This window comes from Streptomyces sp. NPDC051909 (assembly GCF_040681095.1).
Lineage (GTDB): Bacteria > Actinomycetota > Actinomycetes > Streptomycetales > Streptomycetaceae > Streptomyces.
Genome location: NZ_JBFAYA010000002.1, coordinates 1 through 57,671, shown reverse-complemented (window position 1 = coordinate 57,671; position 57,671 = coordinate 1). Strand labels below are relative to the sequence as shown.

The window sequence follows — 57,671 nt, the reverse complement described above, 5'->3', positions numbered from 1 at the left end:
TTCCCGAGGGCCAGGCGGCACAAGGCTGTAGCGTCGCCGGAGCATACGACTACGGCCCGCCGCCGCGCCTGTCGGTCGCCATGTCCGCCAGCCAGGCACGGCGGGACTTCACCGCTCTGCACGAACTCGGTCACCACCTGCAGAAGAGCAGCTTTGACCTTATGGAGCCCTTCAGCCGGGAACCCGACGGCGGCGTCCTCCTCGAGGATGCCGCCTGCGACGCGTTCGCCGCCGAGATCCTGCTCCCCGCGCACCTCGTCGGTCATCACCTGGACGTCAAAGGACCCACCGCCTTGGCGATCACCCACTTGTGGCGGGCGAGCAACGCCTCCCGCATGGCCGTCTGCGTGCGAGCAGCCCAGCACCTCCCCGCTCCTGGTCACATTCTCCTCCTCGATCCCACCGGACACCTCGCCTTCGCCGCCTCGCACGGAGAGCGCCCCCTGCGACGTGGCAGCTTCCAAGGTGACATCCCCGTCATCGACCGTGCCCTGACCGGCTCCGGCCGCGCACAAGGGCGAACCCAGGTCCGCTACCGCGACGGCATCCTCGGACGCGAACTGCACACTGACACCGCCCCCATGGACGGCTACATCGTCGCCGTCCTCGTCACCGACTCCGCCCCCTGGCGCGCCTTCACTCCGCCCACCGCAGGCAGCGGCCCCCAGTCGCGCAACTACATCTGCGCGAACTGCGACGAGGAGTACCGCTCCTTCGAACCCGCCTGCCCAAGCTGCCGCGTTCCTCAGTGCCCCGACTGCGGCCGCTGCGCCTGCCCGCCCCGTGTCCCGGGCCGCGCCTGCCCCGGCTGCTTCATCGTGCACCCGCCCGCGATGTTCCCCCCGAACAGCGACCGCTGCTTCGACTGCTCCTGACGCCCCGCCGGCCCCGCGAACCGCACGCGTCTTCCTACCCGCGAGTTACGTCGTCCGTCCCAGGCGAAGCACCCCACCCAGGGTGCCCAAGGAACCCGGCGCCGGCTGCGGGAACCCGTCGGAACGTCGCCGGCAGGAACAGCAGGAACAGCAACGTGGCCATTCAGATCACCGCGGTACGCCTGACGGCCGGCGGCACTACGCACGAGCACATCACCCACCTGTGGTGGACCAACCAGACGTCCGGCGAGGCAAGCAACAGCACCCGGGCGCAGATCGTCGACTGGATCGAGAACCAGGCCGGCAAGGCCTACACCAGCGACGCAGCCGGCCACCGCACGGAAGTCGCCGTCGAGACGCCCGCCCGAGGCGAGAAGTACCTGCGGACCCACGCCGACGGCGTGTGGACCAACAACCTCCTCGCTCTTCCCCGGCGCTGACCCGCCATCGCGAAACCGCCGTCCGACGTGCCGCCCCCTGCGGCGGCACGCCCGACACCCCCGGTACTCACCAGTCCGAACACGCGCTCCCCACTTCAGGAGGACCCCATGTCCCAGGACAGCCACGGGCCCAAGCCCGTCACGATCATCGTCAACGCCCGCCCCCACACCTGGGAGGCGAAGGCCATCACCTACGAGCAGGTCGTCGACCTCGCCTACCCTGGCCAGCCGCCGAACGACCAGGACACCTACACCGTCCGCTACAGCCGCGGACACGACGGACACGGAGCGGGAAGCCTCACGGCTGGCCACAGCGTCCGCGTGAAGGAGGGGATGGTTTTCGATGTCTATCGCACTTCTCGCTCGTGACCCCGACCTGTCCCGCCTCCTCGACGACGGCTACGACGTCGTCGTGCGCGCTGGCCACATCGTCGTCCAGCGCATCCCGTACGTCACCGAGAACCGCACCGTCGAGTACGGCTTCCTCGCCTACCCCGTGACCGTCAGCGGAGACCGAGTCGTCTCCGACACCGACCACCGCATCTGGTTCGGCGGCTCCACCCCGTGCACCGAGCACGGCCGCCCCCTGACCCTCGCCAACCCGGAGACCCGGGTGATCGCCGAGGACATGCAGGCGAACTTCATGCTCTCCAGCAAGCCCACCCCCAACGGCTACCCCGACCAGTACACGAAGATCACCGCATACGCGCGGATCATCGCCGACCACGCCTACGCCCTCGACCCCTCAGCCACGCCCACCCCCGGCGCCGCGTGGCAGGAGATCGACGACGATAGCCCCTTCGCCTACCGCGACACCGCCACCTCCCGCGCCGGCATCACCGCCATCAACCGCCGATTCCGAGGACAGCGCATCGTCATCGTCGGCCTCGGCGGCAGCGGAAGCTACATCCTCGACCAGGTCGCCAAGACCGAGGTCGACTCGATCCTCCTCATCGACGGCGACACCTTCGACAACCACAACGCCTTCCGCGCACCCGGGGCCCCCACCCTCGACATCCTCCGCGCCCGTCCGCCCAAGGCCACCTATCTCGCCTCGGTCTACGCCAACATGCACCGCAGTGTGACCGGCTGCGTGCAGTACCTCGACGAGTGCAACCTCGACCTCCTCGAAGGGGCGACGTTCGTGTTCCTCGCCTCCGACGACGCGGCCAGCAAACCGGCCATCATCAACTGGATCGAAGCGCACGACGTGCCATTCATCGACGTCGGCATGGGCATCGAAGAGATCGACGGCCGCCTCAGCGGACTGCTCCGCATCACCACCAGCCTCCCCGGTCGCCGAGAAGCCGCCCGCCGACGTATCCCCAAGCCCGCGCCCGAACGCGACGCCTACGCAAGCAACATCCAGACCTCGGACCTCAACGCGCTCAACGCCATCCTGGCCGTCATCCGCTGGAAACGCGCCCTCGGCATCTACGCCGACGCCACCGACGAGGCCCACACCACGTACTCGCTGATCACCAACGAGATCGCCAACGAGGACCGGCCGTGACTCCGCAAGACACCCTGAGCCCGGTCTTCACCGAGACCTTTCCCCAGGCCATGGACGCAGGGGTGCTCTACATCTCGATCCCCTACCGCACCTGCGGCCACTTGTGCTGCTGCGGATGCGGACACGAAGTCGTCACACCGCTCTCCCCGGCCCAGTGGTCCCTCACCTACGACGGCGAGAATGTTTCCCTCACCCCATCGATCGGCAACTGGTCCCTCCCGTGCCAGTCTCACTACTGGATCCGCGACGGTCGCGTTCACTGGAGCCGCCGCTACTCGGCGGCAGAAATCGACCAAGACCGGGACCGAGACCTTCGTTTGCTGGTCGTCTATGACAGGGGAGAGCAGCGGCCGCGACGAACGGCTGGTCTCCGCCGTTATCTGAGGCTTTGGCGTCAGTAAACCGGCACTGCGCTCCGTTTGATCGGATGACGACCGAGGTTGGGTCTGGCGGTAGTCCGACTCCAGCTCGCGCTGGAGTTGCTGGTGCGTTGGGCGAGGTACTTCCCGCCACCAGGTCGTACCCTGTGGTCGACTTCTGCCCGTGTGTTCCGGTTGGTGGTTGCACGGTAGCGTCGCCGTGCGAGACCGATCTCGGAAGGGGCGAACACCGGATGGTGCGCGGGAACAGCATTGACGGGTATGAGCAACTGGGACTGATCCTGGATTTCGCGGGGGTGCTGACCGCCAGCCCCATCGAGGTTCACCGGGCCTGGTGCGTGTCCGAAGGACTGGAGCCGGGCGCGTGGCGTGCCACCCTCAACGATCATCCCGAAGGCCGGCGGCTGTACGCGGCGCTGGAGATCGGGGAGATCGGGCAGGCCGAGTGGAATGAAGGAACAGCAGCTCTGCTGGGCGAGCACGTGGACCCCGTGAACCTGATGGGGCGGGCCTGGGCCGAGGTGCCTCCGGCGCGTCGGATGATCGCGCTCGCCCGGGCCGCGCAGGCTGCCGGGCATCGGCTCGCGCTGCTGTCGAACAGCTTCGGGCTCGACCCGTTCAACCCGTACGAGCACGTGGGGATCTGGGACCTCTTCGACGTGCACGTCGTGTCCGAGCTCGAGGGGATGGCGAAGCCGGCCCCAGCTATCTACCGGCTGGCCCTGGAGCGGATCGGGTTGCCTGCCGAGCAGTGCGTGTTCGTGGACGACCATGAGGTGAACCTGCCGCCCGCTGCCGAGCTGGGCATCACGACTGTTCACGCCACCGACGAAGACAGGGCGGTCGCCGAGCTGGAGGCTCTTCTCGGCGTCACGGCTGTGCTCACCGTCTGAGCGTCAACTGCCGCCTGGCCCGAAGGCTGTCCACCGCCCCGTTTCTGTGAGTACTGTCCGTGTGGGGCCCATCACGCGGAGGTTCTGGAGCATGCAGTGGTCGGAGTACACCACCTCTGAGCGCTTGAAGGCGTTGCGCAGTGCCATGACGCAGGAGCAGTTAGCGGAGGCCGCCGGGGTGTCCGTCGGCGTCGTCCGCAAGCTCGAACGCGGCGGGACGGCTTCCCTGCCGTCGCTGCTGTCGATCGCCGACGCGCTCGGTACGGACATCGCCGTGCTCCTCGGGCAGCAGGCGCCCCGCCGGTCCATGGACCGCGACGAGCGGGCCGCGCTGCGTCTGGTCTCCGCGGCGACCCACGACGCTGCCATCGGCATCCCCGCCGAGGTCGAGCCGGGAAGCGTCGAAGAACTTCGAGCGGTCGTTCGTCGCGCGGACGCTGCCTACTGGGAAGGGCGGTACACCGAGCTCGGTACACTCCTCGGGCGGCTCCTTCCAGAAGCCCGCGCCCGGTTCGACGCCGCTGGCCTCGATGAGCGGGAGGCCGCCGCCGGCGTCCTGATCGACACCTTCCAGACCGCGGGCATGGCCGCCAACGTGCTCGGCTCGCGGGACCTGGCGTACGCGGCGCTGACGTACGGGCGGCAGATCGCCGTTCAGAGCGGGGACGAACTGCGCGACGCCCATCTCGCCGCCACGACCGCGTGGGTCAATCTCCGTGATGGGCGCACCAAGCAGGGCTTCCTCCTCGCGGCGGCCCAGGCGGACCGGATCGAGCCCAAGATGAGCGAGCACGATCCGGACCGGCTCAGCGTCTACGGTCAGCTCGTCACGAACGCCGCCGTCGCCGCTTCCCGGGGCGGGGCGAGCGCGGACCACGCCCGCGAGTACCTCTCCCAGGCGCACGCCGTCGCAGCCCGCATCGGAGACGAACACGCCCGCGGCTCGCACGCACAGCCGTACGGGCCGATGTACGCCGCCACACAAGCGATGAGCATCGCGGTGGCGCTCGGCGATACGGGCGGCGCTCTGCGCCTCATGGACACCGTCCGCCTGGACGCCAGCGTGCCGCTGGCCACCCGCGCCCGCTTCGGCCTGGACGTCGCTCTCACCCAGGTGGAATGCCGACGGTGGGAGGCCGCCGCCGACACCCTCCAAACGGTGTGCGAGACGGCTCCCGGCTGGGTGCGCCACCAGATGCTGCCCGGCGTCATCATCAGCAGGCTCGCCGGCGTGTCCGTCAGCCGACTGCGCGGGCTGGCCAACTCCGCCGGTGTCCCGCTCGGGGTGCGCTGAGGAACGGGCCGCAGTACCACGGTCCGTAGTAGCTCCGCGGGTGCCGCCGGCATGACTGCTACGGGCCGTGCCAGCCCCACGGCGGAGTCCGCGACCGCTGCCACGGGACGTGGCAGTCGAGCCCGGTACGAGGTTCCTCCGCTGCGACGGGCCGTGCCTGGGCCCATGCATCGCAGGCCACCAGCCTGGAGGCATGCCGAACAACCCGCCCGGCGGCCTCGGGCACGTACCCGTTGCCGTCTACTCCTGCGCCACCACCTCCACCGCCCTGGGCGAGAGCGAGGAGCATGGCCGCTACTACGCCGACGCCCGGCACTGGCACGTCGCCGGGGCCTGGTCCGACGCCGACCCGGCGCTGCCGCTCGCTGAGCGGCCGGGGTGGCAGGCGGTCACGGCCGCCCTGTCCGCCGGGATGATCCGAGGCGTCGTCGTCAGCGGCCCGGCGCATGTCGCCTCTGACGCGGCTCAGTTCGCGGCCCTCGGCGTGCTCCTCCGCGATCGGGGAGGGTTCGTCGCGGACGCGTCGAACGGCACCCCGGGCCGCCGTACGCCCGGTCAGGCCCGACGCCGCCGCGACCTCGCGGACGCGGCCTCCGGCTGGTTCGGACAGACCGACACGCACGACGAGGGCACCTCGTGAGCGCCCGGCGCGCGTGGGTCGGTGACCTCGTCCGGGACGGAGACGGGCGGCGGGCGATCGTCACCGACGTCCGTGCCGACGGCACCGTGTGGGTGCTGCGGCCGCCGACCGGGGGTGGGCCCTGCTGGGAGACCGACGACCCCGACAGCCTCAAGGTCCTCGCCCCCTCCGGCGGCGGGGACAACCGGTGAGCTTCCGCGCTCGCTCACCATCCCGTCCCTCACTCCCTTCCGTGCACCACGCCTGAAAGGCGACGTCCCGTGTACGCGTTCGGTCTCTGCATCGACCAGCAGTACCTCGTCCCCGGCCTCGCCGCGATCGCGGGTCTGGCCGACAGCCTCACCCCCGTCGCCCGCCGCCATGCGGCGGTACGGGTGCTCACCCTCGACCTCGCCCCGACGCAGGCCCTGCTCCTCTCCGACTTCGCCAAGCGGACCGGCTTCGCCTCCTTTGACCTTCGGCGCTGCGTCCCGCTGCGCGCCTCGCGCATGGCGGACGCCTCGTACATCACCGTCACCACCTACCTGCGGTTCGAGTTCACGCCCGACTTCGTCCGCCGGCCCTACCTGATCTACGTGGACGCGGACGTGCTCGTACGCGGAGACATCACCGATCCGCTCGGATCCCTCCGGGAGGACGAGATCGGCGCCGTACGTGACGAGTTCAACCCGGCCGTAGGGGAGTGCCCGGCGCTGCCCGGGGCTGCCGAACGCTGGCCCCACCTGCGCGGCCGTCCCTACTTCAATGCCGGAGTCCTCTGGACCCGCACCGGCCACATGCCCGTCGTCCGCAGGGGCGTCGAGCACGCGCTCGTCCACGGCCGCTGCCACATCCTCCACAACGACCAGGACGCCCTGAACCTGTGGCTCCTGCACTCCGGCCGCGTGCGGCCGGCCGCCGCCGGGCTCAACAGGTTCGAGACCGGCCGGTTCTTGGAGCGGGGCAACTGGGTGCGGCGGGTCGTCACCTGGTCGCTCAGGCCGGACCCGGCCGCGGCTCTCGTGCACTTCGTCGGCCCGGAGAAGCCCTGGCAGGCTGACTGTCCCGTCACCGAGGACGTGGCCGAGTACCGGCGGCACCTGGCGGTCGCCCTTCGGCACGTCCGCCGCCTGGGTGCATTCGGGGCGGAACCGGCGGGTGCGTGGTGAGCACGACGAACGTACCCGCGGCCGTTGCGCGGGCCGCCCTCGGTCTCGTGGGAGTTCCGGTCCGTGCCGCACACCGCCTGTCGGCACGGTCGAGGGCGGTCGTGTACCGGGCCTTCCTGGCCGACGGCCGGAGCGTGGTGGTCAAGCTGTACGCGGTCACCGCCCGCCGCAATGCCGCGACCGAGGCGGCGGCGGTCCGGGCCGTCACCAAGTACGTCCCCGTGCCCGTCGTCCTGGCGCACGGACACGTGCCCGGCCACGAGGTGACCGCTCTCATCACTGCGGACCTCGGCCCGCTCACCCTGGGAAGCGCCGTGCGGTCCGGCCGGGTGGGCGACGAGCGAGCCCTGAGGGACCTCGGCGGTCTGCTCGGCCGCCTTCACCGGTCCCCGGTCCAGCCGTGGGCCCCGCGCCGGCCGCTCCATGAGCAGGTCACCTCGATCGGCCGTCGCTGCCCGCCCAGCGCTCTGGACCGCATCGCGCCCGCCCTGGCCGCCATCGCCGACGCCCCCGCGGCTGCCCCGGTGTGGTGTCACGGCGACCTGCACGGCGACAACGTCGTGCTCGCCGGGCCCCGAGCCGTCCGTCACCTCGTCGACTTCACCGACGCCGCAGCTGGCCCCCGCGAATCCGACGTGGCCCAGGCCCTGGTCATGTCCGGTGCCATCGCCTCCGCCCGGGCCCGCACGGTCACCGACGCCTATCCACTCGCCTTGGACCACCACCAGCTAGCGGCCTGGGCCGTCTTCCACATTATGCGCTGCTGGGCCCACTCCGAACCCGGCGACGACCGCGCCCGGTGGGCCGGCCGCCTGGACGAGCTGAGCCGCCGGACCCCGCACCTCTTCCGCGTACCCCGTCCCGAAAGGACGTACCGATGACCACCCCTGCCTTGTCGGTGGTGATCCCCGCTTTCAACGAGGTCGCCTACCTGCCCCGCTACCTGCCCTCCGTCCTCGCCTCCCTCGCCCGCTGGGAGGAGGTCACCGGCCGCACCGGGGAGGTGATCGTCGTCGACAACGCCAGCACCGACGCCACCGCCGACATGGCCGCCTCCTTCGGCGCCCGCGTCGTCACCGAGTCCGTCCGCAACATCGGCCAGGTACGCAACACCGGCGCGAGCGCCGCCCGCAGCGGCCGTCTCTTCTTCACCGACGCCGACGCGGCCCTCCCCCTGGAAGCGGTCACCGCCGCGGCTGCCGCCATGGACGCCGGGTCCGTCGGCGGCGCCATTCCGCCGCTCTACACGCCCGAGCGGCTCGGCGCCCGGCTGCTGTGCGCCTACTGGGACCACTACCGCACCCGGCGCGGTGGAGCCCAGGGCGTCAACCAGTTCTGCACCGCCGACGCCTTCCACCACGTCGGCGGGTACCGGGACGACCTGTTCATGAGCGAGGACGTGGAGTTCTTCGCCCGGCTCACCGCCCACGGCCAGGCCACCGGACGGCCCGTGGCGATCCTCGATGAGCTGCGCGTACGCCCGTCGACCCGCCGCTACGACCAGTGGTCGAGCCTGCGGATGCTCTGGTGGCAGAACCCCGTCACCGCCGGCCTGCGGCTCCGGTCACCCCGCATGTGGCGCCACTGGTACGAGACCACCGTGCGATGACGAAGGAGACCCCTGTGCGGCCCCAGCCCAAGACCCTGCCCGCCGTCGGCCTGCCGGTTCCGGACGGCAGCGGCATCTACACCTTCCCCAACGACCTCCACCGCGCCCACCGGACGCACACCCAGCAGCTCGCCACCCGCTACCGGGCCACGGACCACCGCGTCCTGGAGGTGACGGCGCCCCACACCCGCGTCCCCTACTACGTCGAGGCCCGCACCCCTGCCGGCCGCCCGGTCCTCGTCATCGAACCCCACCACGACGACTTCGCCCTCTCCGCCTCGGGCGCCTTCCTCGCCCGCCCCCGACCGCTGACCGTGGTCACCGTCTTCACCCGGTCCAGGAGCGTGCACCCCACCCTCGAGGCCACGTACGCCGACGTCGACACGGTGTCCGAGCTGCGCGACCGCGAGGGTGCGGCCGCGCTCGCACCGTTCGCTGCCCGCCGACTCCTTCTGGGATACAAGGACGCCGAGCCGCCGTACAGGCCCTACGACCCCGAACGGCTCGACCGGGTCACCGAGGAGCTGCGCCGGATCGCCGCCGTCCATCCCGACGCCGAGCTCCTCGCCCCCGCCGCCGTCACCCGCCACCCCGACCACCTCCTCGTCCACGAGGCCGCCGTCCGCCTCGGCTGCACCTGGTTCTGGGAGGACCTCGCGTTCTGGTCGACGTACGCGCTCGCCGGATGCGACCAGCACCTGTTCCGCACGCGTACGGGGGCGGCCATGCGGCCCGAGCTGGTCGACATCACCGACGTCGTCCTGGACAAGGTCACCGTCCTGAGGATGCACGGCTCGCAGATGCACCCGGCCCGGAAGATGTACCGGCCGATCCGGCACGCCTTCACCACGGCGGCCGACCTCGTCGACGGGCCCGGCCTTTACGCCGAACGCTTCTACCGGACGGAGGAGTCGACGTGCTGATCATTGCTTTGGAGGGACCCTCCTACGCCGGCAAGTCCACGGCGATACGCCACCTCCGCAGCACCGCCCTCTTCCCGCGGGCGTTCGTCTCCGACTGCTACGTCAAGCACATTGCCCACCGCGACGACATCCCTCCGGCCCGTACCGACTCCGCGGCCGCCCAACTCGCCGCCTTCGAGAGATTCATGGAGATCGAGGCGACCCGCGTCGCCGAGGCCGCCGCGAGCCGGAGACAGCTCGTCATCCTCGACCGCTCCGTGGACACTCTCCTCGCTCACGCGTACGTCCTGGACACTCTGTTCGGGTTCGGCGTCCACCACCAGCTCTGCGACCGCCTCAAGACGCTCCCGTTCCTGCGCCCCGACCACACCCTCTACCTCGACGTACCGGCCGAGACGCTGCACCTCCGCCGGAAGACCGTCGGCCACACCGCCGCCGAGTCCGAGTACTTCCTCCACGAGCCCGGCTTGCTCGACCACGCCCGCGACTACTTCGTCCATACGCCCCGGCGGCCCGTGACGCGAGAACTCACGGTCCTGGCCGCGGACGCGGGCCGGGACGAAGTCGCCCAGGCCGTGGAAGCCCTCGTCGGCTTCTGGGCGAGGTGACCGCCGATGCCCACCGCTCTCTTCGCCTGGCGGCGCACCCCGCCCCCGTTCCTCATCGGGGGCGCCGAGGTCACCCAACAGCTCGTCGCCGAAGAACTCGCCGCAGTCGGCTGGCATGTCACCTACCTCGGCTCGCACGAGGCTCCGTGGGACGGAGCCCCCCGACTCCCTGACATGCGCGCGCACCTCGCCAGGCATCGCGTCCCGTACGACGAGACGGCCGGCACCCTGCGCTACCGGTGGAACGGGGTCGAGTGCTCTGCGTTGACGCAGAACAACGTGGAACACGTGCTCGGCAGCCTCCTTGGAGATCTCCGCCCCGACGTCGTGTTCACCGCCCAGGAAGGCTCGGCTCGGCTGGCGGCACTGGCCCGGCCAGCCACGCTCGTCGCCGGCCTCCTGCACTCCGTCTCCGCGACCGGCCTGGGCGTGCTCGCCGGGCGCCCCCACTACGGGCTGGCCGTGTCGGAATTCGTCCGTGGCCGGGCACCCCACACGCCTGGCACCCGCATCGACGTCGTGTACCCGCCGTTCGCCCACCCTGGACCGGCTACGGGCACGGCTCGTACCCCGGCCGTGCTCATGGTCAACCCCATCCCTGCCAAGGGCTCCGAGCTGCTGCACCAGCTCATCCGTCTCATGCCGGAGCAGCGCTTCACTCTCGTCGAGGGCTGGTGGGACACCTCAGCCGGTTTCGCGGCCTATCCGAACGTCACGTACGTTCCCCGCGTGTACGACATGGAGCCGCTGTACCGCAGTCACCGACTGCTGCTGGTCCCGTCCACCGTGGAAGACGCCTTCCCCCGCGTGATCGTCGAGGCCGCACTCCACGGTGTCCCGAGCATCGGCACCGACCGGGGCGGCATCCCCGAAGCCATCGGCGACGCCGGGATCGTCCTGCCAGCCACCGCCGGCCCCGAGACGTGGGCGCGGGCAATCCGGGGCATCGACCACGAAGCACTGGGGGAGCGGGCTCGGACCAGAGCTGCACGGTTCACCCGCCCGTGCCTGCCAGAGCTCCGGGATCTGGGGATCTAGGGAGCGCCGCCGAACGCCTGCTCCACCTCGTCGAGCCGCTCCGTCCACCAGCGAAGGAGCGCCTCGTCGGCGATGAACAGGTCGTCGCAGGAGCGGTCGTCCCGGTCGTAGTGGAATTCGAGCTGCCAGAAGTCCATCATCCGCTTCCACCACAGCCGACGCGCGGCGTCGAGCAGCGCGACCGGCTCCAGCGGGACCACCGATCGGTAGCCGCTCACAAAGGCCGATACCCGCTCCAGGTCGAAGACGCCCTCCACACCGAACTGCACCTGCGCCGTGCGCACGACCTCCTCCGCGTACGGGCGGACGCCCAGCCGGTCCCAGTCCAGGACGGCCGTCAGCTCGCCTTCGGCCCAGAGGAGGTTCCGGTACTGGAAGTCGCCGTGCGTCCAGCCGTACGGCCCTGCGGGAACGTTCCCCGCAGGGCGCAGGGCCGCGTACTCGGCGAGCAACACCCGACGCTTGGCGAGGGCGTCGAGAGCCGCCGCGTCGAAGGAGTCGCCCGTACCGTGGGCGCGCGCAGCAGCGGCGAGTCGGTCGGCCTTCTCCGCCGCCAGTTCCGGCGTGACGACGTCCGCGGCGAGGCTGTCGGGAACGGCAGCGAGGGCCCCGATTTCGGCGGCGTGGCGGAGCGCAAGGTGGAGCTTGCCGAGGATTGCGCCGAGTCGCCGCACCTGAGGGAGGGGGAGGTCCACGCCACGTACGTGCGCTCCTCGTGCCCAGGGAAACAGGCAGTACCCGCTCCCACCCACCTCGACCACGACCCCACCTGAGGAGGCCACCACAGGGACGATCACGGGAATGCCGCCCTCAGCCAGTGCCGGCAACACGGCAAGATTGCGGCGCAACCTGTCGAGCGGCACATCCGTGACCCGCTTGAGAGCGAAGGGCCCTGCCGGAGTGTCCAGCCGCCAGTTCACGTCCATCAGGCCATCGGCCAGATGATGCCAGGCGACGACGTCGCCGAGGACGAACTCCTTGATTAGCTCCGCAAGATCATCGGATGGGATGCGGTGCCTGCTCGCCACATGCGCGTTGGTCACCTTGGCGACGATACGTGAGCCGGGCACCCGGGTGCACAAAGATCACCGCGCGGTGTCAGAGACCCAGGGCAGTGTGTACCCGCACCGTCTCGCCGCGCCGATGGCAGTCGATTTCCTCGGTGTGCCTACGGCGTCGGAGTGTGACCTCTAGGGTCAGAGACGTGACCGCAGGGGAGCGCGTTGTCGTTGTCGGTGCTGGGGTGGCGGGTCTCACCACCGCCGTCGTTCTCGCCGAGGCCGGAGCCTTGCTGCACGTGATCGCCGAGCAGGTGCCGGGCGTCACGTCACTGGCGGCCGGGGCGATGTGGGGGCCGTACCTGGTCGAGCCGAAGGACAAGGTCGACCAGTGGGGGCGCCGGTCCCTGGAGATCTTCCGCCAGCTGGCGGAAGACCCGTCCACGGGCGTCCGGCTCACCAGTGGCATCGAGGCGTCCCGCACGGCCGAGGCGCCGCCGGACTGGGCCACCTCCCTGCCCGGCTTTCGGCCGTGTGAGCTGGCCGAACTGCCGTCCGGGTTCTCGGTCGGCTACCGGTTCACGGTGCCGCTGATCGACATGCCCACCTACCTCGCCTACCTCCTGCGCCGGCTCGACGTTGCTGGAGGAACGGTCGAGCAGCGGCGCCTGGCCTCGCTCGCGGACGCCGGCCCTGCTGTCGTGATCGTCAACTGCACGGGCCTGGGTGCCAAGGATCTGCTCCCGGACACTGGCGTTCGTCCCATCCGCGGCCAGCACGTCGTCGCCACCAACCCGGGGCTCACCGAGTTCTTCTCCGAGGACACCGGCCTCTCGCCCAACCTGCTGTGCTTCTACCCTCACGGCGATACTGTCGTCCTGGGCGGCATCGCCATCGATGGCGAAGGCGACCTCGGCCCCGACGACAAGGCGGCGGTCGGCATCCTCGCCCGCTGTGCCGAGGTCGAACCTCGTCTTGCCCAGGCCCGCATCCTGGAACACCGGATCGGCGCCCGACCGACCCGGGCCCGGGTCCGGGTGGAAGCAGAGCGGACGGAGGACGGCACCGTGGTCGTGCACAACTACGGGCATGGAGGCGCCGGTGTCACCCTCTCGTGGGGCTGCGCCGAGGAAGCCGCAAGGCTCCTGACCGCGGACAGGGGAGACGGGCAGTGAACGACCATCCGAGGAAGCCCTTCCTCTACGTCGTCGTCTGCGCCGCCGGCATCGCGGGCGACGCACACAAGCTGATCACCGCCGCGCAAGAGCAGGGTTGGGGCGTCGGCGTCATCGCCACACCCCAGGGCCTCGGCTTCCTCGACACCGAGGCGATCGAGGCCCAGACCGGCCACCCGATCCGCTCGGCCTGGCGCAGTCCCGGCGACCCGCGCCCGCTCCCGCCTGCCGACGCCATCGCCGTCGCGCCGGCCACGTTCAACACGATCAACAAGTGGGCCGCCGGCATCGCCGACACCCTCGCGCTGGGAATCCTGTGCGAGGCGTACGGGATCGGCATCCCGACGGTCGTCTTGCCGTACGTGAACGCAGCCATGGCCACACACCCGGCCTACGGCCGGAGCCTGGACCAGCTGCGGGAGATGGGCGTGCTGGTCGGGTCGTACGAGCCGCACCGGCCCAAGGCGGGCGGGGGAGCGGACCGCTTCCGGTCGGAGGAGGCGTTGGAGCTGCTGGAGGGCAAGATCGACTGAGCGTGATCCGGTCTACCTTCTCAGCATCGGGGCGAGTGGGCGCCGAAGCGGAGCACGAGCGATTTTCACCCAGTGAACATGCGGATGCGCTGCTCGCGGTGGGGTCTGCGTCAACGGCTCCTTGGAAGGGAGTCTGACTGTGCCGCCCTGGGCGTGAGTGTGGCGGGACCAGACCGAACTCCGCCTACTGTCTTGTCGTGCGGCAGCCTGTCGACGGCCAGATCCGGAAGGCGCCTGAGGCGCCAGATGAGGACTTCGGTGAGGCTGGTGGCGGTACCGAGTTCGCGGTGGCTCGACGGTGTAGCCCTGGGCACGGGCGGTGCGCTCCAGGTCGGTCCGGCGGACGGTGCCGGTCTCGTAGCGCATCTGGCGGGCGAGCTCCAGGAGGTACGCGTCAGGGGCGCTGGCCTTGCGCCCGCCAGGTTTTGGCGTCGCTTTCCTCGGCGGTGTGGCGGTGACGGGAGGCGGCGCCGTGGCGGGGGAAGCCGGTGCGGCGGGCGGCTTCGGCTCTGACGTGGCGGTCGGCTGCGCCAGGCGCTGCTTGGCGGGTATGGCGGTGGCGGCGGACTTGGCAGCGGGCGGTGGCGGTCCGCCACTGGGTGCCTTGGCGGTTGGCGGTTCGGCCGCCATCGCCTTGTTGGCGGCGAGGTGGCGGTTGATGACGAGGTAGAGGTGGACGGCGCCGGCGAGGGCGAGTGGGGCGATGGCGGACAGGGCACCGACAGTGGCGTTGTTGAGGTGGAGATGGGCCTGTTCGTTCAGGCGGATGGCGTGCAGGGCGTTGGCCCAGATGCTGGCGCCGGCCGCCAGGGTGACGAGCGTCCACACGTACAGGCGGGAGCGGAGAGGGGCGGTGCGCAGGATGAGCAGGGCAGCGACGCCCAGCGCGATGAAGCCGTCGATGACGAGAGGGAAGAGGTAGGTCAGCGGTCCACTGATGTGGGCGGCGACGGCCATTTGCCGCAGGGCGTCGTAGGAGAGGACGAAGCCGACGGCGGCGATCAGGGTGACCCCCATGAGGAGGGGACGGCCTCGCCGTTCGAAGGCGGGGCGTATCGGGGCAGGGGAGGGCAAGAGCAGGAATCTCCGGTGTGGTGCAAGGGGGCCGGATGGATGGGCGCTGTCGGGGTCAGGCGACGGGCTTCTGACGGCGGCGGTCCTCGCCTTCGAGGGTGACGCGCTCGGTCATCTGGGCCAGGCGAGAGGCGACGCGGTCGCCGAGGGCCGCCCGCAGGGTGTCGGTGGTGAGGTTGCTGGTGATCAGGGTGGGGCGCAGGTGCTCGTACCGGTGGTTGATCAGCCGGTAGGTGAGCTCCTCGGTCCATTCGCTGGTCTTTGCCGCGCCGAGGTCGTCCAGGAGCAGCAGCGGGCAGCGCATCAGGCTCTGCAGCTCGCGCTCGCTGTCGAAGCCGGGGCGCGGGCGCAGCCGGGCGTACAGGTCAGCGGCGGTGACGGCTTCCCAGCGCAGGCGGACCCCGGCGGCCAGCAGGGCGCGGATCGCGCCGTACGCCTGGTGGGTTTTGCCGGTACCGGTCGGGCCGACGATCCGCAGCGAGGGCCCCTCCGCGATGCCCGGTGCGCCGCCGGGGCCGGGGCGTCCGGCGCGGGCGATCGCGTCCACCCAGGCGGTGACCTGGGGGTGGTCGGCGAGGGCGTGCCGGAAACGGGCGGGGATACGGGCCTCGGCCAGTCCCAGCGCGGTGACCGGCTCGGGCGCCGGTTCCTGGGCGGCGTCGGGGGCGATGCCGCGCCGGGCCAGGATGTCGCCGAGTCGGCTGGAGATCCGGGCGGGCTGGTGCGGGTTGCGGGTGAGGGTGGCGGTCAGAGGTCGCCTCCGTAGGCGGCAGCGGTGTCGGCGGGGTTGGTCCACGGCCGGTGGGCAGCGGCGCCGGTGGGGGTGGCGTTCATGGCCTCGTGCACCAGGCTGGGCAGGAGGCTCGCGTGCAGGCCCTTGGCGCGGTGGCGGTCGAGACCGGCGCGGATGTGGTCCGGAGCGATGCCCTCGGCGAGGAGCTTCTTCACCTCGCGGCCGAGATGGTCGAGGACGTTCTGCGGCGGGCGGTGGGCGCATCCGGCGGCGTACTCGCCGATCAGGTCCTTCGTCGAGACCGACTCGGGCGCGGGGGCGCTTGCGCCCCCCAACGGGGTAGATCCTAGATCCCTGTTCCTAGGTCCTAGATCCGGATGGTGAGGGCTCACGGAGGGCTCGGTGAGCCCTCCACGAGGCTGCGGTGAGTGCTCACGGAATCGGCTCTGACCTGCGGATCCGTCGTTCACGGCGGGCTCCGTGAGCTCTCCCTGACGATTCGCGGAGGACTCCGTGAGAGCTCCCTGTGTCTGCGGTGAGGGATCGCGCGGAATCCCGAGATCGTGGTGCGGGCACGGGGGAGTGCGGACGCCGCTGGGCCGGTTGATCTTCTGGTGCTTGGCGAAGGTGACGATGTGCAGGTACCGCTTGCCGTCCCCGCCCTCGTACCGGCAGATCAGCCCGGCGCCGTCGAGCTGGATCAGGTCGTCCTCGACCGCCTCCGGGCCGTGCTCGCGGCGCAGCGACCACAGCTGGCCGGCGATGACGGCGGCCTGGTCGCGGAACCGGCCCTGGTCGTCGGTCTGGGTGAGCAGCCCGAAGAAGGTCCGCTCGGCGGACAGCGACACCGCCGCGAGGGACTCGGAGGAGAACGCCTCGGGCTTGATGGTGCGGATACGGGCGATGGCGATCGACCACCTTTCAGGGGAGAGGGCTGGGGAATCTGGCGTCGCCGGGGTGCATGGCCAACACAGCCACACCTGGTGTGCAGAAGTCCAGCCTTTGCACTGGAATTCCGCACAACCCGTCGGCATGCCGCGTGGGCGAGTCCCGCAACTGTAGGGCCGAATTCCCGGTTGCCGAAATCACCGCCGGAAAACGCAGCGTGATCCGCATCGCTCACGGCAGACAGGAATGCCCTTCCGGACCGGTCGGCGCGCAAGCTACAACACCACCCATGCCGCCACGACCCCTCGCCATCGGACCCGCCGGACACGCCGCCGCCCACGCCATCGAACGCACTCGCACCGCCCGCGGCTACTCGCAGCGCCAGCTCGCAGCCCGTGTCACCGCGCTCGGTCGTCCCATGACCTTCACCGCGCTCTCCCGCATCGAACGCACCGTCCGCCGCTGCGACATCGACGACCTCGTCGCCATCGCCACAGCCCTCGGAATCGCCCCGCAGACCCTCCTCGCCAGCCCCCTCATACCCCCAGGGGCGGCCGGGGTGGGCGAAATATAGCCGACGATCCCCGGTTAGCGAAACCGGGGATTCTCCGGATGATTGACGGTCCCGGAGCGCCCGTCGTGCCGGTCTCTGTCAGAAGTCTGCCCACCTCCCCAGAGGACGCCTTGCTCGATTCGCCTACGCGCCGATTTCAGATTCCCCGCCGCGCACACGTAGTCCCGCTCGTTTCCTCTTCTGCTCCGCTCGGAGATCCCGGCCGTACGTAGAAGCCCTATTCGACGATCTCGCAGCATCGGCTGGTCTTGTTGCCTCCCGTCCCGGCTAGATCTCTCAATTCTCGTCGCTCTTTCTCACGCAAAGGAACCGCCTATGGCCTCGCGCCTGCTGTCCATACCTGCCGTCGCCGCAGCCCTGGACGTCGACCGCCGAACGGTCTACCGCTTCATCGCCGCCGGCGAGCTGCCCGTCGTCGACCTGCGCACAGGACCGGCTCGCTCTCGCGTCCGCGTCCCCGCCGCGAGCCTGGACGACTTCATCAACAGCCGGGCGGTCGCTGCGCCGGCGCGGCACCGCTGAGCAGGATCCAGTCCGCCCCGACGCGAAACAGGAAGGAACGGAACCACGTATCTCCGGAAGCTGAAGTCCGGCAAATGGCAGGCGACCGTCCGCAACCGGGCTGGAGACCGGTTCAGCGAGTCGTTTCCCCTCAAGGCACAGGCCCGTGCCTGGGGTGCCGAGATGGAGACCCAGTTCGCCTGCGGAAGCATGAGGGACCCCCGAGCCGGCGAAATGGCGTTTCACGAGTGGCACGCCCGCTGGTGGCAGGCCCGCGTCGTCGAGCCCCACACGCTGCGCGGCGACGCCTCCAGCATCAAGAACCACGTGCTGCCCCACTGGGCCGACTGGGAGATGCGGGCCGTCACCCGTATGGACGTCCAGAGCTGGATCCGCGGCCTGGTCGAGAAGGGGGTCGGTGCCTCGGCGATCAAGAGGGCGTACAACCTGCTGTCGTCCATCATGCGGGCGGCCGTCGACGACGATGTCATCGCGGTCAGCCCCTGCCGGAACATCGACCTGCCGCAGATCGCGATCAAGCCCCCGCAATGGTTCACCCTCGACCAGGCGCAGAGCATCGTCGACGAGCTCCCGGCCCCATGGCGCACCATGTGCCTGCTCGGCTTCTACACGGGCCTGCGCTGGGGCGAACTCGCCGGCCTGCATCGCCATCGGATCGACCAGCGCCGTTCCCGCCTGTTCGTGGTGGAGGTCAATACCAAGAGCGGCATCAAGGAGTACCCCAAGAGTTCGAGGAGCCACCGAGAGGCCCCGCTTCCGCCACACGTCCTGGACGCGCTCGAACGGCACATCTACTCGCTCGATCGTGACGCCCTGGTCTTCACCACCGTCACCAAGGGCCGCGCCGGCCGTCGCCTCGACGACGGCAACTGGCGGCGCCAGACCTGGTGGCCGGCAATCGAGAACGCCCACTACTTCGACACAGACGGGGAGCAGCTCCCCGTCCCGCGCTATCCGCCGCACTCTATGCGCCACACCTGCGCCTCGTGGCTCGTCCAGAAGGGAGTCTCGCTCTACGAGGTCCAGCACCTCCTTGGCCACGAGAGCTTCCAGACGACCCAGCGCTATGCGCACCTGCAGCCGGACGCTCACAAGGCTGTGCTCGGGGCCTGGGAGCAACTGGACGTTCCACTGACCATCGCCGCGTGAGCTGGGCGTGGCTGCATCGCCCCGGGGAGGCGTTTGTCAGCTTGTTCCGTGCCTCTGTTCCATGTGCCGTGCCCTATTGGCGACTCAGCGGCACTCTCGACGGGTGGCAGTCCGGGGCAGCAGCGCCTGGACGCACCGCGTCGTGATCATTCCTGGTGGCTGTACCTGACTGGCCGGTTCGCGACCTCCTGCCCGTCCTCGACCGTGCCCTGCCCGTGCTCTGATGGCCGACATGAGGCCTTCACCGTCGGCATCTACCTGGGACTGGACGGCATCGCACGTCGATTGCTCCAGGTACACGCCCAGACCGCTGGAACCAGTGGCAATGGCAGGAACGTCCTTGCTATACCTGCGGAATGGCAGGGCAGGGGGGAAGGCGGGGCGGCGTGACACGGCCGTGGAAGATTGCGCTGATCGTGATTGGGGTCGCCTGCATCGCGGCGACGCCGATGGTGTGGTTGCTGAACGGTCCAGGGAGGGGGGAGCTGGTCGGGGCTTCGTTGCAGGCCGGCACCGGGATTGCAGCGCTCGTGTGGGCGTGGTTGCAGCCCGGCCGTGGAGATTCGGCCACGGATACAGGCCAGGCAGAGGCGTCTAGTGGTGGGTCCGCGCACACTGGGATCCGTAGACCCGGTGGGGCGGGCACGGGAATGGTGCGGGTGGATCGGACTGGTGACGCCAAGGCTGACGGTGCCGGCAGCAGTGCCGGCACCGGGGTCGACTACAGCTAGTCTCCGGGAGCGAATTGATGGAGGATGAGAGCGGGTTTGGCGACACACGGCCAGGCGCCGAGGTGCGGGACAGCGGCGACGCCCGCGCGACGGACGGCGGCACCGCGATCACCGGAGTCTGCGCAGTGACAGTGCCCGGCGTGCCCAGCCCCGTCTCAGTCAAGGCGACGGGGGCGGCATACGCCTCGCACGGTGGGGTCGCCATCACTGGGTACGTGGCGGGTGACGTTCGTGTGACGCTGCCCTCCCTGCAGTCTCGCTCGATGCAGGAATCCGTCCTGCCCGGCGAACGGCGCCCACGCCTGTTCGGGCGCGAGGCGGAGATCTCCGCCGGCCTCGACGTGCTGCGGCGCTCGGGCGGCGGCAGCCGAGCGGCGGTTGTGGTGACCGGGGCTCCTGGCATCGGGAAGAGTGACGTCGCCCTGCGCATGTCCCGGCTGGCCGCAGAGGGGTACCCGGACGGCCAGTTTCACATTAATCTCGCGCTGTCGACCGGCCCCACGGACCTCGTGTCATCGATTCTCCACGCGCTCTTTCCGTCAGAGCATCCCCTGCCAGATCGCCGTGACCAGCAGCTGGCGCTGCTACGGACAACGCTCGCCAGTAAGTGCGTCCTGCTGCTCGTTGACGATGTCGTTTCGGAGGAAGCGTTCCTTGAGATTCTCTCCATCGACGGCCCGTTCGCACTGGTAGGAACCAGCCGGGCCAAGCTCAGTGGGCTAACTGGCCTGGTCCGCCTCATCGACCTCGGTGCACTGCCAGGCACGCCCAGCGAGGAGCTCGTACGGTCGGTCGCCGGTCCTGGCCGGCTGACCGGCGAGCAGACGACCGCGTTGTCCGCGGCGTGCGCCGGTCACCCGCTCGCCCTGCACATCGCCGCGGCGCATCTAGCCCGGCGGCCCCGTGTGAACGCCGACCGCTACCTGTCCGAGATCACCAACCCGGACCGTAGCGTCAAAGCCCTCGTCGCCGGCCAGACCGCGCTGCAGCCTGTGTTCCAGCAGAGCTTCGACGCACTCGAACACGACCAGGCGCAGGTCTTCTCCGCGCTCGGCGTCCTGCCGCACATGTCGTTTACCGTCGATGTCGTTGCAGCGGTCACCGCACAGCGCTCGCTGGACGAGATCAACGACGACGACCTCACGGACACAGCCGCGCTCCTCGACTCGCTGGTCGAGCTCAGCCTCATCGAGCAGATCGACGACGACCGATTCGTGATGCACGAAATTCAGCACCGCTTCGCCCGGCTGACATCCGTGCCGTGGTCGGGGACCCAACGGGGGGATGTTGTTCGTCATGCCTGTCTCGTCACGGCCGTCCGCGTGCGGTCGTCTACCGATGCGATCGGTTTTCTGGACGAGGAGGCGACCGTCCTTGCCGAGAGCAGTCCCGCAGCGCTGCGGTCGCTGGACGCGGACCGTCCCGGCGCTGTCGCTTTAGTTGAGACGGCCCGGCAGTACGAGGCCTGGGACCACCTACTGCTTCTCGCCTTCACGCTCACCGAGCACTTGCGGGTTGCTAGTCACTGGAAGGAGCTGGACCGCGTCTACCAGTGCGTACAGGAGGCCGGGGAGCTGGCCGGACACCCCAATTGGACGGCCACCGCGCTGCACAACCGGGCCGTCGTTGCCGCACACCTCGGCGAGAGCCAGGATGCGGCTGATCTATTCCACCGTTGTGCTGAAACGGCGCGCGCGGCCAACGAAGCCGAGCTTCTTTTCATGGCACAGCTTGGTCTGGGGACACTACTGATCAACTTGGGCCGGCCTCGTGACGCCATCAAGTACCTGCGAAACGGACTGCACTACTGGAGGACCGCCGGGCATCATCAGGCACTAGCGCTCGCCCTAGGCAACCTGGGTCAGGCGTACCTGGCGGTCGGACAGATCCGCCGGGCCGAGAACTACCTGCGCAACAGTCGCGACCTGAGCCGGAGCAGTGGCTTCAGTGAGATGCTCGCTACGCGGTCGATCGCCAGACTGCTCAGCAGCACGGGCCGCGAGGCGGAGGCGGCGGAGGAGTCCGTCCGGGACATCGAGCGGGCACGAGCCATCGGCAGCCGGGAATGGGAGGCGCAGGCGCTGATGGACCTTGCGGCGGTCCCGGCCAGCGCCCGGCCGGAGTCTGCTCCGGCGGGGCCGATTGAGGCAGCCCTGTCCATCCATCAGGAGACGGGTGACGTGCAGGGCCAGGTCCGGGCGTTGTTCCGGCTCGGTGAGGATGCTGCGCATCGCGCTGACCTCGACCAGGCCGCGACCTACCTCGCGCAGTGCGCCGAGCTCGCCATCGGAATCGGCGACCATCAGCATGCGGCGCGCTCCCTGACCTATCTCGCCTCGTATAGCGGCGGTATCGGGCACCACGACACGGCGGAGTCGCAGTTCAAGGTCGCGTCGGACATGGCCCAGGAGTCCGGCAGCCCGGTTCTTCAAGCAGATGTCCTGCGGAAGCGAGCCCAGTTGCTGTGGCACCGGGGGCGGATCGGAGACGCCGTCCGCCTGCTAACTGAAGCGGAGCAGTCCCTCGCCACCACTGACGAGAGTCGGGCGCTCGCCCAGGTGCGGGCGGCGCTGGGCGAAGCCCTGGTCGTCGCAGGGCAGTGGCAGGACGGCGCCCGCATGCTGCGGTCCGTAGTCTCCGACTTCAGCGATGCCGCCTCCCCCCGCACCCGAGCCCGGGCGACGCGCGCGCTGGCTGTCCTCCACTCGCGACGCGGCCTACACACCGAAGCCCTGTCCGCGATCACCACGGCACTCAACGACTGCGAGCGGCACGACGACTTCGATGGCGTCCTGCACTGCAGAATGGCATTGGCCAACATCCACGCACGGGCTGGGCGATGGGACGAAGCAGCTGACCAGTACGAACAGACTGCGCGAGCCGCTGCCGAGCATAAAGATCTCCACGTCCTCCTCTCCGCCCGCGCGCAGGCCGCGACCTGCATGCTGGAGACCGGCAACCGTGATGAAGCCGTTGCCCTGATGACTAAGAACATTCCGCTCGCCGAAAAGCTGGGCATGGACAGCGTGCTGACAGCCCTGCACACCAACCTCGGCGCCTGCCACGCCGAGGCCGGCGACCACCCCGCCGCGGCAGCGTCCTTTCGCACGGCCCTGCAGATCAGCGAACGTCTCGGCGACGGCCCGCTGCGCGCCACCTGTCTGTTCAACCTGGCCCGCGCTGAGAAGGCCCTCCATGTACCGGAGGCTGCGCGTTCCCGCGCTCGTCAGGCCTTCGCGCTCCATCAGGAGCTCGGCAACTGGCCGGAGGCCGGGGAGACTTTGGTCTTCCTGGGTGCACTCCACCACGAGACGGACCCGGACGGCACTGTACCGAGCCCTGTGGAGCTCGTGGGTGCCAGCCCGGTCGACCTGCGCGTCCTCGAATCACTCCGTGCTCGCGCCCTCCGGGACGATCGCGACAATGCCGTGGTGCCGCCCCACACCCTGCCCCGGCTGCGCAGCGTGCGGATCTCCGACGCCGTGCAGCAGGCACTCGCCGCATTCGACCTGGAGTCGCTCACGCTCCGGTTCGCCAACTCCCGACAGTACTGCACTATGTGCAATCTGATCATCGACGAGTCCGGCGAGGCCGAACTCCTCTACCTCCGCCACCCGGACGTCGACCACCTGATGCTCCGGCTCGCGCACCCTCACTGCCACCTCTCGGAGGTGATCGAACTTACCGGCCCGGCCCCCTATCGCTCACCGGATCGCCTCGACGCCGAGTGCATTCTCTTCGGCGGCGACCGCGCCGGAATCGTCCTCGACTGCCACGGCGGCTGGGGAGCGATCAACGGCAGCCGCCGCATCGAGGACGTCACCCTCCGGCTCTTCCTGGAGTCGGGCTTCGCCAACTTGCGCACCTTGTACACCGATAACGGCGGCAAGCCCCTCGACCTCCGCGACCTGCCGCCCGTCCCTGGCCAGGACCTTCAGGCCCGCCTGGTCGACAACAAACTTTCCCTCAGCAGCCCTCACGGACACCTCGTGGCGGGGTTGCCACTCAACTTCTTTCCTCACTGGTACGAGCGAGCCCATGACGGCTCGCTGATCGTTATTGCCGGTCGGAACCTTCCGGGCATGGTGGCTGACGACCCCACGTACCTCAATCGGGCCATCCTCCTTGGGCAGGCTGTTGGCGCAACCGTGCCGCTATCGGTGGTGCGGCCACGGAGGAATGCGCCGTGTCCATGCATGATGCGGCGGGGGCGGAAGTTCAAGCACTGCTGCAGCGGGCGGGAGAGGAAGGCGGTGTCGGCGAGCGACTGAGGAGGGTGATGTGCCCCCCCGGCCGTTATGGGCCCTGCTGTCCTTGCCGTTGGCGACCGCTGCGAGTTGATCCGGAGTGCGATGTCGATTGTCGGCTTCTGCGGTGTGTGCAACGTATCCACGATGCCTCTGGCCGTTCCTGGGCCGGCCTATTCGTTGGCGATTCCGGTGACGGCTTTGGAGCCTGGGCCGGAGGCTTCCGCGTCTCCAGTATGCGCGACCTTCGATGCGCCGGGACGGTTACCGCCTGCGTTCCGGATTCCGGTGATCGCGCTGCCGCCGTCGCGGGCCGTCGCGTTGCCGGTGTCGATGGCTGTGTCACCGACTGAGGTAGTGAGGTGATCGAGGAGTGCGCGCAACTCCGCTGCTGCGCGATCTGTTCGGCCCCGTCGAGGCGGTCCAGAAGGGCTTCGAACCGTCCGGCCCACAGCCCTTCCTGTCGCGCCCGCTCTGCGGCGGCATCGCCTGATGATGCGGGCGTCGGTGCTTGCGCGGTGTGATCCAGCCGCACAAGCTCTGCCTTCACCCGCTCGGCGTCACCGCGGCCGACCAACTCTGCGGTGCGACGCTGCGTCACGGGCCAGAACGCGGTACCCACGGCCCGGACCAGTGCCTGTCCGCCTTCTGTCGCCAGCGCCGTCAGCTCTTCAAACAGCATGTTCGCCCCCAAGCACGGTCAGAGGTCGCATGGCAACCTCTCACGACTTACCCGTGTACCCGCTCAAAGCTATATGGGACGGCGAGACGGAGTGCAGCCCGACGCCGGTGAGTGGGAAAGCTCGCTTGCACTTATCGCTCAAGTCACTGTCCTGCGCGACTTTGCTGTGGCGACGTCGGCCTTCTGGTCCGGGGCGGTAGGCCAGGCGCCCGTGACGCTCAGTTGACGCTCCAGGCCCGGGGCGACACCCGGACAGCGACTGGGAACCCCATCTGACCTGGGCTTTCTTTGATGACTTGGAGTTGTACACGTTATCGATGACCCACCACGTGGAGTGCGTCGCGATCCTTGAGCCTGCTGAAAAGGGCCGCTGACCTGCGGCTTTCCGGGTGCGAGGCCGGCCGTAGGGATGAGGCCGGTCAGCAGTCGACGAAGGCGCAGGCGGTGGTGGCGACGCCTCGGTAGGTGGTCTTGGGCTGAATCCGTCCTGCCGGCGGGGTGGGGAGCCCGTCGCCGTCTGGGGTGTCGACGTGCGTGAACGAGGGGAGGGTGGCTGGAGCGGGCTGTCGCGCCGCGGCTGCTCGGGCCTCCCCGCGCAAGAGCGGTGGCTGCGGTGGAAGGCGCCAAGGCGACGTCGCCGGCAGGGATCCGGCGGCGCGCCTCCGATCGGGTGGTGCGCGTTGACAGCGTTGTCTGGCCGATGGGAAATTCTGCGCCGGCTGACGGCGTGGGCGCCCGATCCCGAGGAGAAGTGCCATGGGTGAGAAGGATCTGCAGGCCAGGTTCCAGCAGCTGCCTGAGGCCGTCCGGGAGAAGGTCGACTCGGCGCTGGCGGGACGCGAAGATCGCGCTGAAGGTGCGTATCGCCGAGCTTCTGGCCGACAAGGACGAGATGGCCGAGCATGCCGTCACCACCGCCGGCCGGATCGGCGCCAAGAGCGGCGAGGCGTCCGAGCTGACGACCATCCTGCCGCTGAAGCCGGACGGCGCGAAGCAGCTGCGGAAGTTCTTCAAGCTGGTCGGCGGGAACCTGGCGGGCGCAGGGCAGGTCGGCACGCTGCACAACATGCGGTTCGTGTTCCTGGAGAACGACAGGAAGCTGCTGTTCGCGACTGCCTTCGACGGCGAGTGGGACCCCTACGTCGACGACTTCGCCACCAAGATCCCCGACTTCATGGACTACCTGTTCAGCAACGTCGAGGGATGGCCCGGTATCGCCTCCCCGGACGTGAAGGAGTTCATCGTCAAGTACCAGCTCCCGGCGGAGGCGTGGTACGTCGCGCACCCCGAGCTCACCGTCGCGGAGGCCCGTCGGCTCAAGCGGCAGGAGGCCGTCGTGCAGCGGTTCCTGTCCGACCTCAACTGACGGCAGGCGCGCCATGCCTTCCCCGCTGTTCCGGCGTCTGCGCCGCCCGCCCACGCTGGATCTCGACGACATCCAGGCGACCCTGCTGCGGGCCCGGCGCGAGCCCTACTTCGGTACCCACGCCATCCTGGAGATCACCGAGGCCGCAGCGGTCAGGGAGCTGCTGCGTCGGCTGGCCCCGCGGGTGACCTCGGCGGCCCGCTGGGACGAACCGCAGCCGTCCTGGCTGGCCCTCGCCCTCAGCTACCAGGGGCTGGTGGCGCTCGGCGTGCCGCAGGAGTCACTGGCCTCCTTCCCTGCCAACTTCCGTGCCGGGATGGCCGCCCGCGCCGAGCGGCTGCGGGACACCGGCGTGAACGCCCCGGATCGCTGGGAGTTCCCGTTCGGCACCCCGCGCGTGCACATCGCCGTCACGGTCTACGCCGCGAGCGAGGACGACTGGCGGGCAGAGGCCGCCGCCTACGAGAAGGAGTTGGGTGAGGTCCCGGGGGTACGGCTGCTGTCGCACCAGGACTTCGCGGCCGACGGGTTCAACGTCTTCGGATACCGGGACGGCTTCAGCCAGCCGGTGATCGAGGGCAGCGGCGCCGAATCGCTGCCCGGCGACGGCCGCCCGATCAGAGCAGGCGAGTTCCTGCTCGGCTACCCGAGCGAGACGGGTGTACCGCTGCCGGTGCCGGCCCCGGACGTCCTGGGCCGCAACGGCACGTACGTCGTCTTCCGTAAGTACCACTCCCACGTCGCCGCCTTCAACAAGTGGCTGTACGACAACGCCGGCACCGAGGCCGAACGCGAACTGCTGGCCGCCAAGCTCGTCGGGCGTTGGCGCGGTGGCGCACCGCTGGCCCTGGCCCCGGAGCGCGACGACCCGGCCATCGGTGAGGATCCGAACCGGATCAACGACTTCGACTACTCCGCCGATCCGCGCGGTCTGCGGACCCCCCTCGGCTCCACATCCGCCGGATGAACCCGCGCGACACGAAACTGACGGTTCTCACCGACGTCAACATCCGCCGGATCGTCCGGCGGGGCACCTCCTACGGCACCCCGCTTCCCCCGGACCGGCTGAAGGACGACGGCAAGCCGCGCGGCCTGGACTTCATCGCTCTCGGTGCCCGCGCGATCGACAACGTCGAGTTCCTGCAGAGCGAATGGGCCGGCTCCGGCAACTTCATGGGCCTGGGCAAGGAGAAGGACCCGATGATCTCGCTCCAGGACAAGGGCGCCTACTTCACGGTGCCCGGCACCCCGCCCCGCCGGGTGCAGAACATCCAGTCCTTCAACACCCTGCTCGGCGGCGAGTACTTCTTCATGCCCGGCCTCTCCGCCATCCGCTGGCTCAGCGGCATCTGACCCCAACCCCTGGCACGCCCTGGAGGCCCACCGTCCCCTGGGTTCCATCATGCGGTCGCGCCGCGCCGCCTATCCCGCCTCCAGCGACTTCCGCCACCGTCTCAACGGCATCGAGCCCGAGGAGCCGTCCGACATCAAGGAGCTTCCCGCCTGATCGGGCAGGCCGGTTCGTGGATGCGGCCGCGGATCGTGCGGCGGCTCGCGTGCCAGAATGGTGGTGCCCGTTTTCCGTCCGGTCTCATCGAGGTTCCTTCCGTGCCCCAGCCCGTCGGCCGCGTGCCGCAGCGACGCAACGCACGGTCCAACCGGGCGCGCATCCTGGCCACCGCCCGCCAGGAGCTCGGGCGAAACCCCGACACCACCCTGGAGGAGCTGGCGCGCGCCTCCGGTGTCGTCAGGCGAACGCTCTTCGGGCACTTCCCCGGACGTGCGGCGCTCCTGGAGGCACTGGCCGAGGAGGCCGCCGAGGCTCTTCAGGGCGCCGTGGCAGGCGCGGCGGAGGCGACGGAGCCGGCCGAGCGGGCGCTCGCGCGCTTCTCGCTGGCGATGTGGCCGGTGGGAGACCGGTACCGGATGCTCCTGGCGCTCGCCCAGCGGGATCTCGGCGTCGAAAGGGTCGCCGAGATCCTCAGACCCGCCCGTGTCAGGGCGACGGCCGTCGTGGAGCAGGGCCAGCGGGACGGCGTCTTCCACTCCCATCTGCCGCCCGCGGTGCTCAGCGCCGCTCTGGAGGCGATGGCGCTCGCCCTGCTGGAAGAGGTCAACACCGGGGCTCTGGAGGACGACGGCACCCGGGTGGCCGTCACCACGCTCATCGCGGCCGGCGTGCCGGAGAAGCGGGCGCGCGTTGTCGTAGAAGAGGTGGCGGCCTCGGTCGCCCCGGAGGCCGGCGGCGACGGCTGAGCCGCGGCCCGGCCGCCGGCGCGGAAGTTCGAGCGGACCCGGTGCCAAGCGGATCGCTGTCCGGCCTCCGGTCGGCGGCCATGGGCCGCGGTCATGTCGTGGGGTTCAGGCCGCGCCCACGGTCTCGGTCTGCCTCGCCGTACCGTCCGTCTGCTCCGGACGGTGCTTCGCGACGCGCTCGCGGCCGGGCAGGACCGCGATGACGATCAGCGTGCCGGCGGCCATGATGACGCCGCCGATGAGGCTGGTGTGGGCGATGGAGTGGGCGAAGGACTCGTGCACCGCGCCGAGCAGGGCCTGGGCCTGTCGGGCGCCGCCCTGGGGGTTCAGGGCGATCTGTTCGGCGACCGCGATGCCGCCGCCCACCGAGTCCTTGGCGGTGTCCATCGCGGCGGCCGGGAGGTGGCCGCCGACGAGCTCGGTCAGCTTGTCCTTGTAGGACGTGGCCAGTAGCGAGCCGAGAACGGCGATGCCCAGGGCGCAGCCGAGCTCCAGCGCGGTGTCGTTGGCGCCGCCGCCGACGCCGAGCTCCGATTCGGGGAAGGCGCCCATGATGGTGTCGGTGGCCGGGGACAGGCTCAGCCCGATGGCGAAGCCGAGCAGGAGCAGGGGCGTCAGGAAGTCGGTGTACGTCGAGCCCGACTCGATCTGCGTGAGCAGGAGGACGCCTGCCGTTCCGATGACCATGCCGGTGCCGACCATCGGCTTCACGCCCAGCTTCGGGGCCAGCTTGCCGGTCACCGCGGCACCGACGAAGACGGCTCCGGCGAGGGGCAGCAGTCGGATACCGGTCTCCAGCGCGTCGTAGCCGAGGACGAACTGCAGGAACTGGGTGGAGTAGTAGATCGAGCCGAAGGTGCCGAAGAAGAAGAACAGCACCGCGAGCATCGAGCCGCTGAAGGGGCGCTCCTTGAACTTCCGCACATTCAGCATGGGGTTGGGGTGGCGCAGCTCCCAGACGATGAAGGCCGCCAGACTCAGGCCGGCGACCACGGCCGCGGTGATCGGGCCGGTGCCCCAGCCGAAGTGCGGGCCTTCGATGGTGGCGTAGACGAGGCTGCCGACCGAGACGATCGACAGCAGACCCCCGACGTAGTCGATGCGGCCCATGCCCTTCGCCTTGGACGGCGGCACCAGTACCAGCGCCCCGACGACGCCGAGGACGGCGATGGGCACGTTCATGAGGAAGGTGGAGCCCCAGGCGTGGTCCTGGAGCAGCCAGCCGGCGGCCAGCGGCCCGGCGGCGATGGCGAGGCCGGAGGTGGCGCTCCAGGCCGTGATGGCCTTGGCGCGCTCTGCCCTGGGGAAGATCGCGACCAGCAGGGAGAGGGTGGCCGGCATGACCACGGCGGCGCCGACACCCATGATCGCGCGGGCGGTGATCACCAGGCCGGTCTCGTCGACCAGGCCGCCCATCACCGAACCGGCCGCGAAGATCAGCAGGCCCAGGATCAGCGCGCCGCGGCGGCTGTACTTGTCGCCGATGGCTCCCAGTACCAGCATCAGCGCCGCGTACGGGACGGTGTAGCCGTCGATGACCCACTGCAGGTCGCTGCTGGAGAGTCCCAGGTCCTGCGTCAGGTCCGGCGCGGCCACGACCAGCGATGTGTTGGCCATCACGACGATCAGCAGGCTGAGACAGAGCACGAGCAAGGCCCACCAGCGGCGTGGGTAGGGCTCGGTCATCTTCTCGGCGGGTGTGTTGGCAAAGAGCGGCATCGGGAGCTCCTCGGCGGGGGTGAAGCGGATGCTTCGGTGCGGGGGGATCGGTGCGGGCGGGGCCGTCGGGCCTGCGAGGCGCGACCGGCAGTTAATTGCCCATCCATGTGCAGGTTAGTTAGTTGCTCGTGGATGTGCAACTATTGCGGCGCCTGCCCACCGTCGGCTGGACTTCCGACCCGACCCGACCCGATCCGACCCGACCCGACCCGACCGACCTGGCCGCGGGCGTGGTGCGCCGCGCGGTGTCTGGTCATGCCAACGGCCGCCCCGGCCCGCTGAGCCGGGGTGCTGGAGGGGTATTCGCTGGGCTTCCGGGAGTGCGTGAACGCCGGGACCTGGCCCGACGCCGGCACCCGTGCCGCGATCGCGAAGGGCGGCCTCCGGCACGTCGACCTGACCGCCCATGACGCACCCGCGAACGGCTCGACTCGGCCCCTGCCGGTGACGAGGCTGACCGTACGCCTTGACGGGCTGAAGACCTCCGGAAGTGCCGACAAGGCTCACGCCGACCATGCCGGGGCGACCGCGTTCCTCTCGTACGGTGACGTGTCGGGCGCGCTCGGTGTGCGGGTGTCACCAGGTGGCGAGCCGGGACGCAATCGACGCCGCCTTCACCGGCCGCTCGGTCGCCTTCCGGCGGAAGTTCGTCCCCCGCCGGCTGGGGGGATCGTCTCAGGCGGGGCCGGGGAGGGGGCGCCGGGCGACCTCGTGGGCGTCGTCCGGCGGTACGCCCAGCATGCGCAGGACCATCTCGGCCAGGTTCACCGCGGCCTCGTCACCGTCCAGGTCGGGGCGCGCGAACCTCAGCTCCACCAGGGACAGCAGGGTGCCGCCCACTGCGGACAGGGCCACGGTCGGGTCGACCACGATGAAGCGGCCGGAGGCCGTGCCGACCTCGATGTCACGCAGCGCCCGCCGGGCCAGGCCGTTGTCCGAGTGGATGTGACCGAGGCCCCGACGGCGCAGGACCTGCATCAGCTCCGGGTGCGACTCGGCCATGCGGGCGCTGAGTCGGAAGCCCGCCGCGACGAGCTCCGCAGGGTCGTCGATCTCCGCCAGGCGCTGGTCGAAGTTCCGGCCGTACTCCTCCAGGGCGTCCACCACCGCCGCCTCGAACAGCTCGGCCTTCGAGTCGAAGTGGTTGTAGAACGAGCCGAAGCCCACGTCGGCGCGCTCGGCGATCGCCTGGATGCTGACGCCGGTGTCCCCGCTGTCGGCGAGTATCTGCCGGGCGGCGCGAACGAGCGCGCTACGGGTCTCGGCGCGACGTCGCTCGAACCGGTTGCTGGGCGGGGCTGACGTAGGCATGCGCCAAGTCTAACCGCGCGGACGATGACGACTGCAGTTCTGATGAAACCATCATTTCCCGCCGGGAACGCCTTGACGACGGAACTGTCAAAGTTGATGATTTCCTCATTACGGCAATGTTGCTCGGAGGGCACCATGTCTGAAACCCGCGTCCACGGGGCCGATGCCAAGACGGCCCACCAGGACCTGCACAGCGAACAGGGAGCCCTGAGGGGCGAGCATCCCGGCCGCTCCCGGAATCCCCTGATCAAGGTCGCGGACCTGGCCTGGCTGGAGTTCGAGAAGCCTGACCTGGAGCGGGCCGAGGTCTTCGCCCGGGACTTCGGCTTCCAGATCGCCGCGCGCACCGACAGCGAGCTGTGGCTGCGCGGCACGCTCGCCGGCTCGCCGTGCATGGTGATCCGGCGCGGGCGTGCGTCCCGCTTCATCGGCCCGGCGTTCCGCGCGGCGGAGCGGCCCGATCTGGACCGGCTGGCGCGGGCCACCGGGTCCGACGTGCGCGACGCGGACGTGCCCGGCGGCGGAAAGGCGGTCGACCTGCTCGATCCGTCCGGCTTCCCGGTGCGGGTGGTGCACTGCGGCGAGCAGCTGCCGGCGCTGCCCGAGCAGCTGCCACTGCTGCTCAACTTCGGCACGGACCATCGTCGTACGAACGCCACGCAGCGCCCGCCGCGCGAGCCGTCCCGGATCCAGCGGCTGGGCCATGTCGTCCTGGAGACCCGTGTGTTCGGCCGGGCCCTGGACTGGTACCTGGACACGCTGGGGATGATCGTGTCCGACTTCCTCTTCCTGGACGGGCAGCGCGACCGCGGCCCGGCCATGGCGTTCATCCGCTGCGACCTCGGCAGCGTGCCGGCCGACCATCACACGCTGGCCATGCACCTGGGGCCGGGGACCGGCTATGTCCACTCCGCCTATCAGGTCACCGACCTGGACTCGATCGCCGTCGGCGGTGAATACCTCAAGGAGCGCGGATACCAGCGCAGCTGGGGCGTCGGCCGGCACATCCAGGGCAGCCAGCTCTTCGACTACTGGCGTGACCCCGACCGCTTCATGCTGGAGCACTTCGCCGACGGCGACCTGTTCTCCAGCGACGTCGAGCCCGGCTGGGCACCCATGTCGACCACCGGCCTCGCCCAGTGGGGTCCACCGGCCACCCGTGACTTCCTCGGCGCGAGTCCCTCCCCGCAACGGGTCCGCGACGTCATCCGGGCCCTGCGCGGCGACAACGAGATGGACCCGGCGCGCCTGCTGGGCCTGCTCAGAGCCGCCAAGTCCTGAACCCCCAATCCCCTCACGAAGGTACTGACATGAGCACCAACGTCCTGCGCACCGCCGACGGATGGTGGGTCGTCCGCGGCCACCTGGCCATCCCCGTCGACACCAAGGCCACCACCACCGCCGAGCTGATCGCCGACCGTGACGCCGTACGAGAGGCGGCACGCTCGACCGAGGCGGGCACGCCCGTTGCCGACCTGGCCGTCCTCTCGCCCGTCACCACCCCCTGCCGGGTGGTAGCCCAGATGGTCAACTACCGGAGCCACGCCAGTGATTCGGGCTTCACGGGCGACATTCCGCCCGCCTTCTTCCGCAAGGCGTCCGGCTCGGTCAGCGGACCCGGCGACACCGTCGTACGGCCCTCGCACGTGAAGTTCCTCGACTACGAGGTCGAACTCGGGCTGGTCATGGGCGCCACCCTGCCCATCGGCACCACGGTCGACGAGCGGGACCTGCCGTCGTACCTCGCCGGGCTCGTCGTCACCAACGACGTCAGCGCGCGCGACGTCCAGCTGACCAAGACACAGTTCTACGAGAGCAAGTCCTACCCGACCTTCACACCGACCGGCCCGTACCTCGCCCTGCTGGAGCCGGAGGACTTCGCCCATCTCCTCGACCTCAGGCTGAAGCTGTCCGTCAACGGCGAGCTGCGCCAGGACCGCACCCTCGCCGACATGATCGTCCGCCCGGCGCAGGCCCTCACCCTGCTGGCTCGTTTCCAGACCCTCGACCCCGGCGACCTGCTGCTGACCGGCACGCCCGGCGGCACGGCCCTCAAGGCCCCGCCGAAGCCGGTCGAGAAGATCGGCGCGCTGCTGCCGCCCGCCATGAAGTGGAAGGCGTTCTTCAAGTCCCAGGCGAAGAACCCGCACTACCTGCACGCGGGAGACGTGATCACAGCGACGATCGCGACCCCGGACGGCCGGATCGACCTCGGCGAGCAGCGAACCTCCGTCACGGACGCGAAGTAGGGACCCGAGGTGAGCCGCACCGAACAGCAGGCACCCGTGGTGATCATCGGCGCGGGACCGGTGGGCGTGACCGCCGCCCTCCTCCTCGCCCGGCGCGGAGTGCGCACCGTCGTCCTGGAACGCCACCGGGACGTCTACCCGCTCCCGCGCGCCGTCGCCACCGACGACGAGGTCCGCAGGATCCTCCAGGCCGCGGGCGTGGGGGAGGAGTTCGCCGCGATCGCCCGCCCGGCGAACGGGCTGCGGCTCCTTGACGCGCGGCACCGGGTGATGGCCGAGTTCCGCCGCGCCGAGGACGGCCGTCACGGTTACCCGCAGACCAGCATGTTCGACCAGCCCGAGCTGGAGCGACTGCTGCGCGACGCCCTCGTCCGCCGCCCGGAGTGCGAACTGCGGGGCGGTGTCGAGGTCACCGGCGTCGCCCCGGACCCGGCCGGCCCCGTGCGCGTGACCTACCGCGACGACGACGGCGAGCACGAACTGTGGGCCGAGGCGGTCCTCGGCTGCGACGGGGCGAACAGCCTCACCCGCGACGCCATCGGCGCCGTATGGGAGGACCGGAACTTCGAGGAACGCTGGACCGTCGTCGACGTCCGCACGAACGCCGACGTCCGCTGCTGGGAAGGCGTCGACCAGGTCTGCGACCCCCACCGCCCGGCGACCTTCATGCGCGTCGGCGAGGACCGCTACCGCTGGGAGTTCCGGCTCGAGGGCGGCGACGAGCCGGTCCGCGAGCTGGTCGCGCCATGGCTGCCGCCCTCCTACGACGGTGACTTCGAGGTCGTCCGCGAGACCCGGTACACCTTCCGGGCGCGCATCGCCGACCGGTGGCGCAGCGGACGGGTCTTCCTCCTCGGCGACGCCGCCCACCTCACCCCTCCGTTCATCGGACAGGGGCTGTGCGCGGGACTGCGGGACGCCTACAACCTCACCTGGAAGCTCGCCCGCGTCCTGGGCCAGGGCGGCGACGAGCGGCTCCTGGACACGTACGAGAGCGAACGCAAGCCGCACGCCCGCCATGTCATACGGCTCGCGGTCGCGATGGGATGGGCCATGACCGGCGGGCAGGACAGCGCCGCCGCACTGCGCCGCAGACTCCTGGCCGCGGCCTGCCGCATACCCGGCCTCACGCAGCTGGCCGGCCGCGACCTCAGCCCGCCCCTGACCGCCGGACCCCTCGTCCGGCGCCGCAACCGCAGGGGCCTCGCGGGCACCCACTGCCCACAACCGTGGACCACCACCGCCGGACGGCGCACCCGCCTCGACGAGCTGCTCGGCGACTCCTTCACCATCCTGACCGCCACCGAACCCTGGCCCGCTCTGAACGCCCTCGCCCACGCGCTCGGCGCCCGGACGATCCCTGTCACCGGCCTCGGCGACGACGGCACTCTCGCGGCCTGGCTGCGCGGTGGCCGGGCGGATGCCGTACTGCTGCGCCCCGACCGCGTCGTCGCGGACGTCGTCCCGGCAGGAGGCAGCGACTTCACCGCCACCGCCACCTGGGGGGCCCTCCTGCACACCACACGCAGCACCCTCCCCCTCCAACAGACCGCCGAGAAAAGCCTGCTGAGGAGCGCCACACGATGACCAGGCCGGACCCCTTCACGGCCCCCGACCCCAAGGCCGTCGCGAACAGCCGCATCATGGACTTCGCCCGCCACACCGGAAGGGACGGCACCGACTACACCGCCCTGCACCGCTGGTCGGTCACCGACCTGGAAGGCTTCTGGCGCGCGGTGTGGGAGTACTTCGACATCGACTCCGACACCCCGTACGAGCAGGTCCTGGCCGAGGAGCGGATGCCCGGCGCCCGCTGGTTCACCGGATCCACCCTCAACTACGCCCACCACGCCCTGCGTAACCTCGCCGCCGACGACGTGGCGATCATCGCCCTCGACGAGACCGGCTCCTGCTACGAGGTGACCGGGGGCCGCCTGCGCGCCGAGGTCGCCTCGGTGGCCGCGACCCTGCGCGAGCTGGGCGTCGACAAGGGGGACCGGGTGGTGGGCTACCTGCCCAACACCCCGCACGCGATCGTCGCGTTCCTCGCCGCCGCGAGCCTGGGCGCCGTGTGGTCGGTCTGCGGGCAGGACTACGCGCCCCAGGCGGCCGCCGACCGCTTCGCCCAGCTCGAACCCACCGTCCTGATCGCCGCCGACGGCTACCTCTTCAACGGCACCACCCACGACCGCCGCGAGGCCGCCGGTGAACTGGCCGCGCACCTTCCGACGTTGAAGGCGACGCTGCTGGTGGACCACGTGGGCCTGCCGTGGCCTTCGCGAGCGTTCCCGTCGCTGGTGGTGCCGTGGGAGGACGCGTCCACCCGCGCCGAGGAACTCACGTGCACGCCGGTGCCGTTCGACCACCCTCTGTGGGTCGTGTTCTCCTCCGGCACCACCGGTCTGCCCAAGGGCATCGTCCACGGTCACGGCGGCGTCCTGCTGGAGCACCTGAAGACCCTCGGCCTGCACTCCGACCTCGGGCCCGGCGACCGCCTGCTCTGGTACACCACGACCCACTGGATGATGTGGAACCTGGTCGCTTCCACCCTGCTGACCGGCGCCACGACCTGCACGTACGACGGCAGCCCCGCACCCTTCGCCCAGCTCGACGTGCTGTGGGAGCTCGCCGCGCGCCACCGGGTGACCGTCTTCGGCACCAGCCCCCAGTACCTGCTGGGCATGGCCAAGTACGGCATCGACCCGTCCCGGCACGACCTGTCGTCGATCCGCGTGGTCGGCTGCACCGGCTCCGCCCTGCCGGCCTCCGCCTACCCCTGGGTCCGCGACCACGTCGGCGACCACGTCCTGCTCGCGTCCATCAGCGGCGGCACGGACGTGGTGTCCGGCTTCGCGGGCAGCGCGCCCAACACGCCGGTCTGGGCGGGGGAGTTGTCCGCGCCGCACCTGGGCGTGGCACTGGCCGCGTACGACGGCGAGGGCTTCCCGGTGGTGGACCAGGTGGGCGAGCTGGTCGTCACCCGTCCGATGCCGTCGATGCCGCTGTACTTCTGGAACGACCCCGACGGCACCCGCTACCGCGACGCCTACTTCTCCTCCTACCCCGGCGTATGGCGGCACGGCGACTGGATCACGGTCACCGGTCACGGCTCGGTGATCGTCCACGGCCGCTCCGACAGCACGCTGAACCGCAACGGCGTACGCCTGGGCAGCGCCGACATCCACGACGTCGTCGAACGCCTCCCCGAGATCACGGAAGCGCTCGTCATCGGCGCGGAGGAACCCGACGGCGGCTACTGGATGCCCCTGTTCGTGGTCCTCGCCGCCGGGGTGAGCCTGGACGGCGCCCTCCGAGAGAGGATCAAGGAGGTGATCCGTACCGGCGCCTCGCCCCGCCACGTCCCCGACGAGATCATCGAAGTGCCGGGCATCCCGCACACCCGCACCGGCAAGAAACTCGAAGTCCCCGTCAAACGCCTCCTCCAGGGTGCCCCCGTCGAGCAGGTGGTCAACCCCGCAACCGTAGACGCACCCGACCTCATCGACCACTTCGCCCGCCTGAGCACCGAACGCCGGAGGCGGCCGGCGTGACCACCGCACAGACCACCCTCGCCGTCGCGCTGTCCCTGGTCCTCCTCCCGCTGGGACTGGGGAAGATCGCCGCAGTGCCGTTCATGCGCCGGGCGGCAGCGCACCTCGACATGTCACCGGGCCTCTACCGCGTCGTCGGCGCCCTGGAGGTGGCCGGAGTCGTCGGACTGCTGCTCGGACCGGCCTCCGCCCTGCTCGGGGTGGCCGCCGGCATCGGGCTGGCGCTGCTGATGACCGCGGCCGCGGTGGTCCACCTGCGCCACGGCGACCCGCCCGTGCGGGCCCTACCGGCCGCCGTGCTCGCCCTGACGGCGGTGGCGTACGCCGGGGCGACGGTCGCGGCCGGCTGACGTCCGCAGGAAGCCTTGCGCGGAGGATGCCGCGGCGCCGTCGGCCAGGAGTTGCCAGAGTGCGGGGTTGTCGGTGAGGAGCTTCGGGTTCAGGGAGATCCGCGTGCCGTGGACGTCCTCCAGGACCACGTGACGTGAGGGTCCCGCCGAGCACCGCACGTGGACCAGGCGGTCGGTCCGGTGCGACGGCGCACCGGTCCGCGCGAGGCCAGCCAGCCTTCCCCCGCGGTGACGCGGTCCGGCAGCAGCACGACGAACAGCAGGACGGCGAGCCCGCCCCACAGGGCGCCCCGGACCGGCGTGAGCGAGTTGGCGATGGCGTCGACCACCAGGAGGAGCCCCAGCAGAGTGGCGGCACAGACGATCGCGGTCCGCAGGGCGCGGGGCCAGTCCTCGTCGCGAGCCGGCGGCACGGGTGACCGCGTGTGAGCCGGGAGGTGGCGTCCCATGAAGCCGAGCTCGCGCTGTGCCGAACGTGACGGAGAAGCTCAAGCGCCTGGTGATCGGCCGGGCCAAACGCAGTGAGGAGCTGGGGGAGACGCTGCTGCCCAAGCGGCTCGCCCTGCCGATCTTCGCCTCCGACCCGCTGTCCTCGGTGGCCTACGCCACCCAGGAGACCGGCCGCACGCGCGCCCGGCGCGGTCCGTCGTGGCGAGCCGATCACGCCCCACGAGCAAGCAGCGGCACGGTCTGCTCCGCCGGACGCGACTCGGGAGTGACCGGTGGCAGGCCGGGGCCGGTGGCGGGGCCCGTCATGTAGTGGACGTCTTCGCGGGCCAGCCGGAATCCGGCCGTCCAGGCGAGGAGACGGCTGGGGCGGTTGTCGCGGGAGCAGCTCCAGGCGGCCTGGTGGCCGCGCGCCGCGATGTCCTCGGTGAGGCGGGTGACGCAGGTCAGGGCGAGGTGCTGCCGGCGGACCTCGGGTGCGGTGGCGCAGGCGATGTCCTCGTACCGGTTGCCCAGGAACCGTGTGCACGCCACGGCGATGACGCGGCCCTTGTGGAACGCGGCCCAGCTGAGTCCGGAGGCGGCGAGGTGGGCGGGGCTCTCCCAGCTTCCGTGGATCCAGGCCATGGCGGAGTCGAGTGCGGCCAGCGCGTCGGCGTCCTCGGGGACGAGACGGCGCACGGCCACCCCGCGCGGAACGCGGGGCGCGGTGGCCGGGGCGCGGCGGACGTAGAGCATCCGCTCCCACGGCACGAGCCGGTCGAAGGCCGCGCCGAGGACGGGCAGGAAGCGGTCGGGCGTCACGACGTAGTGGCCGGCGAGCGGGGCCAGGTCGGTCGGGACGAGGGCGGTGGGGTCGCCGGCGAGGAGGGCGTGGCCCCCGCAGGTGACGGCGATCACGCGGGGGCGGTCCGGGCGGTCGGTCCACCAGCGGCCGTGGCCGGTGGTCAGGACGTGCTCCGCGAGGGCGGCCGGGCCGGGCGCGTTGCTCAAGAGGGCCCGGGCCGGTGCGGGCGGTTGGTGGGCGGGGTGTGGGATCACGGGGACCTCCGGGTACGAGTGTGGGGCGGCTCCCGGCGGGCGGGGGCCGCCCCACGGGGTCAGCGCCGGCCGGCCTTGCGGCCGTGGTTCGCCTTCTTCTTGCGGCGGGCCTTCTTCTTGCGGGCGCGCTTCGACATGGCGGTCTCGGGTCCCTTCAGGCGGTGTGGCCGACGAGGAGGTCGGCGAGCTTGGTGAGGCGCTTGACCGTGCGCTCCTCGGTGGCGGCGGGCGCCGGGGCGACGCGCTGGTCGCGGTCGTAATAGGCACCGTTGACGATCTCGACGGCCGGGTCGCAGAGCCGTACGACGTGGGCCGCGCCCTCGGCGGGCGACTCGCCCTCGTGCGCGTACAGGGGCAGAAGGCTGGTGGCGCACACGCCGGGGTGGACGGAGACGGCGGTCACGCGCGGGTCGGCGGCGAAGACCGTCAGGGCGAGCTGCGACTGGGCGTACGCGGCGAGGCGCGAGTAACGGCGAGTGCGGTTGGGGTCGTTCCACTGGATGGAGCCGGTGCGGTGCAGGGCGGAGGACACGTTGATCACGCGACCGACCCGGCCGCCCGGGGCGCTCGTCAGGGCCTGCTCAAGGAGGTGGGTGAGCAGGTAGTGGGCGAGGAAGTTGACATGGAAGGCGATCTCGTTCCCGTCCGCCGTCACCGTGTGCCGCTCCGGGGCCGCCATGCCCGCGTTGTTGACCAGGACGTCCAGGTGGGGGTGGGCGTCGGTGACCCGGTCGGCGAGCAGCTCGACCTCCTCAAGGCGTGTGAAGTCGGCGCCGTACGCGCACAGTCGCTCCGCGGGCACGTCGGAGAGCGTGACCAGCCGGTCGAGGGCGGCGTGCGCCTCCTCGGCCGTGCGGCCGTGCACGAGGACCGTGGCGCCACGCTCGGCGAGCAGCCGCGCGGTCTGGTGGCCGATGCCGGACGTCGCTCCGGTGACGAGAACGGTGCGTCCGGACAGGGAAGAAGACATGGTTCGTCCTGGGATAGGTGAGATGGTGCGTGAAAGGGCGCCGGACCGGTACGGTCACGACGCCCCATGGGTGAGCCGGAGTTCGCGTCAGCGGCGGGCGGACGCCTCCGGAAGGCAGCGGGCGGCACGACGGGGCGCCCGATGGGGCGGCCGGTCGAGAAGGAGCCACGCGCTGTTCACGCTGTCCATCGAAGCCCTGCGGAATCCGCCGGGCAAGACCCGCGAGCCGTCTCTGACGACCCTCTGACGGCCCCCTGACGACCTCCTCACCCCAGCCCGGGGACGGTCGAGACGAGCAGGTCGATGAGCTTGATGCCGACGAACGGCAGGACGAGGCCGCCGAGTCCGTACAGGGTGAGGTTGCGCCGCAGCAGGTCGTGGGCGGAGGCCGGCCGGTAGCGGACGCCCCGCAGCGCCAGCGGGATCAGCGCGATGATGATCAGGGCGTTGAAGATGATGGCCGAGGTGATCGCCGAGGTGGGGCTGTGCAGTCCCATGATGTTCAGCGCTTCGAGCCCCGGGTACGCGCCGGTGAACATGGCGGGGATGATCGCGAAGTACTTGGCCACGTCGTTCGTGATCGAGAAGGTCGTCAAGGCGCCTCGTGTGATCAGGAGTTGCTTGCCGATCTCGACGATCTCGATGAGCTTGGTCGGGTTCGAGTCGAGGTCGACCATGTTGCCGGCCTCCTTGGCGGCCGACGTGCCGGTGTTCATCGCCACGCCCACGTCCGCCTGGGCCAGCGCGGGCGCGTCGTTGGTTCCGTCGCCGGTCATCGCGACCAGATTGCCGCCCTCCTGCTCCTTCTTGATGAGGGCGAGCTTGTCCTCCGGGGTCGCCTCGGCGAGGTAGTCGTCGACGCCCGCCTCCTGCGCGATGGCCTTCGCGGTCAGCGGGTTGTCACCCGTGATCATCACCGTACGGATGCCCATGCGGCGCAGCTCGGCGAACCGCTCCCTGATGCCGTCCTTCACGACGTCCTTGAGGTGGACGATGCCGAGGACGCGCGGACCGTCCCAGTCGTGCACGGCCACCAGGAGCGGGGTGCCGCCGCCCGCGGCGATCGCGTCGCTCCAGGTTCGCGCCTCGGCCGGCACCGTACCGCCGTACATCTCCACCCAGGCGATGACCTGCGCGGCGGCCCCCTTGCGGATGTGGCAGGCGGCGCCGTTGTCCCAGCGCAGGTCGATGCCGCTCATCCGGGTCTGCGCGCTGAACTTGACGAAGCGGGCGTTCGCGAGCTCGCCGGCGGCGGGCGCACGCAGCCCGTACCGCTCCTTCGCGAGGACCACCACCGAGCGCCCCTCCGGGGTCTCGTCGGCGAGCGAGGAGAGCTGGGCGGCGTCCGCGAGCCTGGCCTCTTCGACCCCTGGCAGCGGTACGAAGTCGGCGGCCTCCCGGTTCCCCAGGGTGATGGTCCCGGTCTTGTCGAGCAGCAGCGTGTTGATGTCACCGGCGGCCTCGACCGCACGCCCGGAGATGGCCAGGACGTTGCGCTGCACGAGCCGGTCCATGCCGGCGATGCCGATCGCCGAGAGCAACGCGCCGATGGTCGTCGGGATCAGGGTCACCAGGAGTGCGACGAGGACCGTGGTCGACTGCGCCGCGTTCGCGTACGACGCCATGGGCTGGAGAGCGACCACGACCAGGACGAAGACCACCGTGAGCGCGGCGAGCAGGATGTTCAGCGCGATCTCGTTCGGGGTCTTCTGCCGGGAGGCGCCCTCGACCAGGGCGATCATCCGGTCCATGAACGAGTGGCCGGGGCGGGAGGTGACCCGGACGACGATCCGGTCCGACAGCACCGTCGTACCGCCCGTCACGCCCGACCGGTCGCCGCCCGCCTCGCGGATCACCGGGGCGGACTCCCCGGTCACGGCGGATTCGTCGACGGCGGCGACCCCGTCGACGACGTCGCCGTCGGCCGGGATCAGCTCGCCCGCCTCGACCAGGACGAAGTCGAACATCCGCAGATCGGTCGCGGCGACGGCCTCCGTCTCGGCCGTGTGGAGATTCGTGCCATAGCGCCAGTGCTTGATCCGCAGCGCGACGGTGTCCGTCCGCGCCTTGCGGAGCGACTCGGCCTGTGCCTTGCCGCGGCCCTCCGCCACCGCCTCCGCGAGGTTCGCGAAGATCACCGTCAGCCACAGCCAGACGCTGATCACCCAGGTGAAGACGGAGGGGTTGACCACCGCGGACAGCGTCGTGAGGACCGACCCGGCCCCGACGACGAACAGCACCGGTGTGCGCACCAGAGCCCGGGGGTGCAGCTTGCGCACCGCCTCAGGGAAGCACCTCACCAGCTGTACGGGATCGAGCAGCCCGCCCTGTGCCGAGCGCCGCCGCCGCCGGGGGGCCGGAAAGCGCGGTGGGGCGGACGGGGAGGGCGGAACCGGGGGCGTCTGCTGGGACGCTGCGGGATGCATCGCGGAGAACCTTCTCGACGAGCCCGGCGACCCGCGCGGCGGACGCCGAGGAGACAACGGTAGGCGAAGCCACCGTCCACTCCGTGTGGGGCGCCCAGGCGTGCCCGGCACCCAGATGGTGGCTGTGGACGGACAGCGACGATCGCGACGCGAGGACACGGCAGCCTGGATGGGAGGGGCGGCACGTGCCCTCGCGGCCGGGGACGGTCAGGCCACTGACGTCCACGGTCGGTGAGCGACCGAGGGAAACGTAGCCGCTCCTTCTTCGCCCGACCGGCCTCGAACGTCCGATTTGACGACCCTCTGACGGCGGCCACCGCAACGTCGTCAAGGCGGCGTCAAAGTGAACTGAGGGTGCGTCAGGGACGCGTCAAGGAGGTGCGTGCGACGCCGGACCGGGTCGCAGACTCGTCGCCACGGGGGATCGGACGTCTGTCCGAGACGTGAGGTGGGAGGGAATCGTGTCCACCACGACAGGTATCGCGCACGGTCCGGAGTCGACGGCCGGGACCGACACCGAACGCCTCGGGACGGGCGCCTGACCGGTGGGCCCTGCGGTTCCGCCGCCACGAGGGGGCGGCGGAACCGGAGGCCCGTCCGGGGCGCGCACTCGTGTCCCGGACGGCCTCGGAGCCCTGCGCCGTCGTCACGTGGACACCCTGCCGGCACGGCTGCGTCTGCTGCGCGGCGCCATCCTCCTGGCGGCGGCCGGAATCGCTGCCACCTCCGAGCAGCCTCGCGTCGCCCGCCGCGACGCCTTCGACTCCGTCGTGGCCCTCCTGGCCTCGGCCGCACTCGCGGTCCTCGGCCTGCGCCCGCGCCTCGCCGAGTTCCGCTGAACGGACGATCCGTCGCGCCCGGCCCGCCAGGACACCGTCAGTATCTCCGGGGCGGGCGCCAGAAGACCCGGGAGATCGATCCCGGGATCGGGGTGGTGATGCGCCTGTGCGACGACGACTTCGCCGCCACCGTCTCGACGCGTCGAGGGCTGGACTTCCTGATGACCGGGGTGCAGCCGCACCCCTCGGGACGCGGGGAGGAACGGCGGGCCGAGTGATCGGGTTCCGCCACCTGGGCCGGATCGGCGTAGGGGATGCGTAAAAAGCGCGCTGCGGCCCGCTAGGGAGGCGTTAACGAGGACTGTGGTGTGGCTGAAAAGGCTGTTTCCTCGTCTGGTCCGAGAATCCGTTCTTCACTCAGGAGCTCACGATGGCCGACGTGGCCTTCGTCGTCACCACGATCGCGGTCTTCGCGTTGGTGGCCTTCATCGCCAAGGGGGTGGCCAAGCTGTGAATGCCGAAAACGTCATCGGTCTCATCGTGGCCGTCGCCCTGCTGGGCTATCTCGTCCTCGCCCTCGTCAAGCCGGAGAGGTTCTGAGTACGGATATGAGTCCCGTTCTTGCTGATGTGCTCCAGGTCACGGCGCTGATCGGCGCTCTCGCCCTGGTCCACCGCCCGCTGGGCGACCACATGGCCCGGGTCTTCTCCTCGGAGAAGCACCTGCGGGTCGAGAAGTGGATCTACCGCAGCGTCGGCGCCAATCCGGACGCCGAGATGCGCTGGCCCGCCTATCTGCGCGGCGTCCTCGCCTTCTCCGCGGTGAGCGTGCTGTTCCTCTACCTGCTGCTGCGGGTCCAGGACAACCTGCCCGGGTCGCTCGGCTTCGCGGCGATCACGCCGGACCAGGCGTTCAACACCGCGGCGTCGTTCGTGTCGAACACGAACTGGCAGTCGTACTCGGGCGAGGCGGCCATGGGCCACGTCTCCCAGACCGCCGGTCTCGCCGTCCAGAACTTCGTCTCCGCCGCCGTGGGCATCGCGGTCGCGGTCGCGCTGGTCCGCGGATTCGCCCGTTCCCGTACCGGTGAGCTGGGCAACTTCTGGGCCGACCTGGTCCGCGGTGTCGTCCGCATCCTGATCCCGATCTCGGTGATCGCGGCCGTGCTGCTTGTCGCCGCCGGCGCGGTCCAGAACTTCGCCGGGATCCACGAGATCACGACCGTGACCGGGCAGACGCAGTCGATCAGCCCCGGTGCGGTGGCCTCGCAGGAGGCCATCAAGGACCTGGGGACGAACGGCGGCGGTTACTTCAACGCCAACTCGGCCCACCCCTTCGAGAACCCCAACGGCTTCTCCAACCTGCTGACGATCTTCCTGTTGCTCGTCATCCCGTTCTCGCTGCCGCGCACCTTCGGCACGATGGTCGGCAACGTCAAGCAGGGCTACGCGATCGTCGCCGCCATGGGCACCCTCTGGTTCGTGGGTGTCGTCCTGGTGACGTGGCTGGAGTACGCCCACCCGGGAACGGCCTCGCAGCTCGCGGGCGGCGCGATGGAGGGCAAGGAGCAGCGGTTCGGCGAGGGCGCCTCGTCGCTGTTCGCGGTCTCCACGACGATGACCTCGACCGGCTCGGTCAACTCCTTCCACGACTCCTTCAGCGGCCTGTCCGGCGGCATCCTGCTGCTCGGCATGATGCTGGGCGAGATCGCACCGGGTGGGGTCGGCTCCGGCCTCTACGGCATGCTGATCATGGCGATCATCGCTGTCTTCATCGCGGGTCTGATGGTCGGCCGCACGCCCGAGTACCTGGGCAAGAAGATCGGCACCCGTGAGATCAAGTTCGCCGCGCTCTACATCCTCATCACCCCGGCGCTCGTGCTGATCGGCACGGCGATCGCGATGGCCACCGGAAACGGCGAGTCGTCGATGACGAACACCGGCGCGCACGGCTTCTCCGAGGTCCTGTACGCCTACACCTCGGCCTCGAACAACAACGGCTCGGCGTTCGCCGGCTTCGGCGCCAACACCGGGTTCCACAACACGGCGCTGGGTCTGTGCATGCTGCTCGGCCGGTTCCTGCCGATGGTGTTCGTCCTCGCCCTGGCGGGCTCGCTCGCCGAGCAGACGCCCGTTCCCGAGACCGCAGGCACGCTGCGGACGGAGAAGCCGCTGTTCACCGGCCTCCTCGTCGGCGCCATCCTCATCATCACCGGTCTGACCTTCTTCCCGGCCCTGGCCCTTGGCCCGCTCGCCGAGGGGCTGGCGTCATGACCATCAAGACAGACAAGACAGACAAGACAGACAAGACGGAGAAGCAAGAGAACCCGATGTCCGTTGCGACGACTCCGGCTCCCCACAGCGATGTGCCCACCGGGCACAAGCCCGAGGGCGGTCGCGTCGGCGGGGGCCTGTTCGACCCGAAGCAGCTGGTCAAGTCCTTCCCGGACGCGATCAAGAAGCTCGACCCGCGCGTGATGGTCAAGTCGCCCGTGATGTTCGTGGTCCTCGTCGGCTCGGTGGTCACCACCGTGCTGGCGGTCAAGAACCCGGGCGACTGGTTCGGCTGGGCGATCACCGCCTGGCTGTGGCTGACCACGATCTTCGCCAACCTGGCGGAGGCGGTCGCCGAGGGCCGGGGCAAGGCGCAGGCCGACACCCTGCGCAAGGCCAAGACCGACACCGTCGCCCGCCGCCTCACCAAGGACGGCAAGGGAGAGGAGAGGGTCCCCGGCACCGAGCTGAAGATCGGCGACCTGGTGGTCTGCGAGGCCGGCGACGTCATCCCCGGCGACGGCGACGTCGTCGAGGGCGTCGCGTCCGTGGACGAGTCCGCCATCACCGGCGAGTCCGCCCCGGTCATCCGCGAGTCCGGCGGCGACCGCTCGGCCGTCACCGGCGGTACGAAGGTGCTGTCCGACCGGATCGTCATCAAGATCACGACGAAGCCCGGCGAGACCTTCATCGACCGGATGATCAACCTGGTCGAGGGCGCCGCCCGCCAGAAGACCCCGAACGAGATCGCGCTCAACATCCTGCTGGCGTCCCTCACCATCGTCTTCCTGCTCGCCGTCGTCACGCTGAAGCCCTTCGCGATCTACGCGGGCGCCGACAAGCAGACGTCGATGATCGTGCTGACCGCCCTGCTGGTCTGTCTCATCCCGACGACGATCGGCGCGCTGCTGTCGGCGATCGGCATCGCCGGCATGGACCGGCTGGTCCAGCGCAATGTGCTGGCGATGTCGGGACGTGCGGTCGAGGCCGCGGGCGACGTGTCGACGCTGCTGCTCGACAAGACCGGCACCATCACCCTCGGCAACCGCCAGGCGTCGGAGTTCGTCCCGGTCAAGGGCACCACCGAGGCCGAAGTCGCCGACGCCGCCCAGCTGTCCTCGCTGGCGGACGAGACGCCCGAGGGCCGCTCGATCGTCGTCCTGGCCAAGGAGAAGTACGGCCTGCGCGAACGCCACCAGGGCGAGCTGGCCCACGCCACGTGGATCGAGTTCACCGCCCAGACCCGGATGTCGGGCGTCGACGTCGACGGCAAGCAGACCCGTAAGGGCGCGGCCGGCTCGGTCATCGCCTGGGTCCGCGAGCAGGGCGGCGAGGTCGCCGACGACGCCGACACCCTGGCCAACAAGATCTCCGAGGCCGGCGGCACGCCGCTGCTCGTGGCGGTCAAGGACGACAAGGGCGCCCGCGTCCTCGGTGTCATCCACCTCAAGGACGTCGTCAAGGAGGGCATGCGGGAGCGGTTCGACGAGCTGCGCCGCATGGGCATCAAGACGATCATGATCACGGGTGACAACCCGCTGACCGCGAAGGCCATCGCCGAGGAGGCGGGCGTCGACGACTACCTCGCCGAGGCCACGCCCGAGGACAAGATGGCCCTCATCAAGCGCGAGCAGGCCGGCGGCAAGCTCGTCGCGATGACCGGTGACGGTACGAACGACGCCCCGGCGCTCGCCCAGGCGGACGTCGGCGTGGCGATGAACACGGGCACGTCGGCCGCGAAGGAGGCCGGCAACATGGTCGACCTCGACTCGAACCCGACCAAGCTCATCGAGATCGTCGAGATCGGCAAGCAGCTCCTCATCACCCGAGGCGCGCTGACCACCTTCTCCATCGCCAACGACGTGGCGAAGTACTTCGCGATCATCCCCGCGATGTTCGCGGTCGCCTACCCGTCGCTCGACAAGCTCAACATCATGGGCCTGTCCTCGCCCGAGTCCGCGATCCTGTCCGCCGTCATCTTCAACGCGCTGATCATCATCGCGCTGGTGCCGCTCGCCCTGAAGGGCGTGCGCTACCGGCCCTCCAGCGCCGACTCGATGCTCCGCCGCAACCTGGGCCTGTACGGACTGGGCGGCCTGATCGCCCCGTTCATCGGCATCAAGCTCATCGACATCGTCATCTCCCTCATCCCCGGAATCGGCTGACCGATCATGAACAATTCCGTAGGAAACGCGGCCCGGCTGCTCTGGGCGGGCCTGCGCATGCTGCTCGTGCTCACCGTCGTGACCGGCATCGTCTACCCCCTCGTCGTCACGGGGATCGCGCAGGGCCTGTTCAACGACAAGGCCAACGGTTCGATGGTGACGGTGGACGGCAAGGAGGTCGGCTCCGAGCTGATCGGCCAGAGCTGGGACCTGCCGAAGAAGAACCCGGACGACGAGAACGAGGTCGCCCAGCCGGACCCGAAGTGGTTCCAGCCCCGGCCCTCCAACAGCGGTTACGACCCGCTCGCCACCGGCTCCAGCCAGCTCGGGGCCTCCGACGCCAAGCTGACCAAGACCGTCGCCGACACCAGGAAGGCCGTCGCCGCCTTCAACGACGCGCCGGAGTCCGAGGTCCCCAAGGACGCGGTCACCGGCTCGGCGTCCGCGATCGACCCGCACATCTCCCCGGAGTACGCGGAGATCCAGGTCAAGCGGGTCGCCAAGGCCACCGGCCTGTCCGAGCAGCAGGTCGCCAAGCTGGTCGAGGACCACACCGAGGGCCGCACCGCCGGCTTCCTCGGCGAGCCCCATGTCAACGTCCTCAAGCTCAACCTGGCCCTCAAGGAACTGACCAAGAACTGAAGGCCTTGGCAGTGACGAACGGGAGTCGGCCGGCCATGGCGTGTCCAGGGCTCGCCGGCTCCCACCGCGCACCGGGCGCGGTCCCGAAGAACGACGAGAGGAAGGCAGCACGCCGATGACCCGGGTGCTGGTGGTAGAAGACGACGAGCAGCTCGCCCGGGCTCTGGTCATCAACTTGCAGGCACGCCGGTACGTCGTGGATGTCGCCGCCGAGGGGGCGACGGCTCTCACGCTCGTAGCCACGGAACAGCCGCACGCGATCATCCTCGATCTGGGCCTGCCGGACATGGACGGCATCGATGTCATCAAGGCGCTGCGGAGCTGGAGCGGTGCGCCTGTCCTGGTGCTTTCCGCGCGCAGCGGCTCCGCGGACAAGATCCGCGCCCTGGACGCGGGCGCGGACGACTACATGACCAAGCCGTTCAGCATGGACGAACTCCTCGCCCGGCTGCGCGCGGCCACCCGGAGACTGGCGGCCGTCTCGCAGCCCGCGCCGGTCACCCAGACCGTGTACACCGAGGACTTCACGGTCGACCTGTCGGCGAAGAAGGTGAGCCGCGCGGGGCACGACGTACGGCTGACGCCGACCGAGTGGCATCTGCTGGAAATCCTCATCTGCAACCCCGGGCGGCTGATCAGCCAGCGCCGGCTGCTCAAGGAGGTCTGGGGCCCCAGCTACAGCGGCAGGACGAACTACCTCCGGGTCTACATGGCGCAGTTGCGGCGCAAACTCGAACGCGACCCCTCGCACCCCCGCTATCTGATCACCGAACCCGGCATGGGCTACCGCTTCGAGGCGTGACCCGGTCCGTCCTCCTTCGCAGAAACGGCATCACACAACACCATGGGACGCGGAAAGCTCCGGATCTACCTCGGCGCGGCGCCGGGCGTCGGCAAGACGTACGCGATGCTGTCCGAAGGCCACCGACGTGTCGAGCGGGGCACGGACTGCGTCGTCGCCTTCGTGGAGCACCACAGCCGGCCGCGTACGGAGGTGATGCTCCACGGCCTTGAGGTGATCGCGCGCCGGGAGATCGAGTACCGCGGCACCACCTTCACCGAGATGGACGTCGACGCGGTCCTCGCGCGCAGACCCGCCGTCGCGCTCGTCGACGAACTGCCCCACACGAACGTTCCCGGCTCGCGCAACAGCAAGCGCTGGCAGGACATCGAGGAGCTCCTCGCCGCCGGCATCGACGTCATATCCACGGTCAACATCCAGCACCTGGAATCTCTCGGCGACGTGGTCGAGTCGATCACGGGCATCCGCCAGAAGGAGACCGTCCCGGACGAGATCGTCCGGCGCGCCGACCAGATCGAACTGGTCGACATGTCGCCGCAGGCGCTGCGCCGCCGCATGGCCCACGGCAACATCTACAAGCCCGACAAGGTCGACGCGGCCCTCTCCAACTACTTCCGGCCCGGCAACCTCACCGCCCTGCGCGAGCTGGCCCTCCTGTGGACGGCCGACCGGGTCGACGAGTACCTCCAGGAGTACCGGACCGAGCACCGCGTCTCCAGGATCTGGGGCTCGCGCGAACGCATCGTCGTCGGCCTCACGGGCGGCCCCGAGGGCCGCACCCTCATCCGCCGAGCCGTCCGGCTCGCAGAGAAGGGCGCCGGCGGCGAGGTCCTCGCCGTCTACATCTCCCGCAGTGACGGCCTCACCGCCGCCTCCCCGAAGGAACTCGCCGTCCAGCGCACGCTCGTCGAGGACCTGGGCGGGACGTTCCACCACGTCATAGGCGACGACATCCCGACCGCGCTCCTGGAATTCGCGCGGGGCGTCAACGCCACCCAGATCGTCATGGGCGTGAGCCGCCGCCGCTCCTGGCAGTACGCCTTCAGCCCCGGCGTCAGCGCCACCGTCGCCCGCGAGTCGGGCCCCGACCTCGACGTCCACATCGTCACCCACGACGAGGCGGCCAAGGGCCGGGGGCTCCCCGTCGCCCGCGGCACCCGGCTCGGCCGCTCCCGGACCATCTGGGGCTGGCTCACCGGCATCGCGGGCCCCGTCCTGCTCACCCTGCTGCTCAGCAGCGCCGTTCCCGACCTCGGTCTGGCGAACGACGTCCTGCTCTTCCTCACCCTCACCGTCGCCGCCGCGCTGCTCGGCGGCCTGCGGCCGGCCCTCGCCTCCGCGGCCGTGGGCTCCCTGCTCCTGAACTGGTTCTTCACCCCGCCGGTCCACCAGCTCACGATCGCCGACCCGCGCAACATCGTGGCCCTGGTCGTCTTCGTGGGCGTGGCGATCTCCGTCGCCTCCGTGGTGGACCTGGCCGCGCGCCGCACCCACCAGGCCGCCCGGCTGCGGGCCGAGGCGGAGACCCTCTCCTTCCTCGCCGGCAGCGTGCTGCGGGGCGAGACGGGCCTGGAGGACCTCCTCGAACGTCTCCGGGAGACGTTCGCCATGGACTCGGTCGCGCTCCTGGAGCGCGTGGACGAGAACGAGCCCTGGGTCTGCGTCGCCGCGGTCGGTGCCCGGCCCGGCGCCCGGCCCGAGGACGCGGACGTGGACATGCCGGTCGGTGACCACCTCGCCCTCGCCCTGACCGGCCGGGTCCTGCCGGCCGAGGACCGGCGCGTCCTCGGCGCGTTCGCCGCGCAGGCCGCGGTGGTCCTGGAACGGCAGCGGCTCGTCGACGAGGCCGAGGAGGCCCGCAAACAGGCCGAGGGGAACAAGATCCGCACCTCGCTGCTCGCCGCCGTCAGCCATGACCTGCGTACCCCGCTCGCCGGCATCAAGGCGTCCGTGACCTCCCTGCGCTCGGACGACGTCGAGTGGTCCGAGGCGGACCGGGCCGAACTCCTCGCCGGCATCGAGCACGGCGCCGACCGGCTCGACCACCTCGTCGGCAACCTGCTGGACGTCTCCCGGCTGGAGACCGGGACGGTCACCGCGGTCATCCGGGAGACCGACCTGGACGAGGTCGTCCCCATGGCGCTCGGCGGAGTCCCCGAGGAAAGCGTCGAGCTGGACATCCCGGAGACCCTTCCGATGGTCGCCGTGGACCGGGGCCTGCTGGAGCGGGCGGTGGCCAACATCGTCGAGAACGCCGTCAAGTACAGCCCCGACGGCGCACCCGTCCTCGTGGCGGCCAGCGCCATCTCCGACCGGGTCGAACTCCGCGTCGTCGACCGCGGCCCCGGCGTCCCCGACGAGGCCAAGGACCGCATCTTCGGCGCCTTCCAGCGCTACGGCGACGCCCCGCGCGGGGAGGGCGTGGGCCTGGGCCTCGCGGTGGCCCGCGGCTTCGTCGAATCCATGGGCGGCACGCTGACCGTCGAGGACACCCCCGGCGGCGGTCTGACCATGGTCCTCAGCCTGCGGACGTCGGGGGAGTCGTCCGCGGTTCACCGTGCCGGACGTCAGTGGTGACCGCCGTTCGTGACGGTGAGTCGCTGGGTGCAGGTCTTGCCGGCGTCCGTGGACTCGTAGACGCCGTCCTCGGTCGCCGCGAGGATGTGCCGGCCGTCGACGGCGGTGAGGGACTGGGACGCTCGTCGGAGCAGCCCGCGCCCGGACGCCTTGACGCTCCCGCTCGCGGTGCGGAGAGCGGCGTCGGTGACGGCCTTCCCGGCCCTCGTCCGGGCCGTCTCGCCGGTCAACGGGCCCTCCGGTGTCCGGCGGCCGGTGGGGGAGCCGGGATGTCGCGCAGTGTGTCGGCGACGGACCAGGTCAGCGCGGCGACGATGACCGTGGCGCCCCACAGGCCCCAGGCGGCGGCGGAGGCGTCGCCGGCCAGAAGGGCCGGCAGCGCGAGGAGGCTCGCGACGGGCAGGGTGACGGCCACCGTGCGGGTGGGGCCGTGGCGCCGGTGCACCTGGAGGGCCGAGGCCGCCACCGCGAGGACACCGATGGCGAGCAGGAGCCAGATCAGGCCGGTCACGGCCGGTCACCTCCGGGCGGCGGGCAGTGCGGCGCGTCCGGGGTGATCGGGCGGGCGATCTCGCAGCAGGCGCCCGTCGCGATCAGCGGCCCCGCGGCGACGGCGGCGATGGCGTACAGGTCCCATGGGTTCTGCTTCATCACGGGCCTCCTTCGTCCCTCCCATCGTCCCCCGGCCGATCCCCAGGTGCCGGTGCCGAAGGGTTCCGCCCGATGGGCCCGATGCGCCCTGCCGTGCCGGGTGGCCCGGGCGGATGGCGCGCGGGAGGCTGGAGGGGCAGGCGCGCGAGGAGGCGAGCCCCATGGCCCTGGCGGATGTCGTCGTCGTGATCGTCGCTGTCGGACTGGTCGGCGCACTGGGCTGGTACTTCTTCGGTCCGCGCAAGGCCGGTACCGCCCGGCTGGAGGACGGCGTTCAGCGGGTCGAGGTGACCGTGCGGGGCGGCTACAGCCCGAATCTGATCAGAGTGCGGCAGGGGACTCCCGTGGACATGGTCTTCGACCGGCAGGAGGCCGGTGAATGCACCTCCCGGGTCGTCTTCCCCGACCTCAGGGTGGGCGCCGGACTGCCCGCCCACACCCGCACGACCGTGCGACTGAACCCCGACCGGCCGGGCTCCTTCGGCTTCGCCTGCGGCATGAACATGATCCACGGCACCCTGGTCGTGGACCCCGTCGAGGGGGCCGGTCCGGGCCCGCGCCCCGAGGAGACCGCGTCGGGTGAGGGGCGCGGGGACGCCGCAGCCGAAGAGGCCGCGGACGTCGCCGAGCGGCAGGCAGAGATCAAGGACTTGACCCGCAGGGTCGTCGTGGGCGCCGTGCTCACCGCGCCGGTGCTGTTCGCCGTGATGGCGCACGAGCTGTTCGGCGCGGAATGGGTGCCGGGCTGGATGCTGAACCACTGGGTCCAGCTGGCCCTGATCACTCCGGTGATGGTCTACACGGGATGGCCGATCCACTCGATCGGCTGGGCGGCGCTGCGGCATCGTGGCGCGGACATGAACTCGCTGATCACGCTGGGCACTTCGGCCGCGTACGGCTACAGCCTGCTCGTCACCCTCGCCCCCGGGCTCCTGCCCGAGGACGTGCGGGAGGTCTACTTCGAGGCCGTCGGTGTGATCCTCACCCTCATTCTCCTGGGGCGGCTGCTGGAGGCCCGGGCGAAGGCCGGAACCGGGGAGGCCATCCGCTCCCTGATCGGTCTGCAGGCCCGTACCGCACGGGTCGTACGGGACGGAGAGGAGACCGAGATCCCGGTGGAGGAGGTCGTCGTCGGGGACGCGATCGTCATCCGGCCGGGAGAGAAGATCCCCGTCGACGCCGAGGTCGTCTCGGGCTCGTCGGCCGTGGACGAGTCGATGGTCACCGGCGAGCCGATTCCCGTGACCAAGAAGGCGGGCGACGGCGTCATCGGTGCCACCGTCAACACCACCGGCTCGCTGCGGGTCCGCGCGGCCAAGGTCGGCGCCGACACGATGCTCGCCCAGATCGTGCGTCTCGTGCAGCAGGCCCAGGCGTCCAAGGCGCCCATCCAGCGTCTCGCCGACGCGATCTCCGCCTACTTCGTCCCGGCCGTGATCGGCGTCGCGATCGGCACCTTCGCGCTCTGGTACACCGTCGGCCCCGCCCCGGCCCTCACCCTGGCCCTGGTCTCCGCCGTCGCCGTGCTGATCATCGCCTGCCCCTGCGCCCTCGGCCTGGCCACCCCGCTCTCGGTCATGGTCGGCACCGGCAAGGGCGCGCGGGCCGGCATCCTCATCCGTTCCGCCGAGGCGCTGGAGACCGCCCACAAGCTCGACACGATCGTCCTGGACAAGACGGGGACCATCACCGAAGGCAGGCCGGTCCTCACCGACGTGGAACCGGTCGGCGACTTCACCGAGGACGAACTGCTCACCCTCGCCGCCGGAGCCGAGCGCGACAGCGAACACCCGCTCGCCCGGGCCGTCGTCGCCGGCGCCCGCGACCGCGGCCTGACCGTCCCCTCCGCCCCGGACTTCGACTCCGTCACCGGCAAGGGCGTCCGGGCCACCGTGGACGGACACGCCGTGCTCGTCGGCACGGCCCGGCTCCTCGCGGACGCCGGCATCGACCCCGCCGAGGTCGCCCATCGGGCCGGGCGGCTGTCCGAGCAGGGCGGCACACCTGTGCTCGTCGCGGTCGACGGGCGCGCCGCCGGTGCTCTGGGCGTCGCCGACACGGTCAAGGACGACTCGGCCCGGGCCGTCACCGCCCTGCGGCATCTCGGCACGGACATCGTGATGCTCACCGGCGACAACACCCGCACCGCCGCCGCGATCGCCGGGCAGGTCGGCATCCCACGCGTCGTGGCCGAGGTGCTGCCCGAGCACAAGGCCGACGAGATCCGCCGGCTCCAGGACGACGGCCGCACGGTCGGCATGGTCGGCGACGGCATCAACGACGCCCCCGCCCTCGCCCAGGCCGACGTGGGCCTCGCGATCGGCACCGGCACCGACGTCGCCATCGAGTCCGCCGACATCACCCTCGTCTCCGGCTCCCTCGCCGGAGTCGTGACCGCGATCCGCCTGTCCCGCGCCACCATGCGCAACATCAAGCAGAACCTGTTCTTCGCCCTCGTCTACAACGCCGTCGGCATCCCCATCGCCGCCGGCGCCCTCTACCCCCTGTGGGGCATCCGTCTCAGCCCGATCATCGCCGCAGCCGCCATGGCCCTGTCGTCCCTCTCCGTCGTCACCAACGCCTCCCGGCTGCGCCGTTGGCGCCCCACGCCACTCCCTGCGCAGGCCGAGGCGGAGCACGTACGGCCGGACGTCGAGTCGGGCACCGACCGCGCGGCGCCGGACCGGGACGGGGACGAGCCGCCGGAGACGGCCATCGACCCGGTGTGCGGCATGAGCGTCGACCCCGCCACCGCGCCCGAACGCCGCGAACGTCCGGGCGGAGGCACCCTCTACTTCTGCTCCGCCGACTGCGCCGCGACCTACGACAGCGCCCCCGACCACTTCGCCGCCCCACAGGGCGAGAGGACGGAACCCTCCGCTCCAGGGCATGAACACCGCTGAGTCGCCGAGCTACTTGGAGCTACGTCGAGCTCAGCTCCGGTTGCACCACCTGATCCCGTCGATTCGGAACCGGCCCGCGCGGCGAGGAGGAGGCCCAGTGGGGACGGGGCCTCCCCGGTCGGGCTCACGGCTGGTGACCAGGGGAATTCACGAGGTAGTAATTAGGTGAATCCCATACTGAATTACCGTCAATAGGTCCGGTCTCTCTATCTCGATTCGGTAACGAGATTCCCGGAAAGGCCTGGACCTTTCGTGTCCGGTTCCTCAACTCGCCTTGTTTTCAAGAGAGTTGAGTGTTCATCAGATCGGGCCCGTAGGTAACGGTCAGATATCTCGGCGGCCATTCCCGTTTGCCCGAATTCTCCACCGTGTACGTCTGGCAGGCTTCCGCGCACCCACTCCTCCGACCAAGGATTTGAGGTGCGCATGACTAGTCATCGCAGGAAGCGCGAACACAGACGCAAGCCCAGGGGGTTGATGCTCGCCACCGTCGCCGTGGCGTCGGCGGCGGTGATCGCGGGGGGGATCGCCTACGCCGGCATAGGGGGTGACGCCCGGGCCGGGACGCCCGCGCAGGCACGGATACCCGCGACGGCTCCCCTCGCGCCCGCCGCCGTTCCGGCCAGGGACGAGGAGCCCGAGCCCATCGTCGGCAAGCCCGCCAACGACAGTCGGCGGGGGATGGTGTACGACGGCCTCAAGGCGGCTGCCAAGGGCGACCGTTGCACGGGGGTGTACCGCACCGACGCCGGTCTGTGCACGCACGGGCCGGACGCACCGCCCAAGGGTGTGGACATCAAGGCGGACGTGGCGCCCGCCGTGGTCACCAAGACGCCCGCGGCCGGGCGCCCGCAGGACGCGCCCGCCGCCGACGCCACCGGTGCCAGGACCGCGGCCGCCGCGGCTCCGGAGCCGGCCGCCACGTCCGGCAGCCAGGCCGTCGCCGCGGGCCCCGCGGGCCAGACCGTCCCGTGCGACGGTGACGGCAGCACCGGCAACCGCGTGCAGGTCGTGTACGTGCACGGCTCGGACCGCGACCGGTACGGCGAGTACGTCGCCTCGTTCCGCAAGTGGGCGGCCGACGCCGACCTCATCTACGCGACGAGCGCCAAGGAGACCGGCGGCGTACGGCACATCCGCTACGTGACCGCGGCCGACTGCACACCGACCGTGCTCAACATCGAGCTTCCGGCCTCCGCGCTCTCCGAGTTCAGCGCGACCAACAGGGCGCTCGCCGACAAGGGCCTCAACCGGCGCGACCGCAAGTACATGATCTTCGCGGACACCAAGGTCTACTGCGGCATCGGCACCTTCGCCGGGGACGAGCGGCCGGGCCAGAACAACCAGAGCAACTTCGGCCCGTCCTACGGACGTACGGACGCCGGCTGCTGGGGCGGTCACACCGCGGCGCACGAACTGGGGCACAACCTCGGCGCGGTCAACAACAGCGCGCCCAACACCAGTCGCGGCGCCCACTGCACGGACGAGTACGACGTCATGTGCTACTCGGACACCCCGTACTACCCCCAGATGCGGTACGTGTGCTCCAACCAGGCCGCCGAGAACATCCTGGACTGCAACCACGACGACTACTTCCACACCAGCCCCAGGGCCGGCAGCTATCTGGCCACGCACTGGAACATCGCCGACAACCAGTTCCTGATGCGGTCCGGAGGCGGCACCACCCCCGACCCGAACCCCACTCCGACGCCCACCCCGACCCCGACGCCCACGCCGACACCCACCAGGCCGCCCACCGGGGGACCGGCGGTGACGGTCGGTCAGATCCAGTCCACGGCGGCCGTCGTGAGCTGGCCCCGGGTCGACGGTGCCGCCTGGTACCAGGTCCTGCTGAACGGCAGGCACCTGACCTGGGTGCAGTCGCAGGCACTGCGCATCTACAACCTCCAGCCCGGCACCGAGTACAAGGTCGCCGTCTCGGTCCGTGACCGGTCCGGCCGCGACAGCGGGGCCGGACGGACGACCACCTTCCGTACGGCCGGAGCGAGCGGCGGCACGACCACCCCGGGCACCCGCTACACCCTCGGCAACGCGGGCACCGGCATGGCCGCCGAGGTCTGGGGCGGGCGCTCCGCCGACGGCACGGTGCTCGTCGGGGCGCGGGCCACCGGCTACGCCCAGCAGCAGTGGCTGTTCGACGACGCGGGCGGCGGACTCGTCCGTATCCGCTCCGCCGTGTCCGGCAAGTGCCTGCAGGCGGGCGGAGCCCCCACCCAGGGCATGTGGCTCGCCCAGCAGGCATGCGGCAACGCGGCCACGCAGCAGTGGAAGCTGACCGGCCGCAACGGTGCCATCACCGTGACCGACCCGAGCGGCGGCTACGCCCTGACGGTGAGCAACCGCCCGTACTACGGGAGCTGGCTGCTCGACCTCCAGCGTGCCAACGGCGGTGCGACACAGGCGTGGACGGTCCAGAAGGTCGCCTGACCTCGACCGGAACCTCGACCGGAAGCTCGACCTTCAGGTCCACCCGGCGCCGGTGGACGGCCATCGCGGCCGTCCAGT

At 70.5% G+C, this 57,671-nt stretch carries 51 protein-coding genes and 1 pseudogene (1 of these 52 running past the window's edge); 39 read left to right on the top strand and 13 right to left on the bottom strand.

Features of this window, described 5'->3' with window-relative positions:
- The 15 genes from AB0M18_RS03290 to AB0M18_RS03220 all read left to right on the top strand — a co-directional run.
- A protein-coding gene (locus tag AB0M18_RS03290) for a DUF955 domain-containing protein (RefSeq protein WP_365755095.1) crosses the window boundary here: on the top strand, positions 1-875 show its 3' portion. The gene continues 151 nt to the left of window position 1, outside the view; the window shows 875 of its 1,026 coding nt (coding positions 152-1,026); the start codon falls outside the window, past its left edge; the stop codon is at positions 873-875.
- A gap of 155 nt (positions 876-1,030) precedes the next feature.
- Complete coding sequence (locus tag AB0M18_RS03285) at positions 1,031-1,315, top strand: DUF3892 domain-containing protein (protein ID WP_365755094.1); 285 nt, start codon at positions 1,031-1,033, stop codon at positions 1,313-1,315.
- A gap of 108 nt (positions 1,316-1,423) precedes the next feature.
- The gene (locus AB0M18_RS03280; protein WP_033204305.1) at positions 1,424-1,684 is read left to right on the top strand and encodes a multiubiquitin domain-containing protein; all 261 of its coding nucleotides are present in this window, start codon (positions 1,424-1,426) and stop codon (positions 1,682-1,684) included.
- Entirely contained in the window at positions 1,659-2,828 is a 1,170-nt protein-coding gene (locus tag AB0M18_RS03275; protein WP_365755093.1) for a ThiF family adenylyltransferase, read from the top strand. The genes AB0M18_RS03280 and AB0M18_RS03275 overlap by 26 nt, the downstream gene beginning before the upstream one ends.
- Before the next feature lie 50 nt (positions 2,829-2,878).
- A complete protein-coding gene (locus tag AB0M18_RS03270) occupies positions 2,879-3,229 on the top strand; it encodes a DUF6527 family protein (protein WP_365755477.1) in 351 nt (116 codons plus the stop codon).
- A gap of 212 nt (positions 3,230-3,441) precedes the next feature.
- Positions 3,442-4,101 (top strand): HAD-IA family hydrolase, encoded by a 660-nt coding sequence (locus AB0M18_RS03265; RefSeq protein WP_365755092.1) that lies wholly within the window; start codon positions 3,442-3,444, stop codon positions 4,099-4,101.
- A 91-nt stretch (positions 4,102-4,192) separates the two neighbouring features.
- Positions 4,193-5,395, top strand: a complete 1,203-nt coding sequence (locus AB0M18_RS03260; RefSeq protein WP_365755091.1) for a helix-turn-helix domain-containing protein — start codon at positions 4,193-4,195, stop codon at positions 5,393-5,395.
- A gap of 193 nt (positions 5,396-5,588) precedes the next feature.
- A complete protein-coding gene (locus AB0M18_RS03255) occupies positions 5,589-6,035 on the top strand; it encodes a hypothetical protein (protein WP_365755090.1) in 447 nt (148 codons plus the stop codon).
- Complete coding sequence (locus AB0M18_RS03250; RefSeq protein WP_365755089.1) at positions 6,032-6,226, top strand: hypothetical protein; 195 nt, start codon at positions 6,032-6,034, stop codon at positions 6,224-6,226. The genes AB0M18_RS03255 and AB0M18_RS03250 overlap by 4 nt, the downstream gene beginning before the upstream one ends.
- Positions 6,227-6,295: 69 nt before the next feature.
- Positions 6,296-7,183: a glycosyltransferase gene (locus tag AB0M18_RS03245; RefSeq protein ID WP_365755088.1), complete on the top strand. Its 888-nt coding sequence runs from the start codon at positions 6,296-6,298 to the stop codon at positions 7,181-7,183.
- Positions 7,180-8,064 carry an aminoglycoside phosphotransferase family protein gene (locus AB0M18_RS03240; RefSeq protein ID WP_365755087.1) on the top strand — a complete coding sequence of 295 codons (885 nt, stop codon included), beginning with the start codon at positions 7,180-7,182 and terminating at the stop codon, positions 8,062-8,064. Before AB0M18_RS03245 ends, AB0M18_RS03240 begins: the two co-directional genes overlap by 4 nt.
- Complete coding sequence (locus AB0M18_RS03235; RefSeq protein ID WP_365755086.1) at positions 8,061-8,792, top strand: glycosyltransferase; 732 nt, start codon at positions 8,061-8,063, stop codon at positions 8,790-8,792. Before AB0M18_RS03240 ends, AB0M18_RS03235 begins: the two co-directional genes overlap by 4 nt.
- Positions 8,789-9,715 carry a PIG-L family deacetylase gene (locus AB0M18_RS03230; RefSeq protein ID WP_365755085.1) on the top strand — a complete coding sequence of 309 codons (927 nt, stop codon included), beginning with the start codon at positions 8,789-8,791 and terminating at the stop codon, positions 9,713-9,715. Before AB0M18_RS03235 ends, AB0M18_RS03230 begins: the two co-directional genes overlap by 4 nt.
- The gene (locus tag AB0M18_RS03225; RefSeq protein ID WP_365755084.1) at positions 9,709-10,323 is read left to right on the top strand and encodes a hypothetical protein; all 615 of its coding nucleotides are present in this window, start codon (positions 9,709-9,711) and stop codon (positions 10,321-10,323) included. Before AB0M18_RS03230 ends, AB0M18_RS03225 begins: the two co-directional genes overlap by 7 nt.
- Positions 10,324-10,329: 6 nt before the next feature.
- A complete protein-coding gene (locus tag AB0M18_RS03220; RefSeq protein ID WP_365755083.1) occupies positions 10,330-11,361 on the top strand; it encodes a glycosyltransferase in 1,032 nt (343 codons plus the stop codon).
- On the opposite strand, the gene AB0M18_RS03215 is transcribed toward AB0M18_RS03220, so the two are convergent.
- Positions 11,358-12,404, bottom strand: coding sequence for a phosphotransferase (locus tag AB0M18_RS03215; protein WP_365755082.1), 1,047 nt, complete (start codon positions 12,402-12,404; stop codon positions 11,358-11,360). The two genes, AB0M18_RS03220 and AB0M18_RS03215, sit on opposite strands and share 4 nt — an antisense overlap.
- A gap of 161 nt (positions 12,405-12,565) precedes the next feature.
- Between AB0M18_RS03215 and AB0M18_RS03210 the strand changes: the two genes are divergently transcribed.
- Both AB0M18_RS03210 and AB0M18_RS03205 read left to right on the top strand, forming a co-directional pair.
- Positions 12,566-13,534 (top strand): FAD-dependent oxidoreductase, encoded by a 969-nt coding sequence (locus AB0M18_RS03210; RefSeq protein WP_365755081.1) that lies wholly within the window; start codon positions 12,566-12,568, stop codon positions 13,532-13,534.
- Positions 13,531-14,067: a flavoprotein gene (locus tag AB0M18_RS03205; RefSeq protein WP_365755080.1), complete on the top strand. Its 537-nt coding sequence runs from the start codon at positions 13,531-13,533 to the stop codon at positions 14,065-14,067. The genes AB0M18_RS03210 and AB0M18_RS03205 overlap by 4 nt, the downstream gene beginning before the upstream one ends.
- Before the next feature lie 648 nt (positions 14,068-14,715).
- On the opposite strand, the pseudogene AB0M18_RS03200 reads toward AB0M18_RS03205, so the two are convergent.
- From AB0M18_RS03200 to AB0M18_RS03190, 3 genes and pseudogenes are all read right to left on the bottom strand, one after another.
- Positions 14,716-15,084, bottom strand: a pseudogene (locus tag AB0M18_RS03200) (DUF2637 domain-containing protein); the annotation flags it as partial.
- A 112-nt stretch (positions 15,085-15,196) separates the two neighbouring features.
- A complete protein-coding gene (locus AB0M18_RS03195; protein ID WP_365755476.1) occupies positions 15,197-15,892 on the bottom strand; it encodes an ATP-binding protein in 696 nt (231 codons plus the stop codon).
- Positions 15,889-16,779 (bottom strand): hypothetical protein, encoded by an 891-nt coding sequence (locus AB0M18_RS03190; protein ID WP_365755475.1) that lies wholly within the window; start codon positions 16,777-16,779, stop codon positions 15,889-15,891. Before AB0M18_RS03190 ends, AB0M18_RS03195 begins: the two co-directional genes overlap by 4 nt.
- Positions 16,780-17,051: 272 nt before the next feature.
- On the opposite strand from AB0M18_RS03190, the gene AB0M18_RS03185 reads away from it, so the two are divergent.
- The 8 genes from AB0M18_RS03185 to AB0M18_RS03150 all read left to right on the top strand — a co-directional run bounded on the left by AB0M18_RS03185 (position 17,052) and on the right by AB0M18_RS03150 (position 28,289).
- Positions 17,052-17,336: a helix-turn-helix transcriptional regulator gene (locus tag AB0M18_RS03185; protein ID WP_365755079.1), complete on the top strand. Its 285-nt coding sequence runs from the start codon at positions 17,052-17,054 to the stop codon at positions 17,334-17,336.
- Between the two features lie 315 nt (positions 17,337-17,651).
- Complete coding sequence (locus AB0M18_RS03180) at positions 17,652-17,858, top strand: helix-turn-helix domain-containing protein (RefSeq protein WP_365755078.1); 207 nt, start codon at positions 17,652-17,654, stop codon at positions 17,856-17,858.
- 213 nt (positions 17,859-18,071) lie between these two features.
- Complete coding sequence (locus tag AB0M18_RS03175; RefSeq protein ID WP_365755077.1) at positions 18,072-19,007, top strand: site-specific integrase; 936 nt, start codon at positions 18,072-18,074, stop codon at positions 19,005-19,007.
- A 748-nt stretch (positions 19,008-19,755) separates the two neighbouring features.
- Positions 19,756-24,009 (top strand): tetratricopeptide repeat protein, encoded by a 4,254-nt coding sequence (locus AB0M18_RS03170; protein WP_365755076.1) that lies wholly within the window; start codon positions 19,756-19,758, stop codon positions 24,007-24,009.
- 1,514 nt (positions 24,010-25,523) lie between these two features.
- Complete coding sequence (locus tag AB0M18_RS03165) at positions 25,524-26,033, top strand: hypothetical protein (protein ID WP_365755075.1); 510 nt, start codon at positions 25,524-25,526, stop codon at positions 26,031-26,033.
- Between the two features lie 13 nt (positions 26,034-26,046).
- Positions 26,047-27,000, top strand: coding sequence for a peroxidase (locus AB0M18_RS03160; protein ID WP_365755074.1), 954 nt, complete (start codon positions 26,047-26,049; stop codon positions 26,998-27,000).
- Entirely contained in the window at positions 26,997-27,386 is a 390-nt protein-coding gene (locus AB0M18_RS03155; RefSeq protein WP_365755073.1) for a hypothetical protein, read from the top strand. Before AB0M18_RS03160 ends, AB0M18_RS03155 begins: the two co-directional genes overlap by 4 nt.
- Before the next feature lie 255 nt (positions 27,387-27,641).
- The gene (locus tag AB0M18_RS03150) at positions 27,642-28,289 is read left to right on the top strand and encodes a TetR family transcriptional regulator (protein WP_365755072.1); all 648 of its coding nucleotides are present in this window, start codon (positions 27,642-27,644) and stop codon (positions 28,287-28,289) included.
- 105 nt (positions 28,290-28,394) lie between these two features.
- On the opposite strand, the gene AB0M18_RS03145 is transcribed toward AB0M18_RS03150, so the two are convergent.
- Both AB0M18_RS03145 and AB0M18_RS03140 read right to left on the bottom strand, forming a co-directional pair.
- Positions 28,395-30,008 carry an MFS transporter gene (locus tag AB0M18_RS03145; protein ID WP_365755070.1) on the bottom strand — a complete coding sequence of 538 codons (1,614 nt, stop codon included), beginning with the start codon at positions 30,006-30,008 and terminating at the stop codon, positions 28,395-28,397.
- 675 nt (positions 30,009-30,683) lie between these two features.
- On the bottom strand, positions 30,684-31,319 hold the full coding sequence (locus AB0M18_RS03140; protein WP_365755069.1) for a TetR/AcrR family transcriptional regulator: 636 nt from the start codon (positions 31,317-31,319) through the stop codon (positions 30,684-30,686).
- 135 nt (positions 31,320-31,454) lie between these two features.
- Here AB0M18_RS03140 and AB0M18_RS03135 point away from each other — a divergent pair, with 135 nt between their 5' ends.
- From AB0M18_RS03135 to AB0M18_RS03115, 5 genes are read left to right on the top strand one after another with little or no spacing between them, the layout of a single operon-like run.
- Positions 31,455-32,600: a VOC family protein gene (locus AB0M18_RS03135; RefSeq protein ID WP_365755068.1), complete on the top strand. Its 1,146-nt coding sequence runs from the start codon at positions 31,455-31,457 to the stop codon at positions 32,598-32,600.
- A gap of 29 nt (positions 32,601-32,629) precedes the next feature.
- Positions 32,630-33,568, top strand: a complete 939-nt coding sequence (locus tag AB0M18_RS03130; protein WP_365755067.1) for a fumarylacetoacetate hydrolase family protein — start codon at positions 32,630-32,632, stop codon at positions 33,566-33,568.
- A gap of 9 nt (positions 33,569-33,577) precedes the next feature.
- Positions 33,578-35,155 carry a bifunctional 3-(3-hydroxy-phenyl)propionate/3-hydroxycinnamic acid hydroxylase gene (locus AB0M18_RS03125; RefSeq protein WP_365755066.1) on the top strand — a complete coding sequence of 526 codons (1,578 nt, stop codon included), beginning with the start codon at positions 33,578-33,580 and terminating at the stop codon, positions 35,153-35,155.
- Positions 35,152-37,119, top strand: a complete 1,968-nt coding sequence (locus tag AB0M18_RS03120; RefSeq protein WP_365755065.1) for an acetoacetate--CoA ligase — start codon at positions 35,152-35,154, stop codon at positions 37,117-37,119. Before AB0M18_RS03125 ends, AB0M18_RS03120 begins: the two co-directional genes overlap by 4 nt.
- Entirely contained in the window at positions 37,116-37,469 is a 354-nt protein-coding gene (locus AB0M18_RS03115; protein ID WP_365755064.1) for a DoxX family protein, read from the top strand. Before AB0M18_RS03120 ends, AB0M18_RS03115 begins: the two co-directional genes overlap by 4 nt.
- Before the next feature lie 89 nt (positions 37,470-37,558).
- Here the strand turns inward: AB0M18_RS03115 and AB0M18_RS03110 are convergent, their stop codons facing one another.
- The 4 genes from AB0M18_RS03110 to kdpB (AB0M18_RS03095) all read right to left on the bottom strand — a co-directional run bounded on the left by AB0M18_RS03110 (position 37,559) and on the right by kdpB (AB0M18_RS03095) (position 42,353).
- Complete coding sequence (locus AB0M18_RS03110) at positions 37,559-37,882, bottom strand: hypothetical protein (protein ID WP_365755063.1); 324 nt, start codon at positions 37,880-37,882, stop codon at positions 37,559-37,561.
- Between the two features lie 247 nt (positions 37,883-38,129).
- Positions 38,130-38,957 carry a GNAT family N-acetyltransferase gene (locus AB0M18_RS03105; protein ID WP_365755062.1) on the bottom strand — a complete coding sequence of 276 codons (828 nt, stop codon included), beginning with the start codon at positions 38,955-38,957 and terminating at the stop codon, positions 38,130-38,132.
- A gap of 154 nt (positions 38,958-39,111) precedes the next feature.
- Positions 39,112-39,927 (bottom strand): SDR family NAD(P)-dependent oxidoreductase, encoded by an 816-nt coding sequence (locus AB0M18_RS03100; protein WP_365755061.1) that lies wholly within the window; start codon positions 39,925-39,927, stop codon positions 39,112-39,114.
- A 266-nt stretch (positions 39,928-40,193) separates the two neighbouring features.
- Positions 40,194-42,353 (bottom strand): potassium-transporting ATPase subunit KdpB, encoded by a 2,160-nt coding sequence (gene kdpB, locus AB0M18_RS03095; RefSeq protein WP_365755060.1) that lies wholly within the window; start codon positions 42,351-42,353, stop codon positions 40,194-40,196.
- Between the two features lie 650 nt (positions 42,354-43,003).
- Between kdpB (AB0M18_RS03095) and AB0M18_RS03090 the strand changes: the two genes are divergently transcribed.
- From AB0M18_RS03090 to AB0M18_RS03060, 7 genes are all read left to right on the top strand, one after another.
- Entirely contained in the window at positions 43,004-43,192 is a 189-nt protein-coding gene (locus AB0M18_RS03090) for a hypothetical protein (protein WP_365755059.1), read from the top strand.
- Positions 43,193-43,642: 450 nt separating this feature from the next.
- A complete protein-coding gene (gene kdpF, locus AB0M18_RS03085; protein WP_365755058.1) occupies positions 43,643-43,732 on the top strand; it encodes a K(+)-transporting ATPase subunit F in 90 nt (29 codons plus the stop codon).
- Between the two features lie 8 nt (positions 43,733-43,740).
- The gene (gene kdpA / locus AB0M18_RS03080; RefSeq protein WP_365755057.1) at positions 43,741-45,405 is read left to right on the top strand and encodes a potassium-transporting ATPase subunit KdpA; all 1,665 of its coding nucleotides are present in this window, start codon (positions 43,741-43,743) and stop codon (positions 45,403-45,405) included.
- Complete coding sequence (gene kdpB / locus AB0M18_RS03075) at positions 45,402-47,570, top strand: potassium-transporting ATPase subunit KdpB (protein WP_365755056.1); 2,169 nt, start codon at positions 45,402-45,404, stop codon at positions 47,568-47,570. The genes kdpA and kdpB (AB0M18_RS03075) overlap by 4 nt, the downstream gene beginning before the upstream one ends.
- Before the next feature lie 6 nt (positions 47,571-47,576).
- Complete coding sequence (kdpC, locus tag AB0M18_RS03070; RefSeq protein ID WP_365755055.1) at positions 47,577-48,212, top strand: potassium-transporting ATPase subunit KdpC; 636 nt, start codon at positions 47,577-47,579, stop codon at positions 48,210-48,212.
- A 115-nt stretch (positions 48,213-48,327) separates the two neighbouring features.
- On the top strand, positions 48,328-49,014 hold the full coding sequence (locus AB0M18_RS03065; RefSeq protein WP_365755054.1) for a response regulator: 687 nt from the start codon (positions 48,328-48,330) through the stop codon (positions 49,012-49,014).
- Positions 49,015-49,056: 42 nt separating this feature from the next.
- Positions 49,057-51,591, top strand: coding sequence for a sensor histidine kinase KdpD (locus AB0M18_RS03060; protein ID WP_365755053.1), 2,535 nt, complete (start codon positions 49,057-49,059; stop codon positions 51,589-51,591).
- On the opposite strand, the gene AB0M18_RS03055 is transcribed toward AB0M18_RS03060, so the two are convergent.
- Genes AB0M18_RS03055 through AB0M18_RS03045 form a run of 3 tightly spaced genes read right to left on the bottom strand, consistent with a single transcriptional unit; the run spans position 51,582 to position 52,242 of the window.
- A complete protein-coding gene (locus AB0M18_RS03055; RefSeq protein WP_365755052.1) occupies positions 51,582-51,821 on the bottom strand; it encodes a hypothetical protein in 240 nt (79 codons plus the stop codon). The two genes, AB0M18_RS03060 and AB0M18_RS03055, sit on opposite strands and share 10 nt — an antisense overlap.
- Positions 51,818-52,102, bottom strand: coding sequence for a hypothetical protein (locus tag AB0M18_RS03050; RefSeq protein ID WP_365755051.1), 285 nt, complete (start codon positions 52,100-52,102; stop codon positions 51,818-51,820). Before AB0M18_RS03050 ends, AB0M18_RS03055 begins: the two co-directional genes overlap by 4 nt.
- Positions 52,099-52,242 (bottom strand): hypothetical protein, encoded by a 144-nt coding sequence (locus tag AB0M18_RS03045; protein ID WP_365755050.1) that lies wholly within the window; start codon positions 52,240-52,242, stop codon positions 52,099-52,101. The genes AB0M18_RS03050 and AB0M18_RS03045 overlap by 4 nt, the downstream gene beginning before the upstream one ends.
- 161 nt (positions 52,243-52,403) lie before the next feature.
- On the opposite strand from AB0M18_RS03045, the gene AB0M18_RS03040 reads away from it, so the two are divergent.
- Together AB0M18_RS03040 and AB0M18_RS03035 are read left to right on the top strand one after the other, a co-directional pair.
- Positions 52,404-55,145, top strand: a complete 2,742-nt coding sequence (locus AB0M18_RS03040; RefSeq protein ID WP_365755049.1) for a heavy metal translocating P-type ATPase — start codon at positions 52,404-52,406, stop codon at positions 55,143-55,145.
- Positions 55,146-55,571: 426 nt separating this feature from the next.
- Entirely contained in the window at positions 55,572-57,593 is a 2,022-nt protein-coding gene (locus AB0M18_RS03035; protein ID WP_365755048.1) for an RICIN domain-containing protein, read from the top strand.
- Positions 57,594-57,671 lie beyond the last annotated feature (78 nt).

Coding starts and splice junctions, on each gene's coding strand:
- AB0M18_RS03060 (WP_365755053.1), top strand. CDS start 49,057: ATGGGACGCGGAAAGCTCCGGATCTACCTCGGCGCGGCGCCGGGCGTC.
- AB0M18_RS03100 (WP_365755061.1), bottom strand. CDS start 39,927: ATGTCTTCTTCCCTGTCCGGACGCACCGTTCTCGTCACCGGAGCGACG.
- AB0M18_RS03180 (WP_365755078.1), top strand. CDS start 17,652: ATGGCCTCGCGCCTGCTGTCCATACCTGCCGTCGCCGCAGCCCTGGAC.
- AB0M18_RS03145 (WP_365755070.1), bottom strand. CDS start 30,008: ATGCCGCTCTTTGCCAACACACCCGCCGAGAAGATGACCGAGCCCTAC.
- AB0M18_RS03220 (WP_365755083.1), top strand. CDS start 10,330: ATGCCCACCGCTCTCTTCGCCTGGCGGCGCACCCCGCCCCCGTTCCTC.
- AB0M18_RS03160 (WP_365755074.1), top strand. CDS start 26,047: ATGCCTTCCCCGCTGTTCCGGCGTCTGCGCCGCCCGCCCACGCTGGAT.
- AB0M18_RS03175 (WP_365755077.1), top strand. CDS start 18,072: ATGGCGTTTCACGAGTGGCACGCCCGCTGGTGGCAGGCCCGCGTCGTC.
- AB0M18_RS03260 (WP_365755091.1), top strand. CDS start 4,193: ATGCAGTGGTCGGAGTACACCACCTCTGAGCGCTTGAAGGCGTTGCGC.
- kdpB (WP_365755056.1), top strand. CDS start 45,402: ATGACCATCAAGACAGACAAGACAGACAAGACAGACAAGACGGAGAAG.
- AB0M18_RS03130 (WP_365755067.1), top strand. CDS start 32,630: ATGAGCACCAACGTCCTGCGCACCGCCGACGGATGGTGGGTCGTCCGC.
- AB0M18_RS03135 (WP_365755068.1), top strand. CDS start 31,455: ATGTCTGAAACCCGCGTCCACGGGGCCGATGCCAAGACGGCCCACCAG.
- AB0M18_RS03270 (WP_365755477.1), top strand. CDS start 2,879: ATGGACGCAGGGGTGCTCTACATCTCGATCCCCTACCGCACCTGCGGC.
- AB0M18_RS03155 (WP_365755073.1), top strand. CDS start 26,997: ATGAACCCGCGCGACACGAAACTGACGGTTCTCACCGACGTCAACATC.
- kdpA (WP_365755057.1), top strand. CDS start 43,741: ATGAGTCCCGTTCTTGCTGATGTGCTCCAGGTCACGGCGCTGATCGGC.
- AB0M18_RS03035 (WP_365755048.1), top strand. CDS start 55,572: ATGACTAGTCATCGCAGGAAGCGCGAACACAGACGCAAGCCCAGGGGG.
- AB0M18_RS03065 (WP_365755054.1), top strand. CDS start 48,328: ATGACCCGGGTGCTGGTGGTAGAAGACGACGAGCAGCTCGCCCGGGCT.
- AB0M18_RS03045 (WP_365755050.1), bottom strand. CDS start 52,242: ATGAAGCAGAACCCATGGGACCTGTACGCCATCGCCGCCGTCGCCGCG.
- AB0M18_RS03140 (WP_365755069.1), bottom strand. CDS start 31,319: ATGCCTACGTCAGCCCCGCCCAGCAACCGGTTCGAGCGACGTCGCGCC.
- AB0M18_RS03120 (WP_365755065.1), top strand. CDS start 35,152: ATGACCAGGCCGGACCCCTTCACGGCCCCCGACCCCAAGGCCGTCGCG.
- AB0M18_RS03275 (WP_365755093.1), top strand. CDS start 1,659: ATGTCTATCGCACTTCTCGCTCGTGACCCCGACCTGTCCCGCCTCCTC.
- AB0M18_RS03170 (WP_365755076.1), top strand. CDS start 19,756: ATGGAGGATGAGAGCGGGTTTGGCGACACACGGCCAGGCGCCGAGGTG.
- AB0M18_RS03265 (WP_365755092.1), top strand. CDS start 3,442: ATGGTGCGCGGGAACAGCATTGACGGGTATGAGCAACTGGGACTGATC.
- AB0M18_RS03185 (WP_365755079.1), top strand. CDS start 17,052: ATGCCGCCACGACCCCTCGCCATCGGACCCGCCGGACACGCCGCCGCC.
- AB0M18_RS03230 (WP_365755085.1), top strand. CDS start 8,789: ATGACGAAGGAGACCCCTGTGCGGCCCCAGCCCAAGACCCTGCCCGCC.
- kdpC (WP_365755055.1), top strand. CDS start 47,577: ATGAACAATTCCGTAGGAAACGCGGCCCGGCTGCTCTGGGCGGGCCTG.
- AB0M18_RS03280 (WP_033204305.1), top strand. CDS start 1,424: ATGTCCCAGGACAGCCACGGGCCCAAGCCCGTCACGATCATCGTCAAC.
- kdpB (WP_365755060.1), bottom strand. CDS start 42,353: ATGCATCCCGCAGCGTCCCAGCAGACGCCCCCGGTTCCGCCCTCCCCG.
- AB0M18_RS03255 (WP_365755090.1), top strand. CDS start 5,589: ATGCCGAACAACCCGCCCGGCGGCCTCGGGCACGTACCCGTTGCCGTC.
- AB0M18_RS03040 (WP_365755049.1), top strand. CDS start 52,404: ATGGCCCTGGCGGATGTCGTCGTCGTGATCGTCGCTGTCGGACTGGTC.
- AB0M18_RS03235 (WP_365755086.1), top strand. CDS start 8,061: ATGACCACCCCTGCCTTGTCGGTGGTGATCCCCGCTTTCAACGAGGTC.